This window comes from Nautilia lithotrophica (genome assembly GCF_054656815.1).
In genome coordinates, this window is sequence record NZ_BAAHXN010000001.1 from 807,401 (window position 1) to 865,071 (window position 57,671).

Annotated in this window: 55 protein-coding genes and 1 tRNA gene (2 of these 56 running past the window's edge); 14 read left to right on the forward strand and 42 right to left on the reverse strand. The window is 32.4% G+C overall.

What is annotated here, in order from left to right; all coding sequences use genetic code 11:
- A protein-coding gene (gene radA / locus ACYQ19_RS04135; protein WP_459978156.1) for a DNA repair protein RadA crosses the window boundary here: on the forward strand, nucleotides 1-174 show its 3' portion. 1,131 nt of this gene lie to the left of the window's left edge; only the last 174 of its 1,305 coding nucleotides appear in the window; its start codon lies beyond the left edge, outside the window; its stop codon occupies nucleotides 172-174.
- Here the strand turns inward: radA and ACYQ19_RS04140 are convergent, their stop codons facing one another.
- Together ACYQ19_RS04140 and ACYQ19_RS04145 are read right to left on the reverse strand one after the other, a co-directional pair.
- Nucleotides 175-1,533, reverse strand: a complete 1,359-nt coding sequence (locus tag ACYQ19_RS04140; protein ID WP_459978157.1) for a hypothetical protein — start codon at nucleotides 1,531-1,533, stop codon at nucleotides 175-177.
- Between the two features lie 10 nt (nucleotides 1,534-1,543).
- Nucleotides 1,544-2,338, reverse strand: a complete 795-nt coding sequence (locus tag ACYQ19_RS04145) for a hypothetical protein (RefSeq protein ID WP_459978158.1) — start codon at nucleotides 2,336-2,338, stop codon at nucleotides 1,544-1,546.
- 107 nt (nucleotides 2,339-2,445) lie between these two features.
- Here ACYQ19_RS04145 and ACYQ19_RS04150 point away from each other — a divergent pair, with 107 nt between their 5' ends.
- A complete protein-coding gene (locus tag ACYQ19_RS04150) occupies nucleotides 2,446-3,060 on the forward strand; it encodes a Crp/Fnr family transcriptional regulator (RefSeq protein ID WP_459978159.1) in 615 nt (204 codons plus the stop codon).
- A 1-nt stretch (nucleotide 3,061) separates the two neighbouring features.
- Here the strand turns inward: ACYQ19_RS04150 and ACYQ19_RS04155 are convergent, their stop codons facing one another.
- The 16 genes from ACYQ19_RS04155 to ACYQ19_RS04230 all read right to left on the reverse strand — a co-directional run bounded on the left by ACYQ19_RS04155 (nucleotide 3,062) and on the right by ACYQ19_RS04230 (nucleotide 17,666).
- Nucleotides 3,062-3,877 carry a DnaJ domain-containing protein gene (locus ACYQ19_RS04155; RefSeq protein ID WP_459978160.1) on the reverse strand — a complete coding sequence of 272 codons (816 nt, stop codon included), beginning with the start codon at nucleotides 3,875-3,877 and terminating at the stop codon, nucleotides 3,062-3,064.
- Nucleotides 3,867-4,589, reverse strand: a complete 723-nt coding sequence (locus ACYQ19_RS04160; RefSeq protein ID WP_459978161.1) for a class I SAM-dependent methyltransferase — start codon at nucleotides 4,587-4,589, stop codon at nucleotides 3,867-3,869. Before ACYQ19_RS04160 ends, ACYQ19_RS04155 begins: the two co-directional genes overlap by 11 nt.
- Nucleotide 4,590: 1 nt before the next feature.
- Nucleotides 4,591-5,556 (reverse strand): bifunctional diaminohydroxyphosphoribosylaminopyrimidine deaminase/5-amino-6-(5-phosphoribosylamino)uracil reductase RibD, encoded by a 966-nt coding sequence (gene ribD, locus ACYQ19_RS04165; RefSeq protein ID WP_459978162.1) that lies wholly within the window; start codon nucleotides 5,554-5,556, stop codon nucleotides 4,591-4,593.
- Nucleotides 5,557-5,573: 17 nt separating this feature from the next.
- On the reverse strand, nucleotides 5,574-6,023 hold the full coding sequence (locus ACYQ19_RS04170) for a ribosome maturation factor RimP (protein WP_459978163.1): 450 nt from the start codon (nucleotides 6,021-6,023) through the stop codon (nucleotides 5,574-5,576).
- 50 nt (nucleotides 6,024-6,073) lie between these two features.
- Nucleotides 6,074-6,877: an HAD-IIB family hydrolase gene (locus ACYQ19_RS04175; RefSeq protein ID WP_459978164.1), complete on the reverse strand. Its 804-nt coding sequence runs from the start codon at nucleotides 6,875-6,877 to the stop codon at nucleotides 6,074-6,076.
- The gene (rbfA, locus tag ACYQ19_RS04180; protein WP_459978165.1) at nucleotides 6,874-7,227 is read right to left on the reverse strand and encodes a 30S ribosome-binding factor RbfA; all 354 of its coding nucleotides are present in this window, start codon (nucleotides 7,225-7,227) and stop codon (nucleotides 6,874-6,876) included. The genes ACYQ19_RS04175 and rbfA overlap by 4 nt, the downstream gene beginning before the upstream one ends.
- Nucleotides 7,228-7,229: 2 nt before the next feature.
- Nucleotides 7,230-9,674 carry a translation initiation factor IF-2 gene (gene infB / locus ACYQ19_RS04185; protein ID WP_459978166.1) on the reverse strand — a complete coding sequence of 815 codons (2,445 nt, stop codon included), beginning with the start codon at nucleotides 9,672-9,674 and terminating at the stop codon, nucleotides 7,230-7,232.
- Nucleotides 9,675-9,687: 13 nt separating this feature from the next.
- Nucleotides 9,688-9,933 (reverse strand): DUF448 domain-containing protein, encoded by a 246-nt coding sequence (locus tag ACYQ19_RS04190; RefSeq protein WP_459978167.1) that lies wholly within the window; start codon nucleotides 9,931-9,933, stop codon nucleotides 9,688-9,690.
- Nucleotides 9,934-9,954: 21 nt separating this feature from the next.
- The gene (gene thrB, locus ACYQ19_RS04195; RefSeq protein ID WP_459978168.1) at nucleotides 9,955-10,836 is read right to left on the reverse strand and encodes a homoserine kinase; all 882 of its coding nucleotides are present in this window, start codon (nucleotides 10,834-10,836) and stop codon (nucleotides 9,955-9,957) included.
- 13 nt (nucleotides 10,837-10,849) lie between these two features.
- On the reverse strand, nucleotides 10,850-11,305 hold the full coding sequence (locus ACYQ19_RS04200) for a hypothetical protein (protein ID WP_459978169.1): 456 nt from the start codon (nucleotides 11,303-11,305) through the stop codon (nucleotides 10,850-10,852).
- The gene (gene lpxC / locus ACYQ19_RS04205; RefSeq protein WP_459978170.1) at nucleotides 11,286-12,164 is read right to left on the reverse strand and encodes a UDP-3-O-acyl-N-acetylglucosamine deacetylase; all 879 of its coding nucleotides are present in this window, start codon (nucleotides 12,162-12,164) and stop codon (nucleotides 11,286-11,288) included. Before lpxC ends, ACYQ19_RS04200 begins: the two co-directional genes overlap by 20 nt.
- Complete coding sequence (locus ACYQ19_RS04210; protein WP_459978171.1) at nucleotides 12,161-12,688, reverse strand: septum site-determining protein MinC; 528 nt, start codon at nucleotides 12,686-12,688, stop codon at nucleotides 12,161-12,163. Before ACYQ19_RS04210 ends, lpxC begins: the two co-directional genes overlap by 4 nt.
- Nucleotides 12,685-14,013: a M23 family metallopeptidase gene (locus ACYQ19_RS04215; protein ID WP_459978172.1), complete on the reverse strand. Its 1,329-nt coding sequence runs from the start codon at nucleotides 14,011-14,013 to the stop codon at nucleotides 12,685-12,687. The genes ACYQ19_RS04210 and ACYQ19_RS04215 overlap by 4 nt, the downstream gene beginning before the upstream one ends.
- A 52-nt stretch (nucleotides 14,014-14,065) precedes the next feature.
- Entirely contained in the window at nucleotides 14,066-15,013 is a 948-nt protein-coding gene (locus ACYQ19_RS04220; RefSeq protein ID WP_459978173.1) for a DHH family phosphoesterase, read from the reverse strand.
- 296 nt (nucleotides 15,014-15,309) lie between these two features.
- Nucleotides 15,310-16,365 (reverse strand): flagellar biosynthesis protein FlhB, encoded by a 1,056-nt coding sequence (gene flhB, locus ACYQ19_RS04225; RefSeq protein WP_459978174.1) that lies wholly within the window; start codon nucleotides 16,363-16,365, stop codon nucleotides 15,310-15,312.
- The gene (locus ACYQ19_RS04230; RefSeq protein WP_459978175.1) at nucleotides 16,365-17,666 is read right to left on the reverse strand and encodes an APC family permease; all 1,302 of its coding nucleotides are present in this window, start codon (nucleotides 17,664-17,666) and stop codon (nucleotides 16,365-16,367) included. Before ACYQ19_RS04230 ends, flhB begins: the two co-directional genes overlap by 1 nt.
- Before the next feature lie 61 nt (nucleotides 17,667-17,727).
- Between ACYQ19_RS04230 and bioD the strand changes: the two genes are divergently transcribed.
- Complete coding sequence (gene bioD / locus ACYQ19_RS04235; RefSeq protein ID WP_459978176.1) at nucleotides 17,728-18,348, forward strand: dethiobiotin synthase; 621 nt, start codon at nucleotides 17,728-17,730, stop codon at nucleotides 18,346-18,348.
- Entirely contained in the window at nucleotides 18,349-18,744 is a 396-nt protein-coding gene (locus ACYQ19_RS04240) for a PaaI family thioesterase (protein WP_459978177.1), read from the forward strand.
- A 153-nt stretch (nucleotides 18,745-18,897) separates the two neighbouring features.
- On the opposite strand, the gene ACYQ19_RS04245 is transcribed toward ACYQ19_RS04240, so the two are convergent.
- The 5 genes from ACYQ19_RS04245 to ACYQ19_RS04265 form a co-directional block, all read right to left on the reverse strand.
- Nucleotides 18,898-20,298, reverse strand: a complete 1,401-nt coding sequence (locus tag ACYQ19_RS04245; protein ID WP_459978178.1) for a DEAD/DEAH box helicase — start codon at nucleotides 20,296-20,298, stop codon at nucleotides 18,898-18,900.
- Between the two features lie 98 nt (nucleotides 20,299-20,396).
- Nucleotides 20,397-20,948, reverse strand: a complete 552-nt coding sequence (locus tag ACYQ19_RS04250; protein ID WP_459978179.1) for a DUF2393 family protein — start codon at nucleotides 20,946-20,948, stop codon at nucleotides 20,397-20,399.
- Nucleotides 20,945-21,604 (reverse strand): bifunctional phosphoribosyl-AMP cyclohydrolase/phosphoribosyl-ATP diphosphatase HisIE, encoded by a 660-nt coding sequence (hisIE, locus tag ACYQ19_RS04255; protein WP_459978180.1) that lies wholly within the window; start codon nucleotides 21,602-21,604, stop codon nucleotides 20,945-20,947. Before hisIE ends, ACYQ19_RS04250 begins: the two co-directional genes overlap by 4 nt.
- An 8-nt stretch (nucleotides 21,605-21,612) precedes the next feature.
- Entirely contained in the window at nucleotides 21,613-22,683 is a 1,071-nt protein-coding gene (locus ACYQ19_RS04260) for a prohibitin family protein (protein ID WP_459978181.1), read from the reverse strand.
- A 61-nt stretch (nucleotides 22,684-22,744) separates the two neighbouring features.
- Nucleotides 22,745-23,659: a branched-chain-amino-acid transaminase gene (locus ACYQ19_RS04265; RefSeq protein WP_459978182.1), complete on the reverse strand. Its 915-nt coding sequence runs from the start codon at nucleotides 23,657-23,659 to the stop codon at nucleotides 22,745-22,747.
- A gap of 88 nt (nucleotides 23,660-23,747) precedes the next feature.
- On the opposite strand from ACYQ19_RS04265, the gene ACYQ19_RS04270 reads away from it, so the two are divergent.
- Entirely contained in the window at nucleotides 23,748-25,166 is a 1,419-nt protein-coding gene (locus tag ACYQ19_RS04270) for an aldehyde dehydrogenase family protein (protein WP_459978183.1), read from the forward strand.
- Here ACYQ19_RS04270 and ACYQ19_RS04275 read toward each other — a convergent pair.
- From ACYQ19_RS04275 to ACYQ19_RS04300, 6 genes are all read right to left on the reverse strand, one after another.
- Nucleotides 25,163-25,354: a hypothetical protein gene (locus ACYQ19_RS04275; RefSeq protein WP_459978184.1), complete on the reverse strand. Its 192-nt coding sequence runs from the start codon at nucleotides 25,352-25,354 to the stop codon at nucleotides 25,163-25,165. The two genes, ACYQ19_RS04270 and ACYQ19_RS04275, sit on opposite strands and share 4 nt — an antisense overlap.
- Nucleotides 25,355-25,651 carry a hypothetical protein gene (locus ACYQ19_RS04280; RefSeq protein ID WP_459978185.1) on the reverse strand — a complete coding sequence of 99 codons (297 nt, stop codon included), beginning with the start codon at nucleotides 25,649-25,651 and terminating at the stop codon, nucleotides 25,355-25,357. It lies immediately after the preceding gene.
- Nucleotides 25,652-25,814: 163 nt separating this feature from the next.
- The gene (locus ACYQ19_RS04285) at nucleotides 25,815-26,957 is read right to left on the reverse strand and encodes an NAD(P)/FAD-dependent oxidoreductase (RefSeq protein WP_459978186.1); all 1,143 of its coding nucleotides are present in this window, start codon (nucleotides 26,955-26,957) and stop codon (nucleotides 25,815-25,817) included.
- 122 nt (nucleotides 26,958-27,079) lie between these two features.
- Nucleotides 27,080-27,697, reverse strand: coding sequence for a recombination protein RecO (gene recO, locus ACYQ19_RS04290; RefSeq protein WP_459978187.1), 618 nt, complete (start codon nucleotides 27,695-27,697; stop codon nucleotides 27,080-27,082).
- Between the two features lie 37 nt (nucleotides 27,698-27,734).
- A complete protein-coding gene (locus ACYQ19_RS04295) occupies nucleotides 27,735-28,541 on the reverse strand; it encodes an alpha/beta hydrolase (RefSeq protein WP_459978188.1) in 807 nt (268 codons plus the stop codon).
- Between the two features lie 2 nt (nucleotides 28,542-28,543).
- Nucleotides 28,544-33,502 (reverse strand): autotransporter domain-containing protein, encoded by a 4,959-nt coding sequence (locus tag ACYQ19_RS04300; RefSeq protein WP_459978189.1) that lies wholly within the window; start codon nucleotides 33,500-33,502, stop codon nucleotides 28,544-28,546.
- A 155-nt stretch (nucleotides 33,503-33,657) separates the two neighbouring features.
- On the opposite strand from ACYQ19_RS04300, the gene ACYQ19_RS04305 reads away from it, so the two are divergent.
- From ACYQ19_RS04305 to ACYQ19_RS04345, 9 genes are all read left to right on the forward strand, one after another.
- Entirely contained in the window at nucleotides 33,658-34,713 is a 1,056-nt protein-coding gene (locus tag ACYQ19_RS04305) for a helix-turn-helix domain-containing protein (RefSeq protein ID WP_459978190.1), read from the forward strand.
- 73 nt (nucleotides 34,714-34,786) lie between these two features.
- Entirely contained in the window at nucleotides 34,787-39,163 is a 4,377-nt protein-coding gene (gltB, locus tag ACYQ19_RS04310) for a glutamate synthase large subunit (protein WP_459978191.1), read from the forward strand.
- 9 nt (nucleotides 39,164-39,172) lie between these two features.
- Nucleotides 39,173-39,877, forward strand: a complete 705-nt coding sequence (locus ACYQ19_RS04315; RefSeq protein WP_459978192.1) for a (Fe-S)-binding protein — start codon at nucleotides 39,173-39,175, stop codon at nucleotides 39,875-39,877.
- Nucleotides 39,864-41,165 carry a lactate utilization protein B gene (locus ACYQ19_RS04320; RefSeq protein ID WP_459978193.1) on the forward strand — a complete coding sequence of 434 codons (1,302 nt, stop codon included), beginning with the start codon at nucleotides 39,864-39,866 and terminating at the stop codon, nucleotides 41,163-41,165. Before ACYQ19_RS04315 ends, ACYQ19_RS04320 begins: the two co-directional genes overlap by 14 nt.
- A gap of 13 nt (nucleotides 41,166-41,178) precedes the next feature.
- Nucleotides 41,179-41,520, forward strand: coding sequence for an LUD domain-containing protein (locus ACYQ19_RS04325; protein ID WP_459978194.1), 342 nt, complete (start codon nucleotides 41,179-41,181; stop codon nucleotides 41,518-41,520).
- Between the two features lie 49 nt (nucleotides 41,521-41,569).
- The gene (locus ACYQ19_RS04330) at nucleotides 41,570-41,836 is read left to right on the forward strand and encodes a NifU family protein (RefSeq protein ID WP_459978195.1); all 267 of its coding nucleotides are present in this window, start codon (nucleotides 41,570-41,572) and stop codon (nucleotides 41,834-41,836) included.
- Nucleotides 41,837-41,844: 8 nt separating this feature from the next.
- Nucleotides 41,845-42,294: a hypothetical protein gene (locus ACYQ19_RS04335; protein WP_459978196.1), complete on the forward strand. Its 450-nt coding sequence runs from the start codon at nucleotides 41,845-41,847 to the stop codon at nucleotides 42,292-42,294.
- Complete coding sequence (locus ACYQ19_RS04340; protein WP_459978197.1) at nucleotides 42,291-43,274, forward strand: FAD-dependent monooxygenase; 984 nt, start codon at nucleotides 42,291-42,293, stop codon at nucleotides 43,272-43,274. The genes ACYQ19_RS04335 and ACYQ19_RS04340 overlap by 4 nt, the downstream gene beginning before the upstream one ends.
- Entirely contained in the window at nucleotides 43,267-44,085 is an 819-nt protein-coding gene (locus tag ACYQ19_RS04345) for a PLP-dependent cysteine synthase family protein (protein ID WP_459978198.1), read from the forward strand. Before ACYQ19_RS04340 ends, ACYQ19_RS04345 begins: the two co-directional genes overlap by 8 nt.
- Here the strand turns inward: ACYQ19_RS04345 and ACYQ19_RS04350 are convergent.
- From ACYQ19_RS04350 to ACYQ19_RS04410, 13 genes are all read right to left on the reverse strand, one after another.
- Entirely contained in the window at nucleotides 44,072-45,223 is a 1,152-nt protein-coding gene (locus ACYQ19_RS04350; RefSeq protein ID WP_459978199.1) for a murein transglycosylase domain-containing protein, read from the reverse strand. The genes ACYQ19_RS04345 and ACYQ19_RS04350 overlap by 14 nt on opposite strands.
- A gap of 152 nt (nucleotides 45,224-45,375) precedes the next feature.
- A tRNA-Asn gene (locus ACYQ19_RS04355) sits at nucleotides 45,376-45,451 on the reverse strand.
- Nucleotides 45,452-45,711: 260 nt separating this feature from the next.
- Nucleotides 45,712-46,896 (reverse strand): bifunctional glutamate N-acetyltransferase/amino-acid acetyltransferase ArgJ, encoded by a 1,185-nt coding sequence (gene argJ / locus ACYQ19_RS04360; protein ID WP_459978200.1) that lies wholly within the window; start codon nucleotides 46,894-46,896, stop codon nucleotides 45,712-45,714.
- An 85-nt stretch (nucleotides 46,897-46,981) separates the two neighbouring features.
- Nucleotides 46,982-48,130, reverse strand: a complete 1,149-nt coding sequence (locus ACYQ19_RS04365; RefSeq protein ID WP_459978201.1) for a potassium channel family protein — start codon at nucleotides 48,128-48,130, stop codon at nucleotides 46,982-46,984.
- 21 nt (nucleotides 48,131-48,151) lie between these two features.
- Nucleotides 48,152-48,337 carry a 50S ribosomal protein L28 gene (gene rpmB / locus ACYQ19_RS04370; RefSeq protein WP_015902618.1) on the reverse strand — a complete coding sequence of 62 codons (186 nt, stop codon included), beginning with the start codon at nucleotides 48,335-48,337 and terminating at the stop codon, nucleotides 48,152-48,154.
- A 101-nt stretch (nucleotides 48,338-48,438) separates the two neighbouring features.
- Nucleotides 48,439-49,602, reverse strand: a complete 1,164-nt coding sequence (locus ACYQ19_RS04375) for a tetrahydrodipicolinate N-succinyltransferase N-terminal domain-containing protein (protein ID WP_459978202.1) — start codon at nucleotides 49,600-49,602, stop codon at nucleotides 48,439-48,441.
- Between the two features lie 32 nt (nucleotides 49,603-49,634).
- Nucleotides 49,635-51,683, reverse strand: coding sequence for an EAL domain-containing protein (locus tag ACYQ19_RS04380; RefSeq protein ID WP_459978203.1), 2,049 nt, complete (start codon nucleotides 51,681-51,683; stop codon nucleotides 49,635-49,637).
- A 10-nt stretch (nucleotides 51,684-51,693) separates the two neighbouring features.
- A complete protein-coding gene (glmS, locus tag ACYQ19_RS04385; protein WP_459978204.1) occupies nucleotides 51,694-53,466 on the reverse strand; it encodes a glutamine--fructose-6-phosphate transaminase (isomerizing) in 1,773 nt (590 codons plus the stop codon).
- Nucleotides 53,466-54,278, reverse strand: a complete 813-nt coding sequence (gene galU / locus ACYQ19_RS04390; protein WP_459978205.1) for a UTP--glucose-1-phosphate uridylyltransferase GalU — start codon at nucleotides 54,276-54,278, stop codon at nucleotides 53,466-53,468. The genes glmS and galU overlap by 1 nt, the downstream gene beginning before the upstream one ends.
- Nucleotides 54,275-55,888 (reverse strand): cation:proton antiporter, encoded by a 1,614-nt coding sequence (locus ACYQ19_RS04395; protein ID WP_459978206.1) that lies wholly within the window; start codon nucleotides 55,886-55,888, stop codon nucleotides 54,275-54,277. The genes galU and ACYQ19_RS04395 overlap by 4 nt, the downstream gene beginning before the upstream one ends.
- Nucleotides 55,881-56,267, reverse strand: coding sequence for a secondary thiamine-phosphate synthase enzyme YjbQ (locus ACYQ19_RS04400; RefSeq protein WP_459978207.1), 387 nt, complete (start codon nucleotides 56,265-56,267; stop codon nucleotides 55,881-55,883). Before ACYQ19_RS04400 ends, ACYQ19_RS04395 begins: the two co-directional genes overlap by 8 nt.
- Nucleotides 56,268-56,315: 48 nt before the next feature.
- Entirely contained in the window at nucleotides 56,316-57,083 is a 768-nt protein-coding gene (locus ACYQ19_RS04405; protein ID WP_459978208.1) for a pseudouridine synthase, read from the reverse strand.
- Between the two features lie 54 nt (nucleotides 57,084-57,137).
- Nucleotides 57,138-57,671, reverse strand: the 3' portion of a protein-coding gene (locus ACYQ19_RS04410; protein WP_459978209.1) for a KpsF/GutQ family sugar-phosphate isomerase. 411 nt of this gene lie beyond the right edge of the window; the window shows 534 of its 945 coding nt (coding positions 412-945); its start codon lies beyond the right edge, outside the window — the gene reads right to left on this strand; its stop codon occupies nucleotides 57,138-57,140.

A 57,671-nucleotide genomic window follows, 5' to 3' on the forward strand; every position in this document is an offset into this window, starting at 1 on the left:
ATCGGAGAAGTCAGCCTTGTAGGCGATATAAGAGACGTCCCGGGACTTGATCAGAGAATAAAAGAGGCGGCAAATCTTGGATTTACAAAAGCCATAGTCCCAAGTAAGCCTATGGAAGAGTCTATTAAATGTTACGAGGTAAAAGAAGTTGAAAAACTTCTTGAATGGATGTGATTATTTATAAAAATATTCTATACCACATCCTATTGATTTAGATGTATAATCATTGGTGTTGTCGTTTGAATTATTATTTAAATAGGAGAGAGACAAATAATAAGACATTTTTGCCGAATATTTTTTATTTAAAATCAAATCCATTGAGTTTTGAATATCTTTTCTGTTTGTATTTATATCCTCATCAATATTATCAAACTTAATTCTGTTGTATGAATAAATCGCACTTACAAAATAATTTTTAGGAAGCATTTGATGAACTGACAATACCAAGCCTACAGATTTTGAATCATAATTCTCACCATTTGTAAGATCTCTTGTATATTTTATTTTAGCACTTAAATAAGTTGTGTAATCATCAATAATTAAAGATTTTCTTTTTAATTTCTGTGCCAAACTGAAATAATGGGTATATCCATTTTTATTCTCTGCAGAGTCCACATCATTGTAATATACGTTTCTTGAATAATTATAAGTAACCTCCGTCCATTTATTAAAATCCCAGTAATAATCCACTCCAACGCCAAAACCTACAATGGAAGAAAACTCTTTACCATCTAAAAAATTATGTGTAAGAGTAATTTGATCTTTTAATGTAAATTTATCTTTATAAAAGTTTTGAGAAAATGATAAATGAATTGAGTTACTATCATACATTTTCACATCTGTATATTTATTGCCGAATACACCGAAACTGAAATAATTGTTTGTATTTTCTTTCAATATATTTTTACTAATCTGTATTCCATAATTAAAGCTTAAATCATTCTTTTTGCTAATTTCTTCGCTGTTTTCACCAACCAATGAAGCATTCGTAGTATATTTTGCGCCGAATGTAAGATATATATTATATTTATTATCTGTTTGATATATGCTTAATGCACTTAAGTTGTTTAATATTTTATTTATATTGGTAATATTATGTATTTTTCTTAACATTTCTACATTTGTATATACTAATTTTAAATAATTGTTCTCTTGTGCCTTATAAATATTGTCAGTAGTAAATTTAACGTTTTTAATAATAACTTGCCCCTCTTTTTCTTCAAAAGAAACATGAATATCAAAAGTTATACTCTCATCATATAAGGAAACGGCTTTAATCGTAAAAATCCCATAATTTCCGGTAAGTTTTTTAATAATAATCTGCCTTATTGCGGCAAAGTTCCATAAAAACTTGGTCTCTTTTTTGTAATTCGCAATCTCTTTTTTAACTTTATTTTCAATAACAATTCCAGACAATGTTTTATCAGCTTTTAACATAAAAAATATCCCGTTAACAATTTCTTTTGTTAGTTGATTATTTGTATAGGCAAACACTGATAAAGCAAATAAAAAGATAAAAACAACCTTTCTCATTTCTCATCCTTTATTTGGTTTTTTGTATTATTGGAGAATTTAACATTTTTTCTGTTTCTCTGATTTTAGCAAGTTCATCTTTCGGAATATTTTCTTCACTTCCGTATTTTTTTATAAGTAACTCTTTAGCGTGTTGTAAGCTCTGCATATAAGCATTGTTGACAATATTTTCAAGCTGCCCGCTTTCCAATACGTCTTGAGAATTTATTAATGCTTTAGTAAGCTGAAGTTTTTGATACTCATCAGCTGGAATATTTTCTTCCCCACCATATTTATTAATCAAATATTTCTCTCTTTGTTTTATTGCATCTTTTAATGCATCGTTTATTGCTCTTTGCATATTTTCCGTTTCTTCTATACTATTTAAATTCGCCATGGCTTGTTCTAATCTTAATTTCTGATATTCATCCGGAGGAATTTTGTCATATGAGCCATACTGGGTAATTAAATATTTTTCTCTTTGTTTTAATGAATCATTCAAAGCATTGTCGATTGCTTCATTCATTTCTTCAGGCGTAAAACTTTCACCCAAATTTAAAATTCCTTCTTTAATTAAATACTTTTGATATTCATCCGGAAACATATCTTTTAAAATTTCAGAAGCCCTGTCGTTTTTTAAATATTCTCTTTCGGAAGTTTTGGACTGACACATATAATCCCATTCCGGCCATCTGCAGCATGACTTATACCCATCATATACTGAACAATTATATGCAAGCCCACCTCTGCATTCCACAAACGCATTGGCATTAAGATAATTTACACATAAACACATCGTTAAAATCATTTTTTTTAAATGTTTCATTTATTCCCCTTTTTTATGGAATTTTTTAAAATTATTTACAATTTTTTTACGAATTTCATTAACCTATGTTAACATTTTATTAATATATATTTAATAAAAGGCTGAAAATGTATGATAAATTACAAAGCTTTTTATCCAAATATGTGAAATTAAATAAATTAGAATGGCTGATTATTAAAAATAGATCAAAAGTCGTCAAATTTAAAAAAAAGGAAATTATTCACTTTGCAGGAGATGTATGTAAAAAGGCATATTTTGTAAATTCGGGCTTATTAAGAGGTTATATTATAGATAAAAAAGGAAACGAATATACTTGGCATATTTTTTTTAATGATGAGTATGCAAGATTAAGTAATGTTTTTGCTTTTGATTATGAAAGTTTTTTAAATAACACACCCTCTAAAATATTTATTGAAGTTTTAAAAGATTGTGAGCTTATTGAATTTGACAAAAAAGATGTAGATTTTATATTTAACCATACTAAAGCTGGACAAAAACTTGGACGTCTTTTTGCCGAAGAAGCTTATTCTACATTACATAATTACATAATTTCTTATACAATTGACACAGCAGAAGATAAACTTTTATATTTTCTATCACATTCTGCACACTGGTTTGATTTAGTCCCACAACATATGATTGCCACACACCTTGGCATAAGACCTCAGTCATTAAGCAGGCTAAAAAAGAAATTAAACGGAAAACTGCAAAAAAAACTTTAAATTATTTAACTTTTTGATAATAGTATTCTTCTAATAGTTCATACGATTCTTTTACTCTCGTAAATTTTTTGGCATAAATTTTTTGGATTAGTTCGGGTTTTTGGCGGTGAAGGTCTGGATGGTATTTTTTTGCAAGTCTTCTATATTCTTTTTTTATTTTGTCAAATTCATAAATAGTCGATACACCAAAAAGCTCAAGTGCGTTTCTTACTTTATTTAAATACTCTTTTAAAGAGCCTTCCACACTGAAGTTTTTAGTATATGAAAACTCATCTTCATTAATATTAAATATTGTTTTATATCCCATAATAGAATGCTTGGCAGCAAGAGCGCTTACGATTCTCTGTGATTCTTCATTAAAAGTTATTACCAATCTTTCATTATTCATATCTATAAGATCAAATAAAAAAAGCCCTTTAATGTAATTATAAACAGGTTTTTTAGGATTGGCAAAAAGTATTTCAAACTCTTTGCTTGAAAGTTTTCTTATTGTAATGTATATAGCTTTTTCATCAAAAGTAACAGAATATTTTTTTATTTTTATAATTAAATCTTTTTTATAGTTTAAAAGAAGTTTATGAAGTAGGTTTTCATCTTCGCCTTTTTGCTTTTTATACATATTGGCAATAGCCTGCAGAAGCAGTTTGTGTTTTCTGACATTTTTTTTATCATAAAAAATTTTATACTGATTATCGTTTATCTCAAGTTTGTTAAAAGAAAGTCTTATAAATTCTATAAAACCTTTTATCTTAAATCTCGAATCTATAACAACTTCAATATTCTCACCTATGTTTATTTCAAATACCTTATCCGTCATCTCTCTTCGCTATTATTAAAGTGGCAATTGGAAATATGAGTTTTTGTTTTTTAACAATCCTAAATCCTTCAAGGTTATTTATAATTTCCTCTTCTTTTAATGAATCTATACTTTTTCCCAGCAATTTATATTCCTCTTTCATTCCAAGAAGTATTCCGGCTATTAAAGGAACTATTTTATTCATATACCAAAGTATCGGTTTTGCAATAATGCTGTCACTTTTCACCATTTCAACTATTGCAAAATATCCGCCAGGTTTTATATGTTTTTTAAGATTTTCCATCCCTTTTTTCAAATTATCAAAATTTCTAAGCGCCATAAACGCCGTCACTAGATCAGCTTTTTCTTCTATTTGCATATTTTCTGCGGTATCTTGAATTATAATGATTTCATGATTGTTTTTTTTCATTCTTATATGAGGGCTTGCTTGAAAAACAACTTCAAAATCTTCTTTTTTAAACCCTTTTTTTTGGAATTTTTCTACCATTATTTTGACCATTTCGGCGCTTGGCTCAATAAAATACATTTTTTCAAAATTAAGTTTTGACATCTCACCCGTTGCACTCGCCACATCTATCAAAACGCCGTTTTTAATATGTTTTTTTATCTCTCTTATAAACATCCACCGCCAAAGTTCTTCAATTCCGAAACTAACTATTTTAGTGGCAAAATCATACTTTTTAGCAAGTTTATCGTATATTTTTACATCCATACTATCTCCCAAACACAATCAAATCATCACCGATATTTGTGTGTAACATTTCAAATTCGTCTTCACTTCTGAAATTAAACCTATTTGCAAATTTAGGACTTATTATAAACACTTTCCAGTCAACCATATCTTTTATTTCATTATAAAGCCTCTCGCCGCCTTCTATCATTATAAACTTATAATCATTCATTCTCTCAAGCGTATCTTCCACAAACACTTTCCTATCAGGAATCTTGAAAAGCGGAATATCCCTCTCAATCCCGTCGTTTTTTGTATAAATCAAAACATCAGGCGCCCTGCCGCCCACTCTTCTGGCATCGAGTGTGGGTCTATCAATCCTTACTGTGTTACCTCCGATAACAAGCAGATCGATTTTATCCCTTACTTTATGCACCCATTTAAGAGAACTCTCAGAACTTATGTATCCGCCTGTAATCGCCCCATTCATTGTAAGAGCAAGTTTATAAAACACAAACCTTTTTTGCCATTTTATAAACGGCTCTATTAAATCATAACATCTTTTGTCATTCATAATATTTACTTTAATTCCGGCGTTTTTTAAAATCTCGGCACCCCCACCATGCCCTTCAATAGGATCAGGCCAGCCGATTGTGACACTTTTTGGCTTTAAGTGTTTTAAAAGATTTGCGCAAGCCGGGGTTTTTCCTTTATGGGCGCACGGCTCAAGCGTTACGTAAACGTTTGCTCTGTTAAAAAACCCGTTGTGGTTTTGAAGCAAAAACTCATGTATTTCATGTGATTTTTCAAGTTCCGGCACTTTATTAAAAGCCCTGAAGGCATTCCAAAGCGCATTAACCTCTGCATGGGGACTTCCGGCTTTTTTGTGAACGCCTGTAAAAAGCTGATTGTTTACAATTACGGCCGCCCCCACCGCAGGGTTCGGATATGTCAGAAACTGGTATTTCCATGCTTCCTTTATAATCAGATCAAATATGTAATTTTTCATTTTTCACTTTACACTTTTCACTTATCATCGTATTTATAAGTATTCCACTCGATATATGTCTTGGCTTTTTTAATATTTTCAAAAGGCACCTTTTCTTTTCCTATTTCCGCCACGTTGTCATTAAAACTTTTAAGCACGCCTTTTATTTTCTGCCCTTCTGTGGTTGTCACTTTTACGTTTTCGCCTATACTTTTTGCAAAATGTTCGGGTTTTGTAAGTTTTCTCTCAAGTCCCGGTGAGCTTACTTCAAGAAAATATTTGCCTTCTACAGGGTCTTCTATATCAAATATAGGGGAAATAAGATTGTTTATTTTTGCGCAGTCGTTAAGTGAAACGCCGCCCGGTTTAGTTATATAAACCCTGAAATATTTATGCCCGCCTTCCTCGCTCAATTCTATATCATATAAATCACACCCGTTGTCTTCAACGATGTTTTTTATTACGTCATTTAATTCACTTCTGTTCATTAAATTCCTTTTTTATTTAATTATATCATTTTTGATTGATTATTTTGAAATTACAGGTATCTTGAAAGATATTTCGCAACCGCGTCTTCATCGTTTGTATGCGGAAGAATTAAATCGGCTCTTTTTTTTACCTCTTCAAGTGCGTTTTTTACCGCAATTGATTTTCCGGCATATTCGAACATTCCTATGTCATTTAAACTATCGCCAAATACCGTGACATCTTTTGTTTCTACTTCCATAATATCTTCAAGTTCTTTAAGTGCATGAGCTTTGTCACCAAGAGGATGAAGAAGTGTTAAAAACCAGCACTCCATATAAGGGTCTTTACTAAGCTTCGTTTCAAGTTCAAATGTGTTTTTGATTTTGTTTTCAATTTTTTTAAGAAGATGCTCTTCACCTAAATAAACCATTTTAAGATTGTGTTTTAGTGCCCTTAAATTTTCAATATTCAAAACCCTGCTGTCGTTTTTATAATTTTGCAGAAGTTCTTCTTGGTATCTGTTAATTTTTTTTGGATAAAGAAACTTTTCATTTCCGATTTCTTCAAAACCGACAATAAGAGGTCTTTCATCAAACTCTTTTTCTATTAAATCAATAACTTCATCACCGGTTTTTTTATCTATATCGTTTATTTTAATAACCCGGCCTTTGGAATCTGCAATCATAGCCCCGTCAAGTAAAACCATAGGATATTTTAGATTAAGTCCTTTTAATAAAGATGTAGAACCTTTATAACTCCTTGCAGTGGCAATGGTCAAAGGAAAGGGAAAATTGTTCCAAATGTTTTTACTGAATTCGCTAATGGTAAGATCGCTTCTTAAAAACGTCTTATCAAGATCGGTTACAAAAATCATTTATCTTTTTTAGAAATTTTTTCAAACAATTCTTCCATTTTATTTTCACGCTCAAGCAGTTCGTCAAACGTAAAAGTAAGATTTGGCACTTTAAACCAGCCAGTGGCTTTTAGGCAGTAGTTTTGAATATAACCTCTTGCTTGTTTTAGCTGTTTGAGGCTTGCACGCTGTTCTTTGTCGTTTAAATAGCTTTTTTCAAGATAAACCTTAGCGTCGCTTCCATCTCTTGAGCATACAACGTCCACAACGCTTAAGCCTCTTATTCTGCTATCATTCATCTGAGAAAGAGCCTCAGGAATTATTTCTCTGAGAATTGACTCTTTTCTTTGGACTTTAATACTTTTGCCCATTATTATCCTTCAAAAGAAGCTTTTTCTTCTATTTTTCTGTATGTTTCAAGAATATCACCAACTTTTACGTCATTGTATCCTTCTACCATAATACCGCATTCAAAGCCTTTTCCGACTTCTTTAACATCGTCTTTAAATCTTTTAAGGCTTGCAAGTTTAGAATCATAAATAACTACACCATCCCTGATTACTCTTACAAAATCGCCTCTGTGAACTACGCCGTCTTGAACATAACATCCGGCAACGGCACCGACTTTTGGCACCATAAACACATCTCTTACTTCAACCGTTGCAGTTACTTCTTCTGTAATTTTAGGTGTCATAAGACCTGAAAGAAGTTCTTTAACATCATCAATCAGATCATAAATAATTGAATATGTTCTAATTTCAATACCTTCCTGTTTCGCTTTGTTTTTAGCCCCTGAAGTAGGTCGGACGTTAAATCCTAAAATAATCGCATGCGGTTCACTTGCTTTTGCCAAAATAACGTCATTTTCAGTAATTGCACCTACATCGCTGTGAATTACGTCAACTTTAACTTCTTCGTTTTTAAGTTTTGCAAGACTTCCTTTAATTGCTTCAACACTTCCCTGGGTATCGGCTTTTACGATTACAGGCAGTTTTTTAAGTTCGCCCTCTAAAATCATTTTTTGTAAATCTTCAAGGGTTGCTTTTGTTGATTTTGATTTTTCTCTCTCTTCTAAGAACTCTTTCCATTTTTCCGCTGTTTCTTTAGCTATCTTATCACTATCAACCGCTACTAAAACGTCACCTGCCATCGGCACTTCGTCAAATCCTGTAATTTCCGCCGGCTCACCCGGAAGCACTTCTTTTTTAGGTTTGCCAAGATCGTCAATCATAAGTCTTACACGTCCGTATGTTTTACCGCATACAAAGCTGTCTGCTTTTTTAAGGGTTCCGTTTTTAACGATAATAGTCGCAACAGGACCTTTTCCTTTTTCTACCCTGCTCTCAATTACAACGGCTTTGGCTTTTCTTTTTGGATTTGCTTTTAGTTCCATCATTTCAGCCTGAAGCAGAATCGTTTCAAGCAGGTCGTCTATTCCTTCTCCTGTTTTTGCGGATACGTTTACAAACTCATACTCACCGCCCCATTCAACAGGCGTAATTCCCATTTCAGCCAGCTGTGATTTAACCAAATCAGGGTTTGCCTGAGGTTTGTCAATTTTATTTACAGCTACGATAAAAGGAACATCAGCCGCCTGAGCATGTGCAATGGCTTCTTTTGTCTGAGGCATCACACCATCATCGGCAGCCACCACTATAATAGCAATATCTGTAACCTGAGCACCTCTTGCCCTCATTTCCGTAAACGCTTCATGCCCGGGTGTATCGATAAAGGTAATCTTTTTGCCGTCTTTTTCTACCATATATGCACCGATGTGCTGTGTAATTCCACCCGCTTCTTTGGCTGCCACACGGCTGTTTCTTATTCTGTCTAAGAGTGATGTTTTACCATGGTCAACGTGACCCATAATTGTAACTATCGGCGGTCTTTCTACAAGATCTTTTTCATCATCTACAATTGAATCGTATTTTTTAACATAATCAAATTCTGCAAGTGGGTCGTAAACTTCTACCGGAACGTCAAATTCTTCAGCAAGTGTTTCAATGTATTCTTCACCTAAAAAGTCGTTTTTATCTCTTTCTTCCCCTAATTCTCTTAACGCCTCTATAACTTCTTCAAGAGGTTTATTAATTGCTTCCGCAAATTCATAAACCCTTACTTCTTTTGGTATTACTATTGTTTTAATTTCTGCCTCTTTTTTCTTTTTCTTTTTCTTTTTCTTAATTGTTTCTTTTGTTATGCCGCCTTCACTAGGTTTTTTTCTTTTAACCGGCTGTGTTTTTTTCTTTTGCTGCTGTTGTGTTTTAGTTTTGGCTTTTTCTTCAAGCTCTTCATCATTTTTAAGGTTTATATCGTTAAAATAAAGATCCAAAAGTTCTACCTGATTTTCTTCAATTACATCCATATCCGCCAAATCAACATTTATTTGAAGTTCTTTTTCTTCTCTTTTTTTAGCCGGTTGTGGTTTTGGCTTAGGTTTAGGTTTTGATTTTGGCGTTTCTGTTTTAGTTTCATGTTTTTCTTCTTTTTTCTCAGGTTCAGGTTTTGGCTCCGCTTTTTTAATTACTTCTATACCTTTTTGTGTTTTTTTAACTAAATCGTTAAAGTTACCACGTGATCGTCTTCTTCTTTGAGGCTTTTCTTCTTTTACTTCTTTTTTCTCTTCTTTTTTAACTTCCTGTTTTGGTTCTTCTTTCTTTTTACCGCCATTTAGAAAAAATTCCTGTATTTTAGCGGCATCCATTGGTGATATTTCACCTCTTACTTTTGCCTCAATTCCGATTTCCTTTGCTATATCTACAACTTCTTTTGCTTTAAGACCCAATTCTCTTGCAACCTCTGATACTTTTATCTTCAAGTAAACTCCTTTGTTAAATGTAAAATGGAAAATGTAAAATGTAAGATTTTGCTTTTTCTTTATCAACTTTGCAAATTTTAGATAAATAATTAACAAATTTTTTGTTGTTTATACAATCTTTACATACATAAAAACTTCTACCTATGCCCGTAAATTTTACAAGCATTTTATCTCTGCACTGCAGACGAAAAAGTTCACTTTGCAAAAATCTGTTTCTGCAAACGACACACATTCTTACAGGTTTTTTTACACTTTTCACTTTACACTTTACATTTTCCATTTAATTGTATACTTTTACTCCTACATTGTCAAATTGAAGTATTTTCACGTTAAAATCTTTAAAATTATCCCTTAAAACATTATAAATACTATATGCATCATCTTTATAAGCCAAATTAAAAAACGTGGATCCGCTGCCACTTAATGTTGACATTAAAGCACCTTCTCTTAATGCTATCTCACGGACTTTAAATAGTTCCGGCACTGCTTTCATCCTGTTTTCCTGATGAATCTTGTCTTCAACCACACTTCTTAAAATATCAAATTTTTCGCTGAAAAAAGCAGCAGTAATCATAGATGAACTTGAAATATTTGTCACGATATCCTTTAACGTATAATGAGCCTTTAAGGCATTTCTGCTTTTTTGTGTCGAAATTGTTCTATTTGGTATAACCACAACAGCCCTCAAATAAGTCGGTATAAACTTTTTAAGAAAATAAACCCTGTTTTTTTTAATTTTTGCAACACAAAACCCACCAAGTGCGGCAGGTGTAATATTATCCGGATGAGGTTCATACGCGAGGGCTAAATTTATAATTCTGTCTTTTTTATATGGAACCTGTGCCATTTCATAAGCAGCCGTAATAGCGGCTATAATAACTGCGGAAGAACTACCCAAACCACGCGAAAGCGGTATTTTATTGTTAAATTTAAATTTAAAACTATCTTCTTTCCCTGTAAGGTTTTTATAATGATCCATAAATATTTCAACAAAATAGTTTCTTTTTAAAGATCTGAGGTATTCTGCATTTTCTCCGTAAATCTCAATATTTGTATATTCGCTTTTTGTTATTTCTATTTCATTTCTTAAATTAAGCGCAAGTCCTAAAGTATCAAACCCGGGACCTAAATTGGCACTGGTTGCTGGAACTGTAATTACCATCAAAACCCTTCTTTTAAACTGCTTTTAATATATAAAGCGGCTCGGTATCCTCATCAAAATCATTAAAATTTAACTTTTCCGGAAGATAAAACCTACCTGCCTCTTCATCTTTTTTAAGTGTAATTATACCCTCTTTTTTTACAAAATAACTATTTCCGACGGCTTTAATAGGCTTGTTTTGATTAAAATAAAATCCATCAACCGCAAATAATTTTATATTCTTTGCTATTTCTAAAGTTTTAAAAAAAACATATGCTAACTTTATAGCCATATAACTGCCTGGACCTTTTGAATAAATTATGGAATTGATTTGATATTTTTGAAGAAGATCATCAAAAACTGAAGGTAGGATATCGCTTGTCATACCTTCTTTTTCAATTTTTTCTATAAGTTTGCCGTTTTCATAAATACCGATTAATAAAGGTTTTGAAATAACAATTGCAACTATATCAACTAAACGCTTTTGCAACCGCTTTTTCTCCTTCTTTTTCGAACGTAACTATTTCAAAAGCCGCTTCTTCGATAAGTTTTTTTGTAAGTAAGTGATTTAAATGATGTCCGCTTGCTTTTGCTTCGTAACTACCTACAAAATTAGCACCAATTAAACTCATATCGCCAATCGCATCAAGAATTTTATGTCTTACAAATTCATCTTCAAATCTTAATGAATCGTTAAGAATTTTTTTATCGTCAAGCACTATCGCATTTTCCAGGCTTCCGCCAAGAGCAAGTCCAATACTTCTTAAATACTGAACTTCTTTTAAAAATCCAAACGTTCTTGCCCTTGCTATTTCTTCAATATAATTTTTCGTTGAAAAATTAAACTTATATTTCTGATTACCTATTACCGGATGATCAAAATTAATCTCAAAATCAAAACTTATTTTTTCATTAGGTTTTAATTTTGCAAATTTTTCCCCGTCTTTTATTTCAATCTCTTTTGTAATTTTTATAAATTTTTTAGGTGCTTCTAACTCTTTTATACCGGCTTCTTCCAACATCATTACAAAACTGACGGCACTTCCGTCCATAATAGGAACTTCGTCATTATCTACTATAATTCTTAAATTATCTATACCAAAAGCATATACGGCACTCATTAAATGTTCTATTGTAGACACCATCACACCTTCATTTCCTATTACAGTAGCCATCTTTGTATCTACGACATATTCAGGCTTTAAAGGTATACTCACACCTTTATCACTTCTGTAAAACACTATTCCGCTGTTTTCCGCCATCGGTTCTAATCTAAGTTTTACGGGGACCCCTTTGTGAAGTCCTATTCCTATGGCTTCTACGCTTCTTTTTATTGTTCTTTGTTTCATTCCAAAACCTTCTTCATATTTTCGGTAATCAGAGTTAGCTTTTCTATCTGTCCTATATCGGCACCTTTAAATATTATTGAACCTTTTATATTTTTTTTCACTATAATATAATCACCATCACATTCAACTCTGCCTTCGCATTCGTCAAATATTTCGATGTTGCCGCTGCTTATAATTTTTGCCCCGGCATTTATTCTGTTTAAAAAAATAAGATTATCTTCCGATTTTATCTCTTCTCCGCTTCGTATAATTTTATCATAAATGAGAGTTTTAGATTTTATTTTTTTTACAATTTCCTTTTCTATAACTTTAATTTCTTCCGTTATTTCCTTTTTAGGAGTAAAACCATCTGAATTAATTATAAAATACGGCAATTTTTTGGATTTTAAAAATTCTTCTATTTTTTTATTTGGCTCTCTTAACAAAAAATAATGATTTTTAATAAGCTCATATTTACTCTCAACAACTTTGATTAAATTATCATAATCATCAACCTCAAAAACCCTTATAGTCTTTTGTCTCATTTATTGATAATCCTTTTTGCTCCATTAATTACATTCGTAATATTAAGTTTTATCCATTTAGGATCCATCCACTCAATCGGATTAACCGCATACCCTTGCACATATACACCAAAATGTAAATGATCGCCAAACACCGCACCAGTTGCCCCAGTTCTAGCTATTACCTGCCCTCTTCTTACATTATCACCTACTTTTACTTTAAATACCGATGTATGTCCATACAACGTATATAGCCCAAGTTTATGATAAATAATAAGCGTATTGCCATATATTCCGATATATTTCTCAGCTACGACTTTTCCGAAATTACTCGCATAAATCTTCGCTCTTTTTATCTTAGCAAGATCTATTCCTTTATGGATTGCTGATGAAATTTTTTCACCTTTGTAATAATAAGTCCTCTGCTCTCCAAAATAAGCCCTAACCGCACTTCCAGGCAATGGATTAAATCTTGCAATTGAAAAAGAGTTTATTTTATCCTCATAAATTTTTGATGTAATATCATAAATCTGTTTTTCATTTATAGCTCTTACGTTTTCGTTTATTTTTTTAAATATAGATACGGGGTCATTTGGGATAGGTATATCCATTTTTTCAAGAACTCTTTTTGCAACGCTGTTTATAAATTTATCGCTTATATTAATTTTTGCTTTTGGATATCTGTATTTTCTCCAATAATACGGAATATGCTCTTTTACAACATTACCTGCCATATCTTCAGCTACAAGTTCGGCATCAAATGTTTTTTCCTTAACAGGCCATGCTATAAGTGCTACATAATAATCTTTTTTTACAAAAGGCGTTAAATTAAATCTATATTTTCCGTTTACCAAAATATATTTATCTTTTAAATTTTCATCGCTTACTTTTACAACGGCTGCGGCACTTCCTCCGTTTCCTATTGCATATGAATTGTTTATTATTTCTGTTAAAGGTGCTATGGTATCTACTTTTAAAATTATACTTTTTTTAGATTCATTACCCGCAAAAAAATGCCATTTTGAATTATCAACTGCCGCAATATTGATTCTGATTTCTTTTGCAGTGGTTTTAGGGAGCTTGATATTTAAAATAACCTCTTTACCCATTGAAGGATCTGTAAGTGTTGCAAGTTCTGTCACATTTCCGCCCGCTATCATGGTAACGCGGTAATATTTAATACCGGATTCATCTTTTAAAATAACTTTTAAAGGTTTTTTAAGATTAGTAAATCCGTTACTTTCAACGTCAATTACAGGAGGTTTTTTTTCAAACATAGGTGAAAAGTAAACAAACCCTGCACCACCTATTATCAATAGCAATATTAATACCCATAATTTCTTCATTTATATCCTTTTTTTCAAAATTTTACAAAATAGCGGTTAATTTGAAGTTAACCTAAACAATCTCTTTTAAATCTTTTTTTAACATATTTTTTATTTTTTCAAAGTCAAATTCTTCTTTTATAGTTGCCCCTGCAGCCCTTATATGTCCGCCTCCTCCGTATTTTACGGCAATTTTACTTACATCGGCGTAATTTTTGCTTCTGAGTGAAATTTTTATTCCTTCGTCATCTTCTCTTAACATACATGCAACCTCAACCGGTGCTATCGCCCTTACGCTATTTACAATCGTATCGGTATCTTCTTTTATCGCTCCCGTTATTTCCATCATCTCTTTTGTCACTTCAACAAAAGCAACCTTCCCATCACAACACAATTCAATGGTTTCATACGCTTTTGCAAGAAGTCTGAGTCTTGAAAGTCTGTCTCTTTGGAAAAGCATTTTAGCAACAAAGTCAGGTTTTACACCGCATCTTACCAATTCGGCCGCACACTCAAAAACTTTATCGTTTACGCTTTCATACTGAAAACTTCCCGTATCTGTTACAAGAGCCGTATAAATGCAAACGGCTGTATCGGTCGGAATTTCTATATTGTTGGTTTTTAAAATATCATATATTACCTGAGAAGTTGAAGCATGGTTTGGTTCTATCAGGTTTATATCCCCGTAATTAGTATTAGACACATGATGATCTATATTTATTAAAAATGAAGGTTTTTCACCCAGTCCAAGTCTGTCAAAACTGCCGCAGTCAAATGAAATTGTTAAATCTGTTTTTTTAGGTAATTTGTCCGTTACTTTTTCAAAATTAGGAAGAAAATCAAGATAATCCGGAAGAGGTTTTGTGGCATTAAAAACCGTTACTTTTTTCCCCATTTTTTTAAGTATCGGATAAAGACTAAGAGAACTTCCGAGTGCATCGCCATCAGGATTAATATGAGCTATAAGTAAAATATTGTCGGCTTTTTCAATCTTATCCCAAATCTGTTTATAAATTTCCATTATAAAGCCTTTTTGTTGAAATTATAACATTAATGGCGGTAAAGTGGTTATTGGTATATTGGTTATTGGGGTTAGTTAAGTTGATAAAGTTAGTCAGGTTGTTGAGGTTGTTAAAGTTTTGAAGTTATTGGAGTTGATTGGTATATTGGTGTATTCGTAATTAGTAAACAATTATTACAAATTAGAATCTGTCACAGCTTCGATTCTCAATTGTAACATTTTCAATTTACATTTTGATTTCACTTTACACTTTTTATTTTCCATTGAAACATTTTCAATTTTTCATTTTCCATTGATTAAACCCTACCTTTTGCCCGGTAAACAAATGCCAATACCTCTGCAACCGCTTTATAAAGTTTTTGAGGAATAAGTTCGTCAATGTCCACAAGTTTGTAAAGCTCTCTTGCAAGAGGAGGATTTTCAACTATCATTATGTCGTGTTCCCTTGCTATTTCTTTAATTTTTATAGCCAGGTTATCCACACCTTTAGCAATAACCCTCGGTGCTTCGTCTTTTGTTTTGTCATATCTTATAGCAACGGCATAATGAGTCGGGTTTGTAATAACTACATCCGCTTTTGGAACTTCGCTCATCATCCTTCTTTTGGCCATTTCACGTTGAAGCTGTCTTATTTTGGCTTTTATTTCCGGGTTACCTTCGGTTTGTTTATATTCGTCTTTTATCTCCTGCTTACTCATACGAAGAGATTTTTTATAGCTGTATCTCTGATAAACAAAATCTATCACCGCAAAAACCAAAAAAACCGCAAGCATTGCAAAAATAATTATTAACGCTTTTTCCTCAAACCATTTTAACTGCTCAAAAAAACTCATGAGCTCAAGTTTTGGAATTTCTTCCAAAAAGCCCATAAAAAGCCAGGCGCCCACACCAAAAGCCACTGCGACTTTCAGTGTCATTTTAACGCCTTCAACAAGCGTTTTTACAGAAAACAGTCTTTTTAATCCCTTTATTGGATTTATTTTTTCAAATTTAGGCAATATCGGCTTAACGGTAAATAAAAACCCAAACTGCATTACATTCCCCAAAATTCCTGCAATTACAACCGCCCCAAGCAATGGTGCGAGTAATATAAAAAAATTAAGAGCCGTTTTTATAACTATTTCAAATACCAGATTTTTGGTAATTTCAACACCTATAAAAGAAGTATAATACATATAAAACTTCTCAAGATAATACGTTACGTATTTCAAATAAAAAATAATCACTATTATTGCAATAAATAATACAACAAATCCGCTTGTTTCCATTGATTTGGGAACATTACCCTCTTTTCTGGCGTCTTCAATCTTTTTGGGGGTGGGTTCTTCCGTTTTTTCCAAATCGTCTGCCATTAAATCCCTTTTCTTAAATCTTCATCAAGAATAACCTGCATTTTTTTACCGAGTTTATAATATACAAAACTGAATAAAATAACAATAAAAATAACTAAAAGACTACTTTTTAAACTTTCCGGTGAATTTTTTGCATTATACCCTACTAAAATAGCAGCAGCACCAAAACAAAGAATAAACCCTATTATTGGAATTAAAGGATTTGAACCTGTTTTTTCTCTTAATTTAAAATTTGCCAAATTAACAAGTCCAAATATTAACAAAAAACCTAAACTTCCAGCCACAGAAATATTCTGAATATCAAAACTTGTAGCAAAAATAATAGCCATTAATCCTAAAATTAGCATTCCTTCGTATCCCTCTTTGACCTTTTTGGCAAATTCACTGGGTAGTTCGCCAAGTTTAGCTACAAGGTATCCTACTCTCCCACCACCATACAAAGTAGCATTAATTGCACTTGCAGTTGAAAGTAATGCAGCCACAGATATAATAACAAACCCCGCTTTTCCGAAAAACGGCTCAGTAGCAATTGCTAAAACATAATCCTGAGCTTTTTTAGCTTCTTCAAAATTTACATTTCCAATTGTTACAATTGCAATACTTACATACAGCACAATCACAAATATTACCGCACTATAAAATGCTTTTGGCAAGGTTTTTTCCGGGTTAATTACATCTTTTGCAGTATTTGCAATCAGTTCAAACCCTTCATACGCTAAAAATATTATAAGTCCACCGGTAATAATTTTAACCATACTTTCCCAATACTCAGGTGAAAGTCTATGAAAATCTGCGCTAAATACACCAACTACTACAAAAACAATTAAAATAGCTACTTTTATAAATACCATCACATCTTCTGCTTTTCCGGTTAAAAAAGCACCCATTAAATTAATCATTACAAATAATACAATAACACCGCTTGCACATAATTTATGAAACCACATAACTTCATCACCAAAAAAAAGAGCACTTGCATAACTTCCAAATGCATATGCATAAAGACTTAACATTATTACATAACTTATAAGTAGTAAATTATTTACAACCGAAGAAAAAAGAGTGTTTCCAAAAGCCTGGACTATATACTCTATACTTCCACCTTCACTCGGATATGTAATTGAAAGCTTTACATATGAATAAGAAGTAATTAAAGCTATTAGCCCCGCTATTAAAAATGCAACTGGAGCCGCCCCTTTTGCCAAATCAATAGTCAAGCCCAAAACCGCAAATATTCCACCTCCTACCATTCCACCTACACCAATGCTAAACGCTTCGATAAACCCGATTTTTTTATGCATAAACAACCCTTTTTATTTAAAACTCTTATATAATTATTATATCACTTTTTAAAGGATGATTATGAATATTTTCATATCCGCAAACAATACCGACCAGGGAAAAACACATTCAACACTGCTGTTAATGGAACATATCGCAAAAAAAGGTTATAAAATAGGCGTAATGAAGCCCATTGAAACCGGTGTGGAAAATATTCCTTTAGACGGATACAGACTTTTTGAAAAAGCAAAAGATTTAAATCCAAACTTGAATGAACTAACTTTAAACGATATTGTCCCAATCCAGCATACACTTCCGGCAGCCCCTTATGTTTCGGGTGCAGTTGATTTTGAACTAATTAAAAAATCTTACGATAAAATAAAACCTTTATGCGATATTCTGCTTATTGAAGGCGCCGGTGGGTTATTAGTTCCTGTAAAAGAAAATTTCAAAATGATTGATTTTTTAAAATTTTTTAATGCCAAACTTTTTTTGATAATCGGAAGCAGACTTGGTATGATTAACGATTTTCTACTTAATAAATATTATCTGGAATCAAAAGGCATCAATTACACATGGGCAATTAACCTGTTTGATGAAAAACACTATTTCGAAGTATCACATCCTTTTATGAAAAAATTCACTCCTTTATTTATTCAAAAAGATTTAGATAAAATATCACAAAAACTCTTAGGAGAATAAATGGAAAAACAAGAATTAAACACACATTTAAAATTTAACAAAAAATTCGGACAATTAATCGAAATAGGCGAAGGAACCGCAAAAGTCAGACTTGAAGCAATAGATGAAATGGCCGTTGATGATGAGGGATTAATCCACGGCGGATTTACATTCGGAGCCGCCGATTTTTGCGCAATGGCAACGGTAAATGATCCGTATGTGGTATTGGTTAGAAGTCAGTGTGAATTTATGGCACCTGTAAAAGTAGGTGATATAGTAGAATTTGTCAGCGAAACACTTCTTAAAGAAAAAAGAAAACACGAAATAAAAGTAACGGGTTATTTAAACGAGATAAAAGTTTTTGAGGGAATATTCGGCTGTGTGGTATTGGACAAACACGTTTTAAAAAGAAAATAATTTTTCTTTTTTTGTCATCTTTAACGCTATACATTTTCCTTAATAACATTTCAAATTAAAGGCTATTAAATTTTAAATACAAAGAAAAACAATACCTCAAAAATCTGATCTATAGTGCCAGACACTTATATTAATTAAAAACAAAAGAAGAATTTATCTTCTTCTGCCTCTTGAGGAGTTTCTTGAACCCCTGAAATTACCTCTTCTACCTCTTCTTCTGTCTCTATCATTGCCTTTTGAATTAGCGCTTCTTTCAAGCAATCTTTTTGCTTCTTTAATGCTTTTTCCGATTCTTTCTTTGCCGTCCGCTTCTTTTTCAAAAAGCATACTTGCAAATTTTGTAGCTATTGTAAACAGATCAAAATCGTTTTGTAATACTTCTACAATTTCGATTGATTTCGTATTAGGCTCAATTGAGCTTATTTTTTCCATAATTTTTTGAATTTCAGTGTTTTTCACATCTTGAAGAGTCGGAACTTCTTTTAGTTCAATTTTAGAAATTTTCTGAATTTTGCTAAGAGCTCTGAATTCATGAGGAGTTACAAGCGAAATCGCCATTCCTTCTTTTCCGGCTCTTCCCGTTCTTCCGATTCTGTGAACATAGCTTTCCGGATCAAGCGGTAAATGGTAGTTAAATACATGTGTAACATCGTTTACGTCAAGTCCCCTTGCCGCTACGTCGGTTGCTACAAGTATTTCAATTCTGTTACCTTTAAACCCTTTGATAACCTCTTCTCTTTTTCTCTGATCCATATCCCCGTGAAGACCTTTAGCATCAAACCCCACACCGCTTAAGAAATCAGCCACCGTATCTACGTCTTTTTTAGTTCTACAAAATACTATCGCTTTATTAGGCTGTTTGTAATCAATAAGTCTGATTAAAGCGTCGTTTCTTTCGTGCTCATCAATAACATAGAAATATTCTTTAATATTTTCGTTGGTCACTTCTTTTTTTGTAATCTGAATGAATTCAGGGTCTTTAAGAATTGTTTTTGCTAAAGTTAAAATCGGTTTTGGCATAGTAGCACTGAATAATAGTGTCTGTCTGCTGCTTGGCACGTATTTAAAAATCTCTTTAATGTCGTCCAAAAATCCCATATCAAGCATTTCGTCCGCTTCATCAAGCACAACGTATTCAGGTGCTATATCAATCTTACCGCTGCTTAAAAGATCTATTAGTCTTCCCGGAGTCGCTACGATTACTTCAGAGTTTTTGATGTGGTTAATCTGTCTTGAATAACTGCTCCCACCATATACCGTAGCGGTATGAATTCCGAGATATTTTCCGAATCTGAAAATCTCTTCACTTACCTGTATCGCAAGTTCACGCGTAGGTGTAATGATTAAAGCTTTTTGCCCTTTTTCAAGCATATTCAAAATAGGAAGCCCAAATGCCGCCGTTTTACCTGTTCCAGTTTGAGCCTGGGCTACAATATCTTTGCCTTCAAGAACTACTGGAATAGCTTTTTCCTGAATCGGTGATGGTTTTTCAAACCCTATTTCCTCAAGTCTTCTTAATAGTTCTTTTTTTAAATTAAAATCGTTAAATGTCATTTTTTTCCTTGTGTAATGTAATATATTTGCAACTAAACTTTTTTACTTTGAAACGAACACGTTTCACAACTTCACAACTTATCTACTTCGCAACTTATTTAATGGCAGTAGAGTTTATAATTTAAGTAGGTATTCTTAAAATACGGAGGATAAGGCACTATAGCTGAAAAATCTTTAATTTCACCCGGAAGTAATCCGTCTTTTATAATAATTCTCGTAGCCTTGACGGTATTTGGTTTGGCTTCTTGTTTATCTTTACTTCCGAAAATATTTAAACCGCCCGGTTTAAAAAAACTTCCCTTTGTAAATTTACCACCCCATCCGTTATTTACCAGTTTTATTTCCAGTTTGCAGTAATTTATTTTAAATTTACCTATATTTTTGACTCTACCTTTTAAAACTAACGTTTCGTTGATCAAAACTCTTCTTTGCTTTACATCTATCAGTTTTGCTTTTTTGGTATATTTTTCTAAAATAATCAGACCAAGTCCAGCACCAAACGCGGTAACGATAAATGAAGCAAATATCATACTCAATAACAGCTTTGTGCTGTTACCGGCAGCTTTTATGGATATAATTACCAAAAATATAAATAAAACTAAAAAGAATACTATATCAAGCCAGTGAAGGATGGTGAAATAAGGAATCATTTTTTTCTGTTCCTTTTTTCTTCTATTCCACTTACGCCTTCTCTTCTTTTAAGTTCTTCCAAAACGGCTTCCGGATGAATATTTTTCAATGCCAATGCAATTAAAGTATGAAAGGCAAGATCAGCCGCTTCATAAATAATTTCTTTTTTATTATTGTCTTTAACCGCAAAACAAAACTCCGCCGCTTCTTCCGCTACTTTTTTAAGAAGTGAATTTTCACCTTTGTGGTATAATGAAGAAACATATGAAGTTTTTGGATCAGCATTTTTTCTATCAAGTAAAGTATGATAGAGTTTGTCGATGAAATTATACTCTATTTCTTTTGTTTTGTCCAATATTATCTCATTTGTGTCAAGTTTCGTAAAAAAACATGATTTTCTTCCCGTATGGCAAGCTACCCCGTTTTGTTTTACTTTGAGTAAAATAGTGTCGTTATCGCAGTCAATTAAAATATCTTTTACTTCCTGCGTATGTCCGCTGCTTTCACCCTTTTTCCAGAGTTTATTCCTGCTTCTTGAAAAATAGTGGGCATATCCGGTTTCTTGAGTCAGTTTAAGAGCTTCTTCGTTCATATAAGCAAGCATAAGAACTTCGTTTGTATCTGCATCCTGAACGATAACGGGAACAAGTCCCCCGTTTTTTTCAAAATCTACCATTTCATTCCTTACTTAGTTGTGGATATTACTTTTTTATTATCGTCAATATTCATCCAAATATTAGGCACCGCACCGCCTGGCGTTAAAAATATTTTGGCATCTTTATTTACTTTAAGCGCTTCGTTAAACTGCCCCTGAACTTCAAGTGCTTTTAATTTTAAAAGATTTTGTGTTAACGATTCGCTTATAATTTTGTTGGCTTGAGCTTGAGCTTTTGATTCAATAAGCATAGCTTCTGCTTTACCCTGTGCTTCTATTTTTTTGGCATCCGCTATACCTTTTGCAATCGCCGCTTTTTTCTCGGCTTCCTGTTTTGCTCTTAATACTTCGTATTTCGCTCTTTCAGATTCCTGTTTTGCAATCTGAACTCTTTCAATCTGTCTTTTGATATTTTCAGGCAGCACTATATCTCTTAACTGAAAACTCTCAAATATAACCGGTTTGTGTTCGATTTTCATTAACTGATCTCTGATTTGATTTTCTATTTTAGTAGCAATTTCATTTCTTTTAGTCGGAATTTCTTCAGCCGGATATTTACCAATTACGTTTCTAACCACGTCTCTTACTATCGGATTTATTATCTTATCTTCCCAGTTAAGTCCGTATGTTTTCACCACATACGCAGCTTCTTTAGGATTTAGTCTGTAACTTACAGACAACTCCACAGTAATAGGAAGACCTCTTGCATCAAGAACGTTAATTGCCGGATAAACTTTAATAGTTCCGTATCTGTCAGGCATCGTTCCGACTTCCTGATTTCTTTTATAACTTATCATATGAACTTTCGTATCAACTATTATAACTTTTTGAATCACCGGCACGTAAAAATGAAGTCCCGGATTAAGAGGATTTGGACTGAATTTACCAGTTGTCGCCAAAATGCCCACTTCACCTTCGTTTACTATAACCCAAGGTTTAAACATTATTCCAAAAATTATCAAAGCTGCTACAATTATTACACCAAGTCCGCTGTTACCCTGAATAAATTTAGGCGGTTCGAATTTCGGCGGTTCGAATTTGTTTTCGTTTTTGTCGTTATTGTTTTTATTGTTCATCCATCCGTTTAAATCTGCTGGCATATATTTCCTTTTTGTAAATTAAGAGAAAAAATCTCTTTTTTGAGATTTTATAGTTTTTTTATTATATGTATGTTAAATAGTGTTTGTAGCTTTTATCTCTTCCGTAAACAACGTCAAAATAGGCTTCCTGAAGCTCTTTTGTAATCTCACCTCTTTTTCCGTTTCCGATGATTCTTCCGTCAACTTCCCTGATTGGTGTAACTTCAGCCGCGGTTCCGGTAAAAAACGCTTCATCAGCAATATAAACCTCATCTCTTGTAATTCTTCTTCTCTCAACCGGAATATCTCTTTCTCTTGCCAGTTCAAGCACCGTTGCTTGTGTGATTGACTCAAGGGAATTATCGTTTGGTGGGGTAATTAATACACCATCTCTTACGATAAAGAAGCATTCCCCACTTCCTTCTGCAATAAACCCTTCATCATCAAGCATAAGAGCTTCTTCGTATCCAGCTTCTATAGCTTCGTATTTGGCCATTTGTGAGTTTAAATAATTCGCAACTGCTTTTGCTTTACCAAACGTCGATTTTACAGGATTTCTTGTAATTGAAGATACTTTAACCCTTATTCCGTTTTCAAGTCCTTCTTCACCAAGATACGCTCCCCATTCCCACGCGGCTATAGCTACATGCACAGGCGCACCGATATGATAAAGACCCATTTTTCCGTAACCTAAGAAAATAAGAGGTCTTATATATACATTTTCTTTAAAATCGTTTTTTCTTAATAATTCAAGCTGTGCTTCTTCAAGCTCTTCTTGTGAGAAAGGCACGTCTATTTTAACGATTTTCGCAGAATTAAGAAGTCTTTTAGTATGATCTTGCAGTCTGAAAATAGCTAAACCATCTTCCGTCTGATATGCCCTTGTCCCTTCAAAAACACCATTTCCATAATGAAGTGTATGAGTTAATACGTGAACTTTAGCTTCTTCCCAAGGAATAAACTCACCGTCCATCCAAATCAGTTTTGCCTCATTCATTATTATATATCCTTTTTTGGGCTAATTTTATCAAAAATTTGATATTATTACTATAAATATAATTTTTACATCCATATAAGGAGCAAAAATGGAACTAATAGCAAAAAAACTTTTAGGCTCAAACGAGTATGACGGGGAGCTAGGAGAGATTATCAACCCTTATTCAAAAGAAGTCACTACAAAATACGTAAAATGCACTGCCGAAGATGCAAAAAAAGCGCTTGAAATCGCAAAAGAGGCATTTAAAAACACCAAAAATTCACCGCTTCATCAAAGAATCAACTGGATAAAGGACGTTGCAAACAAACTTAAAAAGAGAAAAGAAGAATTTGCAAAATATATTACGCTTGAAGTGGCAAAGCCTATTTCCCAAGCAAGGGTTGAAGTGCAAAGATGTATCGAAAACCTTGAAATTTGTGCGGCAGAAGGATACAGAATCGTAGGGGAAACAATCCCCACAGATGCGACTGAAAGCGGATTTAAAACAACATCGTTTTACAAAAGAGTTCCTGTGGGAGTAGTGGTTGCAATTACACCTTTTAACTTTCCTCTAAACCTTGTGGCACACAAATTAGCCCCGGCTCTCATTGCGGGAAACAGCGTGGTGCTTAAACCTACACCCGAAGCTCCTTATACGGCTTATGCATTTGCAAAACTTTTCATTGAAAGCGAGTATGCGATTAAAGACGCCTTAAGCGTGGTTTACGGGGATGCCGAGGTAGGAAGCGCTCTTGTTACAAGCCCGATTCCTAGAAAAATATCATTCACCGGAAGCGTGCCTGTGGGTAAAATAATACTTCAAAATGCAGGGATTAAAAAAGTAACACTTGAGCTTGGAGGAAACGCTGCTACGTTTGTAGAAAGCACGGCGGACCTCGACTGGGCGGCACAGCGTTGTGCTATCGGAGCGTTCGCAAACAGCGGACAGGTTTGTATTTCGCTTCAGAGAATTTACGTGGATGAAAAGATCTATGAAGAGTTCGCCATAAAACTCGGAAAAGAAGCAAGTAAACTAAAAGTCGGAAGCCCGTTTGAAGAAGATACGTTTATGGGGCCTTTAATTAATGAAGAAGCGGCAATTAGAGCTGAGAGATGGATTCAAAGTGCGGTAGAAGAAGGGGCGAGAATCATAGCAGGTGGTAAAAGAGAGGGAAATATCCTTGAGCCGACTATTTTAGCGGATGTTACGGATGACATGAACGTGGTGTGTGAAGAGGTTTTCGCACCGATTGTAAGCCTTGTAAAAGTTCCTTCATATGAAGTAGCCGTTATGAAAATGAACGATTCACCTTACGGACTTCAGTTCTCAATGTTCAGTAACCGAGTGGATCTTATGAACAGGGCGATTGATGATTTTGAAGCGGGTGGGGTTATTATAAACGACATTCCGACACTCAGATTCGACATCCAGCCTTACGGAGGGGTTAAACTATCAGGTATCGGAAGGGAAGGTCCAAAATTTGCGATTGAGGATATGACTGAAATTAAAGCGGTGATTATCCGCTAAATCAGTCCCGCTTCATTTAATACGGGTAGAATTTTTTCCCATATTTCTTCCAGTTTTTCTTCTATAAAAGATATAGATTTTTTTTCGTTATACCATTCTTTAAGATGGTTTATAGCATTTTCTTTTTCAAAATCGTTTAGTGTCTCATCGTTTTTTATTTTTTCTATAGCTTTATTAAGTTTTTCCATTTAAAATCCTTTTTTACCGCATTTCCAGCCGCGTTTGTTTCTAAACTCATCCGGAAGTTTCACATCTATATCCAAATCTTCAAGATCTTTAAGTGAGTTTAGTTTTACGAAAATTATACCATTATCTCTGAGTTTTTTTATAAGTATACTCGGCATTGATTTGCCTATTACCATTTGCGCTCCCGTTTTTTCGCATTCGAATTCTAGGTTGTAGCTTTTTCTAACCTCTCCATCAACTAAAATATCCGCAGGGTAATCCGCAAGCTCTCCGTTTTTTACCAAAAGTATCGTTTTCATGTTGTCCTTTCAAAATTTGTTATTAGTATATTTGTTATTGGTGTAATGGTTATTTGTCCGGTTTTTAAATGTTATCGGTATTCTAACATACACTCTCTGTGCCCAAAATTTGCAATATTTCGGGGACTATATTTTCCCATTCTCAATTTTCCATTCTACATTCTCAATTCTCAATTTTTCCAAGCACATATTTAGCAAACGCAAAGCTTGCCGTAAAAGCAGGACTTACGGCGTTTAAGATATGAATCTGGTTTTCTTTTCTCTCAACTAAAAAGTCCATTACAAGCTCGTTTGTGTTTTTGTTTAGCAGCTGTGCCCTAATTCCCGGCGTCATCGGCTTAAATTCACCTCTTAAATTTTTAACTAGTTTTTTTGCTTCTTTTATAAGATTACTCGGTATATAGTATCTCATTTCATAAAGTGCCAGATCCCTGAAGCCGAAGGAATTTTTAATAAAAAGTTTTGCCTCAAGAGATAAAATTTCAACCATTTCGCTAAAACTAAACCTGCTTGTCATCGTATAGTTTTCCCTCCAAAACGCAGGAATTGCGGTTGGGCCTATTTTTATCGTATTATCAGCCATTATCGTAAAATGAACTCCCAAAAACGGGTTTTTGATATTCGGCACAGGGTAAATCTGCGTTTTTATTCTGTCACTTCCGAGATATTTTCTGTAAAGTCCTTTAAAAGGCAGCATCGTATATTCAAGCCCTATCCCATTTTGATGCGCTATTTTATCGGCATATAGTCCAGCAGCATTTATTAAAAAATCATAACTCTCATTATATTTTTCATACGGCATATTAAAAATAAATTTCACACCTTTTTTTTCCAGCTCTTCTCTTAATACTGAGCATACTTCCCTCGGATTTACACTCGCAGTATTCGGTGAATAAAGGGCATATTTATATGTTTTTGCATTTGGGTCTATTTTTTCGGCTTCTTTTTCACTAACAAGATACGCCCCTGCGTTATTGGCAATACTTCTTTTTGCAAGTTCGTGCAGGGTTTTGACCTCATCTTCGTTTTTGGCAACCACAAGTTTACCGGTTTCATTTACCTTTATTCCGTTTTCGTAGCAAAATTTCTTCATAAGGGCATTACCCTCGGCTGTGAGTTTTGCTTTTAATGAATCACTGCTGTAATAAAACCCGGCATGCAAAATTCCGCTGTTTTTACCGCTTGCGTGAAATCCTTCGTGTGATTCTTTATCAATTATAACTATCTCATCATCAGGCTTTTTATTAATCCATTCATAAGCAAGTGTCATACCTATGATACCGGCACCTACTATAAGTATTTTCATTATGCTCCTTTAAGTTAAGTTGTGGAGTTGATAAGTAGGTAAGTTGTTAAGGTTTTTTCCAATTTCTTCCTTTTATACCCTTCACTACTTAACTACTTACTCACTTACCTACTATCATTCCATCATATTCCAAGCTCTAAAATCTTCCAGAGCTTGTCAATTTCTTCATCGCTGAAGAGCAATGTTTTTTTTTCGTTAAACAAAAGTTTTAGCTTTTCTTTTTCAAATCCACTACTCATGATACATTTTTCATGAGCCGGAAGAAAACTTCTAGCAAGAGCTACCTTTTGTTCCACTACTTTTTCGCATAAAAAACATATGAAATCGTTATGAAGCCTACCCTCTTTTTCCAAAAGTGACACATAATGTTCTATTACGGCTCTCTTTACATCTCTTTCATGAAGAGTTTCACATAATTTATAAAGTGAATTATAATAAAACTTATCCACCCTGCTTACATCAATAAAATGTTTGTTAAGTAATCTTATATATTCTTTAAAATAAAGCGTTTTTTGCATATCAAAAAGAAACTTAAAAGGTATTTGTGTTACGTGTCTGAGTCTTTTTATTGTTGTTTTTGCAGTTTCTTCAATATAAAAATCTATTAAATACCCTACATTAATGTATGAATGCCTTGCCCCATAAAATCTATATAAACTTATTACTTCACTTTCTGTAAGTATCCTAACTATTAAATCTTCATCCCTTACTCTAATTGTGTTTAAAATAAAACCCTTCAAATTCTATACCCTGTTTTTTGGAGAATTATATAATAAATTAATTTTCAATATTTTTTAAAACTTTACTCCAATCACTATTATGTTTATAACCTTTTAAAATTTTGTATTTGATATTATTTTTATTTTTAAATTTATTGTAATATGAAAAAAACACTTCTTTATTTACAATTCTATCTTCCGAACCAATAAAATGTATTTGTTTTTGATTTGTTAGTTTATCAGTAAAATCAGCTGGATTCATAGAATGTTTTAAAGGAGAAAGATAATGAATCTGACACCATTTTGCAGTATCTAGATTACCTGCAATTGTTACAAGTAAATCAACATCATTTCTAAAAGCGCTAACAAGAGCCGCAACGGCACCGCCTCCTGAATAACCGATAATAATAAACGAATTAATGTTATATTTTCTTTTTAAACTATTTAAAATTTCCTGATATGATTGTATTACTTCTTTTGAAAACCTATAATCAGTCCAATATCTATAATTGCATTTTTTATCTTCTACATATTGGCAAGGTCTTGCCAAATAGATTTTGCATCTGTGTGTATCTTTCAAAGTAAGTTTAAGAGCTTCAGGATTTAAAGGTGTTGGATTATCCGATATTAATTCGGAAGTAATCCAAGAAAGCCCGTCACCTTCAATAAAAACATACACTTTTTGACATCCATTTAAGTTACTGATATAAGAAAAAATCTTAAACTTTGAAGTTAAAAAAATATATTTTTTTAACTTATTCCCTACTATATTTTCAGCGGAAATTTTTCTTTGCTGAGGTGTAGGAATATTATACCCACACCCCATCAATAAAAACAAAATTACAACAAATATAAATTTTTGCATATTTAAAATTTAATATTGTATTTTGCAAACACACTTTTACTTGTAAAGCCAGTTGTTTTTTTATTTATATTAATTCCAAAACTAAATGAAGTGTGATTATGCATTTTTTTATTCAACATCATTCCTCCATTAAATGTTAAAGGGCTATTTTTAATACCACCTGTTTCAAACACTACATCATTTGCACCTTGAAAACTTGCTGAAACAGTTTCTCTATCATTAATAGTATTATATTCAATATTTCCATATGCAGAAATATCTGTAGATAAGCTTAAAGCATATTTAAATAATCCTCCGGTTCCAATAACAAGTTCTTGTGTGTTAAAACCTTGAACATTTAATCCCATTCCACCTGCACCTGTTTCACTATAACTTGGGCTATGATAATATTTATAAGATAATTTCAATCTTGGAACAAAAACAAATTTTTCTTTTAATTCAACATTTTTATTTATTATTGCTTGAGCATAAAAAAGTTTCGGATTATATGAAGCTGTAGCAGTTTGATTAGTTGTAGAGATAAATCTTTTACTATTTATTTTTTGCATTCCAATTCCAAATTGATAAGAAATTACAGCTTCATTAACATTCATAGGATTTGTTCCATAAGCTATAAATGTATAATTATCTATTTTACTTGATTGAGAAAGTCCATTTGTATTTACTTCACTATGTCCATATGAAAAAGCTATCCCTGCTCTTTTCGCATCACCATAATCACCATCTGCACCTAATACAAATCCACTTGTATGTGAAGTAAATCCTCTGTAACCATCTCTGTCATTTTGTGTAGTATAAGTATAATATGGTTTAATCCATAAATTTCTATCTTTAAAAAGCGCATTACCAGAGTTTAATCCTCGTTGTCTTGCTTCAATGGTTGAACTAATTGCATTATTCGTATACAAGACTGATTTTGAAGTTGATAAAACATTTACAGGAATAGACTCAGCTATAGCATCAGTTTTTTCGTTGTCAGTGCTTTTAGAGTCTAACAATGTTAAATATCTACCAATATCATCATTTACAATAAATTGACCAAATATTTTATCTAATGCTTTGGCTGCACCAATTTCAAATGCTTCCCCATGCTCATTTACTAAAGTTTCTAAACCATCGGTTGTTTTTTTAACCAATAAATTCATTGATGTGCCATTATTTTCAGCTGAAAACACTAAAAGTGCACTATTGTCGATAAAATTCATATGATCTATATCTGCTGTAATTTTTCCATTCTCGGTTACAGCTATTACTCCTTCATCATTGCTAAACATTTTATAAGTATATTTTGAAGAGTTTTTCAATGTGTTTAACCAGTCATTTATAGTTTTATTTGTAGTATTAACAAACATAATATTTATTGTTGAACCTCTCTTGAAAACAATATTATTTTGGACACCTATTTCTGAAACTTGTGCAGATAGATTAGTATCGCTTACAAAAAGTCCAATTTGTAGTTTTCCATTTGAATTTTGTGTAAATGTTTTAGCTTTTATTACCTGATTCGGATTTAAAATCAATGTGCCATTATTTACAACATCCATTCCTTTTGCATTTATACCACCAATTGCTGTTGCGTTATTTGTAAACATTCCAGACTTAGAATATGAATTTAATGTATATTTTGCATTGATATTCCCGTTATTTATTACTGAGTTGGAATCATCTCCCGCAATATAAATTGCAGTGTTATCAGCTGTAATATTACCTTCTTTACCATTTATTATACTTCCATTATTTGTAGTTACATATATACCAATCTCAGAATTTATACGAGCATTGTTTATGATGTCTTTATTGTTATTTATTACATTTATACCTTTAGAGCTTTTGGCTATATCTGCATTATTAATAATAGTCCCGTTATTGTCAGTTACATTTATAGAACTATTAACACCTGATAAATATCCAGAATTTATGATTGTGTTTTTATTATTCACAATTAATATTGCTGAATCATTAGAAGTAATATTACCATCGGTGTCGTTTAAAATTGTTCCATTATTTGTAACAATAGACATACCTTCAGTAGAAGCAATAATTTTATTATTAGTAATATTTGCATTATTATTTTGTGTATAAATTCCTATATTAGAATAAATAAACCCATTATTTAAAAGAGTATTATTGTTTTCCTGTGTATAAATCCCGATATCACCATCTCTTAAAGTATTTGTATTTGTAATAATTCCTGTGTTATAAATTACGCTTATTAAATGATTGTTATTTGAACTTGATAATGTTCCGTTATTAGTTATATTTGCTTCGTTATTAGTAACTTGTATACCAATATCTTGTGAAGCAATATTTCCTTCATTTAAAATTGACCCTCTATTCGTATTTATAAGCATACCTGTTTTAGAATACATATTACTTCTTAATATATTTATAATAGAGCCGTTATTATTATCTACTTTTATACCTACTTTATTTGTGCTTTCTAAAACTGCATAGTAACTATTTTCTATTGTGTTGTAGTTATTTTGAACATAAATTGCATAATTACTATTTGAAATAGATTTGCTATTTTTTATATTACCATGGTTATCCGTAACATTTATAGCACTATTAGTTCCTGATAAATATCCTTTATTAATAATAGTATTATTATTATCCGATACAAAGATTGAAGTATCATTTGAAATTATATAACCATAATTTGAAATTTCACCATTACTAATATTCACTGATATACCTACATCTGAATAGATATAACTGCTACTGCGTTTGTTTGAAATATAACCATTATTATTATCAACTTTAATACCTGTATTATTTGTATTTTTTATAACTCCATCACGCTCATTTTCTATCATAGAATAGTTATTTTTTACATATATTGCATAGTTGCTGTTTGCTATAGTATTAAAGTTTTTAACATAACCGTGATTGTCTGTAACATTTATGGCACTGTTTGCTCCTGATAAATATCCAGAGTTTAAAATTTTGTTTGCATTATTTGATACAAATATTGATATATTTTTTGAAGTAATATTTCCATCACCTTCATTCCTGATATAATTATTATTGGTATTTACCATTATACCGCTTCCGGTTTCGCTATAAATATAACCATTATTATATATATTTGAATTATTGATATTTGCTTCTATACCATTTCCGGCTGAAATAATTTTCCCTTTTTGAAAAATACTACTATTATTGGATCCATTTACAGTTATACCTTTGCTTTCAGATTTTATTGTATTGTTATTTGTAACTGTTCCACTATTGTCCTGATCAATGTAAATACCACTGTTACGAGCAGTAATAGTGCCGTTATTTGTAACCCAGTTGTGATTGCTTCTTATTTCAATACCATTACCTTTACCACTGTAAATTATTCCGTTATTTTGAACATTGTTTTGGTTATCATTAACATATATAGAAGCATAATCCGAAGTAATATTTCCATCCGTATCATTTAAAATCAGGTTATTGTTTGTTCCGTTTACAAATATACCTTTACTAACTAAATTTATAGTATTATGATTAGCAATTGTTCCATTGTTGTTTTTATCAATATAAATTGCATTATTGTTGGCACGAATAGTTCCATAATTTGTAATATCTTTATTATTATTTCCGTGTATTTCTATACTATTACCTCCAATTCCATTGGTAATTAAAATACCATTGTTTGTAATATAACCATTATTATCGCTATCAATATAAATTGCTGATTTTGTTGAATATATCTCCCCATTTGTATCATTCAAAATAGTCCCTTCATTTGATGATACAGATATACCTCTTAAGTTTAAATTTATTTTTCCATAATTTGTGATGGATGTTCGAGAATTAGTAATAGCAACATATATAGCATTTCCATCTGAAGCAGTCAATAAACCATGATTATATATATTATTTTTATTGTTATAAACATATATAGCATTATTTTTGGCACGAATACTTCCTTGATCACCAATTACAACTGTTCCAATATTTTCTCCACTGATATTTATACCTGTATCAGCCATAATACTACCATTATTTTGAATTACAGCTTGGGAATTATTGTTTATTACATTTATACCTGTTTGAACATCATTTATAAAATCGTTGTTTAATATAATAGCTTTAAAACCATTATTCTCCACTTTTATAGCATCAACACCATATTGAATTCCATCATTATTTTCTATTCTATTATTATTGTTTTTAACAAAAATACCACCTAATTCTCCTCCGTTTATAAGACCATTATTAATAACTACACCTTGTTCATATACATTTGTAGAAGTTATTTCTATACCATATCTGTCAGAACTTGTAAGAGTTCCATTATTTGTAATATTACTATCATTCTCTATTGTATATATAGAACTCAATTTTGACTTTATAATACCATTACGTTCATTTACAATAGTTCCTTTATTATAATTAACAGAATATATACCTCTACCATATACACTTTCTATTGAACCGTTATTTTCTATATATCCATTTCTATTATTATAATCCACATAAATAGAGTTACTATTTGTTTTAATAGATCCTTGTGAATTGTTCAGTATAACATTATTATTATTGGTCATTACTATTGCATTAGCGGTAGTTGTATTCACATCATTGTTATAAATATCACCCCCGTTTATGATATAACCATTATTAACAGGAGTATATATATCATACATTCCATTGGCATAAATAGTTCCATAATTCAATATTTTTCCGTCATTACCATCATGTATTGCAATAGGCATTCCTCGATAACCAACTCCACTTGAACTTTTGTTTTTAATATATCCTTTATTGGTAATATTATAGTCTGATCCTAAAGTTTCAGTTATATTTATATTATTATCACTATCAGTTACAATACTCCCATCTTTTGTTACTAAAATATTTTCATTACCATTACTGCTTACTTGGGATGTTGTATCAGTATCAATTATTTGATCTGATAATGCCATACATGCAACTATACTTAATAAAAAGATTTTTTTTCCAACGTTCATAATAAGCCTTTTTTCTATAAAGTTTTAATTCTATTTTAATAAAAATAAAGATTTTAGCACTATGACATTTCAGACCAAATTAAAAAAATTTTTACTTTTTAAAAAAATCAAGTATAATAGTAAAAATGTTTAATATATTTAATAAAAGATTGAAGATGAATTTTGGTTATTTTGAAAAAAAAGATGCAAACTTTTTATTTAAAAACTTTACAATTTCTGCATTATTTTATAACTTCCTCATAGAACTTTTACCTACAATTAATATTAATATTAAAGAATTAGAAAAATACACAAAATTTAAAATACAATATATTGCAGATAATGAACGAGTTTCAATTATAAAAGCATATAAATTATGGTGCGGAATAGAAAAACTTTCTCAACGTAGCGATATTGGTATTGTAATAGCAGATTATTTTACATTAGAAAAAGCTGGTTTAATTGGTAAGCTTTTTATACATACTTCAAATTTAAGAGAATCAGTAGCAATTATGGATAGATATCTATCATTAATAATAAATAATATAAACAAAAAATATGTAGAAGTTGATGATAATGTGATTTTTTATTTTGACATAATTCCAAGATTTATTATTCCTCTTAGTGTGTTTGAATGTTATGCAAAAATATGTTACAACTGGTTAAAAGAATATACTTCATTAAATGAACTTCCTATAAAAGAAATAAATTTCTACAAACACACCCCAAAACATATAGATTATTATCATAAAAATTTTCCAAACACCCAAGTTTCTTTTGATCAGTTTACTAACTACATTATAATAAGTAAAAATATTTTTTATATTCCAAATTTTAGACCAAAATATCCTCCTTATAAATTTATATTAAAACATGTTCAACAAATGAAAAAAGATCTTTACACAAAATCTACATATACTCAAAAAATAATCAATGAAATACTTATAACTATGCCTGACGGCAATAATCATTTACAAACAATAGCAGAAAAATTAAATATTAGTGCTAGCACATTAAAAAGACACTTAAAAAATGAAAACACATCTTTTAAAAAACTCACTGAACTTATTAGAAAAAAACTTTCCTATTATATGCTAAAAGACAACAATCTTTCATATGAAGAAGTTTCTTATCTTTTAGGTTATTCAGAATACAGCCCATTTTTTAGGGCATTTAAAAAATGGTATGGAATGACCCCATCTGAATTTAGAAATTTTAAAAAGCCTTTGTAAGTTTTAACCCCCTAAATTATGTTATAATTAGCAAATTATAAAATCGGATTAATAACCTCTTAAAGGAAAATATATGTCAAAAATGTTAGAATTTAAAGATAACTGCGGTTTTGGTGTTATTGCTCATATAAAAGGTAAAGAAACTCACGAAATGGTCAATCAAGCGCTCGAAGCACTTGAAAGGATGATGCACAGAGGTGCAATTGCGGCTGATGGTAAATCTGGTGATGGAAGCGGTCTATTATTTTCACTTCCTAAAGACTTTTTCAGAAAAATAGCTCATAATCACGGCGTTGATCTTCCTGATACATTCGGTGTGGGTGTAATATTTTTAAAAAACGAAAACCAAAAAACGATTGTTGAAGAATACTGCGAAAAAAATGATTTGAAAGTAGCATTATGGAGAGAAGTTCCGGTAAATACGGATGCTTTAGGTGAACTTGCGCTTAAAACCCTGCCTAAAATTTATCATGCTTTTATCGTTCCTCATTCAATTATCGCCATTAAAAGATTTGAAGAGCTTTTATATTTAACAAGAAAAGAGATAGAAAACTTCATTGAAGACAGAGATTTTTACATTCCTACATTTTCAAGCAAAAAGATAGCCTACAAAGGGCTATTAATGCCAAATCACATTAAAGAATTTTATCCTGATCTGGCTGATAAAGACTTCAAAATTTCATTCGCACTTTTCCACCAGAGGTTTTCTACAAACACGCTTCCTGAGTGGAGACTTGCACAGCCATTTAGATTTATAGCTCACAACGGAGAAATTAATTCAATACAGGCAAATAGAATAAACGCACTTATAAAAAGCGAATCAATCAAATCTGAAGTTTATTCAAAAGAAGAGCTTGAAAGACTGCTTCCTATTGTAAGATTTGATGAAAGTGATTCAAGCTCGCTTGACAGGATGATTGAATTTTTAATTATGAACGGAATGGACTTTTTCAAAACAATAAGATCGTTAATCCCTATGCCATGGCAAAACGCTCCTTATTTAGATAGTGAGCTTAAAGCGTTTTATGAGTATTTCTCTACAAGATTCGAAGCATGGGACGGACCTGCCGCCGTTAGCGTAACTGATGGAAGATATATTGCGGTTGTTCTTGATAGAAACGGACTAAGACCTGCAAAATATGTTATTACAAAAGACGATACCATACTTATCGCCAGTGAATACGGCGTAATCGATTTTCCTGAAGAAGATATTGTTGAGAGAGGAAAACTTCAATCCGGTCAGATGATAGGTGTCGATACGAAATTCGGCGTGGTTCTTAAAAATAAAGACATAGACGAATACTTAAAATCAAGCAACCCTTATACAAAATGGCTTAATGAAAATATGATTTACCTTCAAGAGTATATTGAAAACCCTTATGCAATCGACGAACAGATCGAACTTACAGAACTTATCTACAAACAAAGATATGCCGGAATTACTAAAGAAATTATTAATATGGTAATCACGCCAATGATGGAAGACGGAAAAGAACCGACAGGAAGTATGGGTGATGATACCCCGCTTGCATGTTTTAGTGACTATCCGTTTAGAAGTTTTAACGATTTCTTCAGACAAAAATTCGCTCAGGTTACAAACCCTCCTATCGATTCACTCAGAGAAAAAATCGTAATGAGTTTAAATACCGGATTTGGTGAAATCCACAATATCTTAGACGAAGCGCCAGAACACGCAAAAAGAATTAAAACAACCTCACCAATACTTACACAGACAAAACTGAGCGTTCTTAAAAGTTTTGGTGATGAAAATTCACCAAGATATGAAAGCGATTACAAAAACGCAACATACTCAACAGCATTTAAAAGCAACCTTAAAAAATCTCTTGAAGAATTGACTGATAAAATCGTAGAAGATGTAAAAAACGGGGTTAGAATTATATTCCTTGATGACAGCGGTATTGATAAAGAACATAAAACAATACCTATGGCAATGGTAATCGGAAGACTTCACAAAAAACTTCTTGATGCGAAACTCAGACACCTTACAAGCATCGTAGCTCTTACAAGTGAAGTAACAAACCCTCACGATGCGGCTGTAATGATTGCATACGGCGCAACTGCAATTTATCCTTATCTGTTATTCAAAACAGTATGCAAAATATGTGACGAAAAAGGCTTAAACAGAGACGATGCGCTCTTTAACGTTCATAGCGCACTTAACAAAGGTATTTTGAAAATTATGTCAAAAATGGGAATTTCTACAATTGCAAGTTACAGAAACTCGGCTCTTTTTGACATTATAGGTCTTTCAAATGAAGTTCAGGAAGAGTGTTTTATAGGAAGTAAAACCCTGCTTCCGGGTCTTACGTATGAAGACATTGAAGAGAGATTAAACATTAGACATCAAAAAGCCTTTGAAGAAGAAAAACTGCTTCCTGGAGGGGTTATCAAACAAAGAAAAGGTGAAGAATATCATGAGATCACGCCTCAGGTTACAAGAGCATTCCTTAAAGCTATCAAAACAGGTGAAAAAGCCGATTATGACGAATTTAAAAACCTTGTAGAAAACAGACGACCTACTTACATCAGGGATTTCCTTGATATCAAAAGTGATAGAGAGCCTATCTCAATTGATAAAGTAGAACCTCGCGAAAACATTATCAAAAGATTCATCGGTGCGGCTATGAGTATCGGTGCGCTAAGCCCTGAAGCGCATGAAATCTTAGCCGAAGCCATGAACAGCCTGGGTGCGAGAACAAACTCGGGTGAAGGTGGGGAAGACAAAAGAAGAAACGGCACAATCAAGCAGAGCAAAATCAGACAGGTTGCATCTGGTAGATTTGGTGTAACTCCTGAATATCTTGTAAACGCGGAAGAGATCCAGATTAAAGTGGCTCAGGGTGCAAAACCTGGTGAAGGTGGACAGCTTCCTGGATTTAAAGTAACTACTTATATCGCAAAACTCAGACATACAACACCTGGAAAAACGCTTATTTCACCACCACCTCATCATGATATTTATTCAATTGAAGATTTGGCACAGCTTATATTCGACCTTAAACAAATCAACCCTGAGGCAACTATTAGCGTTAAGCTCGTTTCAACCGCTGGAGTTGGAACAATTGCAGCGGGTGTTGCAAAAGCGTATGCGGATCAGATCGTAATCAGCGGTAGCGAAGGGGGAACGGGTGCTGCACCTATTACTTCAATAAGACATGCGGGTAATCCATGGGAGATAGGACTTATCGAAGCACACAACGCACTAAAAGAAAATCACTTAAGAAAATACGTAGCGCTTGAAACAGACGGTGCGCTTAAAATCGGAAGAGACGTTATATTTGCGGCACTTTTAGGTGCCGAATACTATGCATTCGGAACAAGTTTACTAATGGCTGTTGATTGTATTTTCTGTAGAAGCTGCCAGACAAACAAATGTCCTGTGGGTATTACTACTCAGGATGAAGATTATAGAGCCAAATTCAAAGGTAATGTTGAAAAAGTTAAAAATTACATTATAGCACTCGCGGAAGACGTTAGAGAGTGGCTCGCAAGAATGGGTTACACTTCTCTTGATGAGGTAATCGGAAGAAATGATTTAATTACCATTAAAGATATCGATTTAGCTAAAAAATTTGACTTTTCTATGATATTCAGACAAACAGAAGGCGTAAACACCAAACAGGTTGAAAACGAACCTTTCGACAAAAACGAATTCGAAAAAGAGATGCTTGAACTTGTAATGGATACAATCAAAAATCCAAACCACAAATCAGTCGTAAAAGCCGAAATCTGCAACTTAAACAGAAGTTTCGGTGCAAGAATCAGCGGTGTTGTGGCAAAATACTACGGAGATGAAGGCTTGGCTGACGACAGCATCGTATTTAACCTTACAGGAACTGCCGGACAAAGTTTCGGAGTATTTTTAAGCAAAGGTATAACTCTTAGATTAAACGGCGTAGCAAACGACTATGTCGGAAAAGGAATGGCCGGAGGTAAAATCATAATTACCCCTGCAAAAGGTGCAGGTGCAGGAAATACGTGTCTATACGGTGCAACTGCGGGTAAACTTTTTATTGCCGGACCTGTTGGTGAAAGATTTGCCGTTAGAAACTCTGGCGCTGTTGCGATAGTGGAAGGAACTGGGGATCATCCTTGTGAATATATGACAGGCGGTGAAGTGATTATCCTTGGTAAAACAGGTATCAACTTCGGTGCTGGTATGACAGGAGGAGTTGCATTTGTTTATGACAAAGAACATGAATTCGTAGATAAAATCAACGCGGAACTTATCGAAATAAGAAGAATCGATATCGACGAAAACGAAAAACCAAAACTATACCTTAAAAAAAGACTTATTGAATACTATAACGCAACTGGAAGCGAAAAAGCAAAATTTATCCTTGATAATTTCAGAAGCGAAGTAAGACACTTTTGGCTTGTAACTCCAAAAGACAACCGCCCACCTCTTGATCCAAACGATATGGATTAAAGGAAGGCTATGAAAATAGCCCTCCACGTTCCATGTTACATAAACGAACTTTTTCCGAATGTGGCTAAAGCGACTACGCTTTTGTTAAGAAATCTTGGTTATAATGTAACCATTCCCAAAAATCAAACGTGCTGCGGACAGCCTTTTATAAACAGCGGGTATGATACGACCCTTCCGAATATGTATGATGAAATTTTCGGAGAGTTTGATTACATTGTATCACCTTCAAGCAGCTGTGTAAGCACGATAAAATCGCAAAACTTAAATATTTCATATAAATCATATGAACTTATTGACTTTTTACATTCACAAAACCATCTAAACCTCGCAAAAAACCATAAGCCATTAATCCTTCACAACTCATGCCATTCTATGAGACACATAGATATAGCAACCCCTAGCGAATTGAATATCCCATACATAAACAAAGTAAAAGAAGTGTTAGGATGTGAGATTATAGAAGCTAAAAGGGATGAATGCTGCGGATTCGGAGGCGTTTTCAGCGTAAAAGAGGGAGAGATGAGCTATATTATCGGAAAAGAAAAACTCAATGACCTCCTAAGCGGCTGGCAGTATGATTTTACGCCTGTAATTACGGGCGTTGATATGAGCTGTCTTATGCATCTAAAAGGAATAGCTGAAAAAGAGGGAATTAACGCCGAATTTAAACATGTAAGCGAAATTCTGCTGGAGAGTTTGGATGAAACATTATGAACTTGCCGTAAAGTTTTACAAACAAAAAGGCCCGCGCCATGACAAAAGCCTCTGGACTATAAGACAAAAAAGAGATAAGGCAATTAAAGAAGTAAAAGAGTGGGAAGAATTAAGAAACAGGGCTTCAGATATTAAAGATTATGTAATTGAACACCTGCACTCTCTTGTGGACGAATTTATAAAAAACGCTAAAAACAACGGAATTGAAGTCATTTTTGTCAAAAATGCGAAAGAGCACAATGAAATAGTGTTAAAACACCTAAAAGAAATTAACGCAAAAAAAGTAGTCAAATCAAAATCAATGCTCACAGAAGAGTGCGGACTTAACGAATACCTCAATGAAAACGGAATTGAGGTAATTGATACGGATTTAGGTGAGAGAATAGTTCAGTTAAGAGGTGAAAAGCCTTCTCATATTGTCCTTCCGGCAATTCATACCACAAAAGAAGACGTTGCGGAAATTTTAAACGAAACAAACACCGACCCTACATACCTTACACATAAAATGAGAAAACTATTAAGAGAAGAGTTTCTCTCAGCCGATGCGGGTCTTAGCGGTGCGAATTTTCTTGTTGCAGACAAAGGTTGGGCGGTTGTATGCACCAACGAAGGAAATGCCGACCTTGGTGCTGTTTTACCATCTCTTCACATAATAAGCGTCGGAATTGAAAAAATCGTTCCGAATTTAAATGATTTAAGCGTATTTTTAAGAATGCTCGCACGTAACGCCACGGGACAGAAAATTACAACTTATACATCAATATTCGGCAAAAAAGAAAACGGCAAAAGAGTTATTATTTTAGTAGATAACGGAAGATTTGAAAGACTTAAAAGTAAATTTAAAGAAACACTCAAATGCATAAGATGTTCAGCCTGTCTTACAACATGCCCGGTATTCAGACGTTCAGGCGGACATTCTTATAGATATGTAATCCCTGGACCTATTGGAAGCCTGCTTGCACCTTTAAGTGATAAAGAAGAGTATTCAGACCTGCCTTTTGCATGCACACTTTGCGGAAGCTGTGAGGCGGTGTGTCCCGTTAAAATTCCGTTTACAAAACAGCTTGTAAATATGAGACACTATGTCAAATCAATGGACAATGGAAAATGGACAATGGAAAATGCAGGTATGAAATTGACTGAAAAAGCCATGCATTCACCTAAAATGTTTAAACTCTTCAGCACTATATTACGCCTTACACCAAAACCGCTGCTTGAGAGCGTGGCTAAGGAATGGAGCAGATACAAAGCCCTTCCGGCTATTCCGAAAGAAAGATTCATAAAATAATGGAGAATTGAGAATGGAAAATGAAGAATTAATTAATGAATTTATAAAAAACCTGAAACTCGCTGGAGGGGAAATTCTGAACGACATTCCTGAAGGATGGTATGTAACTAAGGCAAAGTTCGGCGTTGCGGAAAACGGAGCCGTATGGGTGGAAGAATATAACAAAGAATTGTTTTTAAGTGAATTTGTAGCTGTAAAAATGCCGAAAAAAGTAGTGCCTACAATGCACGAAGCTGTTGAAATGATTGAAAGTCCGGGAGTTTTCATATCAGGTCCTTCCAAAACTGCGGATGTTGAGAGCTTTTTGGTGTTTGGGGCTCACGGACCTATGAAGTTTGGAATATTTTTTGAATAATACTTGCAAATCATTATTTTTATGATATTATAAATCAAAAAGGATTTACATGAGTTTTGAAGAAATGAGTTTAAAAGAAAAAATAGAAGCAATTGAAAAAGTTATACAAAAAGATATTTTACCTATGCTGGCATTTGACGGAGGAATGGCGGAAGTGCTGGATGTCAGGGAAAGCAATGGTGAAACTCACGTGTTTATCAGATATGGGGGCGCGTGTGCGGCATGCAGCAGTGCCGGAGGTGCAACGCTATTTGCAATAGAAGAAACACTCAGAAGAAATTTAAATACGGACAAAATCAGGGTATTCCCTATTTAAGGACTGAAATGCAACAGATGATATTTTATATCGTATCAATTATTGGTTTTTTCTTTCCTTATGTTTTAAAGTTTTTAATTTCATCCCCTAATGAAAGTATAAAAATATTTGCTATTTACTGCCTTGGTAAATTTAATTTGGTTTATTTTGCTGTCATTATTGTTTTCTTTTTTGCTGGACTTATGAAAAAATATAAATTTTTAAGAGTCGCTCAAATTATTTTCGTAACTGTTTATATCGGATATGTGCTGGTAAGTTATTTTATTTTGACAAAAATACACGTTAAAAACTATATCAGCGAGCACAAATTAAATGCAAAACTTATAAAAATTTCGGAACTGAAAAATTATCCGAATTTCAAAATTTATTACAAAGAAGGACCTTGGGCGGCGGTAAAAATTATGCCAAAAGCTAAAAAGAAACTCCCTTTTAATTATAAAAAGGACAGGGCTCAGTGAAAATCCTGATAATAGGAGGCGGCCCTGCAGGATCAACGGCTGCCAGAATTTTAGCTCCTTATTATAAAGTAACGTTAATTCAAAATGATTCTGAATTTGACAAACCATGCGGGGGAGGCGTTAAAAGTAAAATATTCGATGAATTTGACATTCCAAAAACTCTCATTAAACATTCTTTAAATCACGTAATTATGAAATACAAAAACACAAACATTTCAATCGACCTTAAAGGTGAAAATCTATCGATTGTAAAAAGATGGGAATTTGACGAAACATTAAGAAAACTCGCTGAAAACGCGGGTGCCAAAATATATTACGGAAGATTTAAACACATTAAAAACAATAAAGCTTACGTAAAATTCGGACCGGTTGAAATTCCTTTCGAATACGATATTTTAATCGCCGCGGACGGGGTTAATTCAACTGTCAGAAAATCTCTGAACCTTCCAAAAATCCCTTCAACAATAACGCATTACGCAAGGACGGACAAATATAAAGTTGATACATGTGAGTTTTTTTTCGATTTTGATATAGGCGGGGAATATTATGGATGGGCGTTCCCTCACGAAAATTTAACTCATATAGGAACCGTCAGCAGGGAGAATTTTAAAAATTTATGTGAATTTTTAAATATATCTATTAAACCAAAAGGTTATAAAATACCAACCTGGCAAAAAGACATTATTATTCAAAAAGAAAATGTTTATTTTGTGGGGGATGCCGCAGGACAGGTAATGCCTTTAAGTTTTGAAGGCATATATTATGCAATGCATTCGGCTAAAATATTGGCGGAATGTATTATAAACCAAAAAGATTATAAGAGCGAATGGAATAAAAGATTTTTAAAAGAATTTAAATTTATGAAAATATTGGAAAATATAAACAAAACCAAAATAAGACCTTTAATAATACAAGCTCATAAACTGAAATTCGTTCAAAATTTTAGTGTTAAAATGTGGTTGGGAGAAAAAAATGTTTAATACACCGATATATCAGCTAAAAAACATATCAGTAAAACTCGAATATAAAAACCCTGCAGGAAGTATAAAAGACAGACCTGCTCTTTTTATGATTCAGGATGCAATAAATAGAGGTTATAATGAAGTAGTGGAAGCAACAAGCGGAAATACCGGAATCGCTCTTGCATTTTACGCTAAAAAATTCGGAATTAAAGCCACCATTTTTATGCCTGAGAGTTATTCAATCGAAAGACAAAAGCTCTTAAAACTTTACGGTGCAAATCTGATACTTACAAAAGGCTCGATATCCGATTCCATAAAAGAAGCAAAAGAGTATGCACAAACACATAACGCTCTTTATACTAATCAATTTTCAAACCCGATTAACGCAAAATCTCAGGAAATTACTGCATTTGAAATCCTTAATCAAATTCAAAAGATCGACTATTTTGTAGCCGGTGTCGGAAGTGGCGGAACAATTACCGGAATAGGAATGGTGTTAAAGCCTCTCGGTATTAAAATAATTGCGGTAGAGAGTATAAATTCACCGGTAATTTACAATAAATTTTATAATAAAAATCTTCCCGTAAAACCCCATAAAATCCAAGGTATAGGTGCAGGATTTATTACCGATATTACAAATCTTGAACTGATTGACGACGTGATACTGATAGATGATGATGAAGCAATTGAATTTACAAAACAATTACCAAGTCTTGGAATTACAGGCGGAATTTCAACCGCCGCAAACATTCTTGCATCTCAAAAGCTTAACGGAAATATTGTAACAATAGCGCCGGACGGGATAGAAAAATATATCAGTATCCTATAAACATCTTTTTATGTTTTATAACCTTAGGAAGATATCTCCTTCCTTCATCGGTAGGGAGTCTCATAGTTAAACGCTCATAAATCTCTTTGGGTGAGAGTGAATTGATAATATAATAAGCCCTGTCCCTTCTTGTGCTAAACACCCTTAATACATTTCCTATTCCGCTGTTATATGCCGCAATTGCACAATACTCTTTTGATACGGGATTTTTAATATTTTTCAAATAATTATAAAAAAGAATATTTAAATAAGCCGTTCCGATTTTAATGTTGTTTTTTGGAACGAACAAAAACTCTTTACTTGGAATTTTCTTATATCCGTAAGCCCTTTCATATCCTTCCACACCCGCAGTCGTAGGGACAATTTGCATAAGTCCGAATGCCGGGACATAACTCACAGCATAAGGGTTAAAATCGCTTTCCGTCTTGATAATTGCCAAAATAAGTGTGTTTGATATATTAAATTTTTTGGAATTTTCTTTTACATAAGGCAGATATTTTTTAGCCCTTATATGTTCAGAATTTTTTGCCAGGTTAAATGTTACGTAATAAATTTTTTGATTTTTTATTACATAACTTTTAAGTCTATTTTTAATAAGCCAGTTTGAGTATCTGTTTGCCCGCCATCTGTATAAAACGAGCTTGTTTTCAAAATCATAAATCTGTCCGGCTAAAAAAGGTTTGCCGTTTAGTTTTATTTTATCGCTGAAAAGATCCACGCTTCTCGGATCGTCAGGCATAAGCATAGTATTTACAAGAGCCGTTTGCAAAACCTTTTTATAATCCTTGGCTATGGTTTCAACTTTTACATACCCTCTGTCAAAATCTATTATTGCTCTGGCTTTGTAAGAATTGGAATATTTTACAAATGTTTTTGTCTGAGGTTTTTTAGGATTTTGCCATATACTTATAGCTTTTGTAAATTTTTTAACTTCCAGATCAAAATGTTTTATAAAACTCTTTATATCTCTTGCAAGTGCATATGGATGAGTTAAATAGTAGTTTTTTTTACGATTTGCGTAAGATTTTAATACCGAAGAAGGGTTTTTGGATACAACGGCTTGAGCAATTGTCTGATAATCACTTACAGAACAACCAAAAAACATCAAAATAATAATTACATTTATAAAAAATTTCATTTTAAAAGTATAACAAAACATCTAATATATACATTTAAACAAAAAAGCCTTAAAAACATCTTATTAGAATATATTATTATGAAAATTATATGAAGTAATATAATACTTTATTATATTTTATAGTGCCAGACACTATATAAGAACATTTTAAATGGCTCCGGCGAGAGGACTCGAACCTCTGACCCGACGGTTAACAGCCGTCTGCTCTACCGACTGAGCTACGCCGGAACGTGAATAAAATTATAGCAAAAAATTATATAAATGCAAGTTCTGAAATAAAATTTGATTAGCAGTTAAAGTTATTTAAATTGTTAAAACATTATGTTTTTTAAAATTAAATGTATCTTTGTTTTAGTATATTTGTATACTAGTTACCAAGTTTTAAAATTAAAAAAATTTTTAAAATTCTATAACTTCAGAAAAAATGGCGAAAATGAATTTAATATTTATTGTTTTTTCTTTTTTCCAATTTTTTTAAATTTCTATTTTTACGTTCTATATTCCGCGTTTATTTTTACATATTCATAGCTTAAGTCACATCCGTATGCAGTAAACTCACCATTACCAATACCTAAATCAACACTAATTGTAAAAGAATCTTTTTTCATAACTTTATGAGCTTTTTCTTCTATTTCGGATGTAAATAAAATATTTCCTCTGTCATATACTAAAACGTTTCCTATTTTAATAGTTAATGTATTTTCATCACATTCCACACCGCTTGCACCGATTGTAGACGCGATTCTTCCCCAGTTAGGATCTTCACCGAAAATTGCCGTTTTCATAAGAAGTGAATTTGTAAGAGCTTTAGCAGCCTTTTTGGCTTCATTTGTATCTTTCGCACCTCTTACATTAAACGCCACAAGCTTTGTAGCACCTTCGCCATCTCTTACTATATCTGTGGCGAGTTTTAGCATTACCTGTTTAAGAGCTTCTTTAAACGCTTCTTTATCGTAAGATGCTTTACCTGTTGTCATTAAAAATACGCTGTCGTTTGTAGAAGTATCGCCATCTACACTTATTGCATTAAAACTTTTTTCATTTATTTCGTTAAGTATTGTTTTCATCTCATCTTCCGGAATGTCCGCATCCGTTGTAATAAAACAGAGCATAGTGGCCATTTGCGGGTTTATCATCCCGGCACCTTTGGCAACCCCTCCTATTCTGAATTTACCAAACTCACCTTCCACTTCAAATGCAATCTCTTTTTCAAAGCTGTCTGTTGTCATAATGGCTTTTGCAAATTTATTGGAATCTTTTTCATTAAAATCAAATCTATCAATTGCATTTTTTATTTTTTCTTTATCAATTCTTACACCTATAACACCAGTCGAGCTCATAATAGGATTTTTAACTTCAATTTTTTGTGAAACATAAGACAAAATTTCTTCAATATCCTTAATACCTTCCTCTCCTGTCATTGCATTTGCATTTTTTGAATTCGCAAGCAAAAAGTTTGTGGTTTTAATACCTTTTCTTAATACATATTTTAAAGGTGCCGCCTGAAATCTGTTCGTTGTAAAAAGATACGCTACCCTCATCTCTTCATCGCTTCTTATAAACCCGACATCAAAGCCTTCTTTTTTAAATCCAGCGTTTACTCCGCTTGCATAAATGCCATCAACAGCACAAACTCCACCGCCAATTGGTGTAATTCTGAATTTCTTATCCATTTCTTCTCCCTTCACAGCTACCTACTTCATAACTTCTTTCTCAACTTATCTACTTCACAACTTTACAATTTACCCACTTCATAACTTAAATAAAATCTATCTCTTTAGGTTTAACCGAACTTCTTATTACTTTTCTGGCTTTTCTCATATCTTTACCAGTGCCTATAACCAGCAAAACATCATTTGGTTTTAATACTACATCGCCTTTAGGTATTGGAATAAATTTTCCGTTTTCTTCTTTAATTCCTACAACCGTTACATTAAAAAGCTCTCTTAAATGAACTTCTTTCAGTTTTTTATATGCCACCCATGATTTCTTACTTACGGTAATCTCTTCTAAGTCTAACGGCGTATCAACTGAATATACAAACTCTTCAAGTATATTTTTAACATCCGGATCTACCGTTACAGCCGTCATCCTTTTAGCAATCAGTTTCGTAGGTGAAAGAACTTCGTTTGCACCGAGTCTTATAAGTTTTTCAATCTCTTCATCAGAATTTGCAACCGATAAAATATAATAAGGTGTTCTTTTTAAATCTTTTTCATAAAGTCTTACAGAACTAACAACTGCAATATTATCCGTAACATTTTTCGAAAGAGTTATAACGCCTCTTGCACTGCTTAAAAAGGCTTTTTTAATTGCAAGGGTTGTATGAGGATCCGCATTAATAAAATAAGGATATTTATATTTTTTCGCAATTTCTTCCAAATTCTCTTTATTATCAATAACAACAAAAGGTATATGTGCGCGTCTAAGTTCTCTTGTTAATTCTATAGTATAATCATTGTGATAACATATAACCATATGATTTTTTAACCTTGCAATTTTGTAAAGCATTCTATTCTCCTTAAGCAGTGCTATAAAGCGTCCTTTATTAATTACATCTACAAGTATCCCCACAGCATATGAAAATACCGCAAATCCCGCAACAATCAAAAATATCGTAAATAATCTGCCAAGAGGTGATATCGGAGCGATTTCTCCAAATCCAACAGTGGTAAAAGTAATACCCGTTTGATAAATCGCATCAAGCAAAGAAAAATTATCAATCCAAATATACCCGAGTGTTCCAAAAAGCATTATTAAAATTGTAAGAATTACAGGAGTTCTAAAAGGCTTTAATTCACCCCATATTTCAGAAGATAAATCTACTTCAGGTTTTGGACTTCTTTGCCAGTGTAGAAAGTTTGCTAGTTTTTTTAAGAATTCTTCTATATAAGAGTCTTTATTCATAATGACCCCAAGAGGGGAACTTTATACAGATTTTTTCAAGCTTCTAAGACAGCTTGTACAAATTTTAACTTTTCTGCTAACTCCATTGATTTCGATTCTAACGCTTTGAATGTTAGGATTGAATTTATGTCTTGTTTTTCTGTTTGAGTGGCTTACTCTATTCCCAAATTGAGGACCTTTACCACAAATTTCACATTTTCTTGCCATTGTGTTTCCTTTATTAATTTTTAAGCGCTTTGATTTTTAAGTTTGAAATTATACCAAAAAAAATAATTTTTTGCTTTTAAATTTTTCCTTAAAAAAAGGAATTAGTGAAGCTCTTCGTTTAATTTTACTTCACGTCTGCTTCTAAATGCTACCATTTTTCCTTTTGTAGTGTCAAATCTGTAATGCACCCCATTTAATCCTGCAAGTTCCAAACCTTTAAAATACTCTTTATATTCAGCATTCCATTCAGGATTTACTTCTTTTATTTTATTAAACTCATCCTCGCTAATCCAAATTTTAGTTCCTTCAAGCACTGCTATACCAGCATCAACTATACATCCATCACCTAAAGGAATACCTGTTACGCTGTTTGCTCCAAGTAAAGTATTTCTTCCAATTGTAATAGGATTTCCGTTTGTTCCGCTTAATACTCCAAGAATTGAAGCACCACCACCAACATCTGCACCTTCTTTAACAACTGCAGATGAAGAAATTCTTCCTTCTACCATTACAGGACCTTCGGTTCCTGCATTAAAGTTAATATAACTAGCACCCGGCATTACAGTCGTTCCGGCTGCAAGCTGAGCCCCCATTCTAACTTTTGCGGTATCAAGAATTCTTGTATTGTCATCTGGAATGACATGAGATAGAAATCTTGGAAATTTATCTACATATTCCACTTCCGGATATGCGTCTTTTAATTTAAGCTCAATTTCGTTCTCTCTTAAGTAATCAAGCTCAATAGGAACGTTTCCAACCCATGCGCAGTTAGTAAGAACTCCGAATGCTCCGTTTAAATTAATACTTCTTAGAGGAACTTTTCTCTGTGAAAGTGCGTATAATTTTAAATATACTGCTTCTACACTTTTAGGTGCTTCATCTTCAAATAAAAAACAGATTCTGTAATTATCCATTACTTCATCGTCAAAAATTTCTTTTAAAACTTTTAAAACTTGAATATTTTTATGTTTATCACCTGCTGCTTCAGCTACCAATTCTTCACCAAAATAGTTTAATGCTGTTTCAACAAACTCCTTTGTAACATCAGAAACAAATTCGCTTGAACTAAAATCAACTTCCACACCGTTTTCAAAAAGACTTCTTATAAATACAGCCGCACTTCCAAAATTTTCATTCCAGTTTATTACAGGATAAGTCGCCTGAAGCACTTTGTCACGATTTACTTGACCAAAATCTACCCTCGCAATCCCAAATGCCAAAGGCTTTTTATATCCTTGTATGTTTTCTACAAGATTTTCAAACATAAATTATCCTTTTTTATTTGAATTATATCAAATTATATATCTTCTTTTGGTGGGGAAAAATAATATCCTTGAAAACAATCAACTTCTAATGTTTTTAAATAATCATAAGTTTCTTTATTTTCAACAAATTCTGCAATTACCTGCATATTTACTTCTTTTGCAAAGTTTACAATTGTTTTTACAATAATTTGAGAATTTTTATCTATCAATATATTTTTAATTAAGCTGCCATCAATTTTTAGTCCATCTGCACCCAATGAAAGCAAATAATCGAAATTCGCATAACCGCTTCCAAAATCATCTATTAATATTTTACAACCAAATTTTTTAAGTTCTTTTACAAACTTGTATGCATTTTTAGAATTTTTAATATCTTCACTTTCCACAATTTCAAAACTAACTCTTTTTGGATCTTTAAAAGATGACAATTTATCAATAATAAACTCTTTGATATAGTCATTTTCCATATCTAGAGTGCTTAAATTAATCGAAAATTCATACTCTAAGTTATTAAATTTATCAAAAGTTTTTTCAATTACCTGTTTTGTAATTTCAAAATAAAGCCTTGATTTTTTAGCTACTTCCAAAAAGAAATAAGGTGATATAACTTCATTGTTTTCATCTATTAACCTCACCAATGCCTCAAATTTACAAATTTTCCCTTCTTTATCCATTATAGGCTGATAATAAGGAACTATTTTTTGATGTTCAATTGCCACTTTTAATTTTTTTAGCCAAATTAAATGTTCTTGATATGACTCTCTTATTTTTTCTGCTTCGCTGCAAAATGCAATATCTTTATTCAAAAATCTTGTAGCATCAAGTGCTGAAAGAGCTCTTGTAAATGTTCTTTTGGTAAATGCTATTCCAGCTCTAAATTTTATTACTATTGAATAATCATCAACTATATAGGGTTCTTCGAGTTTTTTTATAAGATGTTTAGTAAAATTATAAATTTCTTCTTGAGTTATATTTTTTTCTTTCAATATTGCAAATTCGTCAATTTTTATGTGAAAGACTCTATAATTTTTTAATCTTTCTGCAACTTTTTTGATTATTTCATCAGCTACTTTTTCACCATAATAATAGTTAATTTCTTTAAAAGAATCTATGTCTAACAAAATAATAGGATATTCAGTTTTTCTAATTAACGATAAAAGTTTTTTTCTATTAGGAAGTCCGGTTAATTCATTATAATATAAACTTTTATAAATTTTTTTCTGATAAGTTTTCAGTGATATTACTGCATTATTTATTTCTTTTTTAATTATTTCAAATTCATAAAAATGCAATTTTTTCTTAAAAGGTCTATATATATTTTTTGAAAGATTATTTTGTAAATATGTATTTATATTTTTTATATCCTTAAAAATTAATTTATTTATTTTCATAAACAACACTATTCCCAGTAAATATAAAAATAACAAAAGAAAAGAGAGTCTCATAAAGAGTAAATCAACTTTATGTTTAATTTCATTAAACGGGATTTTTATTGAAATAATTCCTCTAATCTCACCTAATTTATATCCAAAAGCTCTATTGCCATAAATTTTTTCAAGTTTTTCCAAAAGAGGTTTTGAAATTTCATTTTTAGGGCCGTGACATTTTAAACAACTTTTTTCAATTTTCAAAGGGTATGCATAAAAAAGATGTTCGTAACTTATAAATTTATGTCCATTATGTATTTGAAAAAATTCTTTTGCATCTGGATGGTTTTTAAAAAAATTAATTGCATAAATTTCATACTCATTAGGTTTATTATTAGGGTTTCTATATCTGTCTGAAGTTTGTTTAACATAAATTTTTTCATTTTTTTGAATCATAAGAGCGATCCTACTCACCGCATATGCAGGCGTCAAAGAAAAAGGATGAAATTTTTGGTCTTTAATCTCAACATAAGGTGCAACATTCGCCAAATATTCTCTTGTATAAACTAATGTATGTGCTAGAAGTCTTGCTTTTTGTATTTCTTGATCTACGATAAAAGAAGTAATTGATTTATATAATATAAATAACAATAAAATTAAACCAAGTCCTGAAAAGATAAAAGACTTGATCATTTCATTTTTTATTTTTTTCAAATAAATCCCTTTATTCCACTGTTACAGACTTAGCCAAATTCCTTGGCATATCCACATCATTTCCCATCCTTATAGCTACTTCAAGTGCTAAAATCTGTGTAATTACCATCATTTCAAAAAACTCTATCATTGGATGATTACTCTCTTTAATTTTAACAAAATCATCTGTCATTTCAATATATTCGCTTGATATTGTTAGAACAGTTGCATCTCTTGCCACAAGCTCTTCAATATTTGATTTTGTTTTTTCATAAAGGACATTTTTACTTAAAAGTGCAACAACAAAAAGTTCCGGGTCAGCCAATGCAATAGGTCCGTGTTTCATTTCCCCTGCAGGATATCCTTCTGCATGAATATAGCTTATTTCTTTAAGTTTAAGGGCACCTTCGAGTGCCAATGGAAAAAAAATATCTCTTCCTATAAAGAAAAACCCATGTCCATGTAGATATCTTTTTGAAAGACGCTTAATTTTTTCATGTAAAGAGGTATCTACTTTTGTAGCCTCAATAGCGGAATTTATAGCTTCGTATTCATTTATATCACCCAAATAATTACTAAGCATCCATAACGTCATAACCTGTGTAGCAAATGCCTTGGTTGAAGCAACTCCTTTTTCTATTCCGGCTCTAAGTAATATTGTTTTATCAGCTACTCTTACAATAGAAGAATTATCTACATTACAAAGAGCCAACGTCTTAAGCCCGGATTTTTTTGCCATTTTAAGAGTTTCAAGAGTGTCAGCCGTTTCACCTGATTGAGATATTACAATAAAAAGTGTATCTTTTGTTAATAGTGGATTCCTGTATCTCAGTTCACTCGCAACCTCTACATCAACTCTTATTTTTGCATTTCTTTCTATAAGATACTTTCCGACAAGTCCTGCATGATAACTTGTCCCACATGCACTGATTATAATATTGTTAATTCCATCAAAAAAACTTTTATCAACTTCGTCAAATTTTATTCCATTTTCAGTATTTCTTCCAAGCGTAGTCTCTTTTAAAACATTAAACTGCTCATATATTTCTTTTTCCATGTAAAATCTAAATCCACCTTTTTTTGCGGACTCTTTATCGGTAGGTAAGTCTTTAAATTCTGGTGATATAATTAAATTTTTTTTATAAATATGTATTTCATTTTCAGTAACATATCCATATTCTCCATCTTCTAAATAATGAGCCTGCTTGGCATAACCTATTAAAGGAGCGTCAGAAGAGGCGAAATATATACCTTTAGAATTTTTGGCAACTATTAGAGGAGAGCCTTTTTTTGCAAAAAATATTTTTTTAGGTTCTTTTTTAGTAATAAGCAGTATTGCATAGGCCCCTTCTATTTTTTCAATTGTCTTTTTAAATGCTTCAAAAGGATCCCCATTACAATAATATTCGAAAAGTTTTACAATTACTTCAGTATCTGTTTGAGATACGAAATTTATGTTTTTTTCTTCTAAAAATTTTTTAATTTCCTGATAATTTTCAATAATTCCATTATGAACCACTGCACTAAACTGCCCTATATGTGGGTGTGCATTAATTTCAGTAGGTTTTCCATGCGTTGCCCATCTAGTATGGCCTATTCCGAGTTTAGGATTTTCAAATTTAACTTGGTCTAGTTTTCTTTCAAGGTTTTTCAATTTTCCGACTGCTTTTATAATTTTTAGCTCTTTATTATCAATAATTGCAATACCGGCACTATCATATCCTCTGTATTCGAGCTCTTTAAGCCCTTCAATCAAATATTTTTGAGGTTTTTCTACACCTATACATCCAACAATACCACACATTATTTAAATTCCTTCTCATAAAAATAATTAGTAGCTTCAATAAATCCTTTTACGCTTCCGCAGTCAAACCTTTTACCTTTAAATTTATACGCTATGACCATCCCTTCTTTTGCCTGTTTTAAAAGAGCGTCTGTAAGCTGTATCTCCCCACCTCTTCCGGGCTTTGTTATTCTTAATAAATCAAATATATCAGGTGTAAGTATATATCTTCCGATTATCGCTAAATTACTGGGTGCTTTATCCACATCAGGTTTTTCAACCATATCATCAACCATATATACCCCATCTTCTATCTCTTTACCGGATATTACCCCATATTTATTAACCTCATCTTTGGGAACCTCTTCTATAGCTACGATTGTGCATTTAAATTTATTATATAGCTTTACCATCTGACTCAATACATCGCCTTCACACAAATCGTCAGCCAAAACTACCGCAAAAGGATTATTTCCTATTAATGGTTCTCCTGTTAATACCGCATGTCCAAGTCCTAACATCTCTTTTTGTCTAACATATGTAAACGTGCATTTATTTATCATTTCATTCGTTTCGTGTAAAAGTTTCGCTTTGCTTGAATCTTTTATTTTCTCTTCAAGCTCTGGACTAAAATCCAAATAATCTTCAATAGCTCTTTTGTTTCTCCCTGTTACAAATCCTATTTCATTAATTCCTGCATTCATACATTCCATTATCCCATAATGAATTAATGGTTTATTTACAACTGGTAACATCTCTTTTGGCACCGACTTAGTCGCAGGTAAAAATCTCGTCCCGTATCCCGCAGCCGGAAATAAAGCTTTTTTTATCATCTATTCTCCTTTAAATCACATTTTAATGCTAATTCTATAAGTTTTTGTGCTAATTCTTTGCTTTTATCTATTACATATACATTATGATTTGAATAAAACTCTTTTTCCACATCTGAATCAGTTAAAACAATTATATTTAAATTTGGATTAATATCTAAAATATTTTCAACAATCATATGCGTATGGTCCTCATTTTGCGTAGTAATAATAACCGCGCTTGCATCTTCTATATTTAAACTCTCTAGAACTTTTTTGTTTGCTGCATTTCCGAATATTACATTATCTCCGTTTTTAAGACCCTTTTTTACTTCTTCTATCTGTTTTTCAATTGCAACGTATGGAATTCCTGCTGTCGTTAACTTTTTAGCAACTCTTTGACCTATTTTATCATATCCTATCAGAATAATATGTCCAGCTGTTTTTGCTGGTTTTAGCATGAACTCTTCAAAATCTTGAATATCTTTATCAAAAATATCGGCAATCTTATAAATATATCTTACTATAAAAGGTGTTAAAACCATCGAAATCACGGTAGCAACTACAAGTTTTTGCAACAAATCCGATTCAACAAGATTATGTTTACTCATTAAAGCAAATATTACAAAAGCAAATTCACCAATTTGTGAAAGAGTAAATGCAGTTTTAATCGCAATACGGTTATGTTTTACAAAATATTTAAGCATCATATATATAACACCTGCTTTAGCAAACATAAAAGCAATTGTCATTAAAAGAATTGTAAAAATATTATTAATTACAAAATTTAAATTTACCATCAATCCCACAGAAATAAAAAACACCCCAAGAAGTATATCTCTAAAAGGAACCAAATCCGCCTCAATCTGATATTTATATTTTGTTTCACTAAGAATCATACCGGCAAGAAACGCACCTAGTGAATAACTAAGCCCAAAAAAATGAGCTATTTCAGCCGCAGTCAGAACTACAAGCAAAACTGTAGCTATAAATATTTCATCAGATCTTGTTTTTGTTGCATGTGATATTACAAAAGGTGCAATATATTTACCATAAATCCATATAAATATTCCAAGAGCAGCAAATCCGCCAAGCGTTTTTAATATAAGTTGGGTTAAATTTGCATCTTTATTTACAATTATAGAAATTGCAATCAAAATAGGGATTACAGCAATATCCTGAAAAAGCAAAATACCAAGAGATATTCGACCATAAGGTTTTGAAATTTCTCTATTTTCATTTAAAAGTTTTAAAACTATTGCAGTTGAACTGAGAGCTATAGCCGCACCTATAATAAACGCTATTCTTACATCAAGTCCCAAAGCCAACCAGAAAAACAACCCAAAAAAGCCGCTAACAAGCGTCATTTCGGCTATACCAAAACCAAAAACCTCTTTTTTCATAGATTTAAGTTTTTCAGGTGAAAACTCAAGTCCTATCATAAACATCAAAAATACTATTCCCATTTCTGCAATAAGTTCAATAGTGTGCTTATCTATATCAAATATATTACTGACAATAACGCCTGTGAATATATACCCAATTATTGGCGGTATTTTATATCTTGCAAAAGGAATGTTAAAACTAAGAGCTATAAAAAGTAAAGCAATTACAATTAAAACGGGACTAACCATTAATTGCCTTAATAATTACATTTCTCTCTCTTGGTCCGTCAAATTCAACTAAAAATATCCCCTGCCAATCTCCAAGAACTACATTTGCATTTTCAACTATCAGTGTGAGATTACTTCTTAAAAAAGCGGCTTTTAAATGCGCTCTTGCATTTGAATGAGAATAATCCCTGTATGGAACTATATCTTTTAACATTCCTAATAAATCTCTTCTAAGAGTAGCATCACTTTTTTCAAAAATAATTACACTTGCCGTGGAGTGAGGACAAAAAACCGTTATAATCCCATCTTTAACCCCACTTTTTATTACCGCTTCTTTTATTTCATCGGTAATATCTATTACTTCCGATTTATAATTAGTTTTGAATTTAAGCTTTTGCATTCTTTCTCCTTTTTGATTTATTGTTATTTTATAAATGTTGTTAATTTTTTAAATTTTTTCTTTTCTTTCGGCTTCTTTATGTAAAAATTCTTTAAGAAGTTTATATTCTTTTTTATCAAAATATCTTGTTTTACCGGTAGGAAGGGCATTAAGGCTAACCCATCCGTAAGAAAGTCTTTTTAAGTCCATTACTTCACTTCCAAAGTTTGCAAAAAACCTTCTGAGTTCCCTGTTTTTACCTTCCCCTATTGCTACTTTAAGGGTTGAGTACTTTGGTGAATTTTTAATAATTTGAGCACTTAAAAACGGTTTTAAAACCATTTTTTTAATTTCACTCTCTTCATGTGCCCCAGCATCTCCTACTTCAACGCCATTTTGCATAGCTTCTATCATTTTATCTGTTATTTCACCTTTTATTTTGAGTTTATATACTCTTGGAAGATCAGAATTCATCAAAGCATGGGCAACTTTTGGCGAATCAGTTAATATCAAAAGCCCTTCACTATTAAAATCAAGCCTTCCTACCGGTATGAAATGTCTGTATTTTTTCGGAAGAGAGTCGTATATTGTTTTTCTTCCCCTGTCATCTTTTTTAGTTACTAGTTCGCCTCTTGGTTTATTGTATACTATACATGTATATTTTGTGCTTTTTTTAACGGGCCTTCCGTTAACGGCAACTTTATCACCTTCTTCAACCTCAAAACCTGGCTCTTTTATAATTCTGCCGTTAACTTTAACCCTTCCGTCAAATATAAGTTTGTCGGCTTCTCTTCTTGAATAAGTCGTATGATGACTTATAAATTTATTTAATCTCACTTTTTTCCTTTTAATTTTTTACTTATCAGCTTCACAACTTACCCACTTCACAACTTACTTAATTCCTGCTTCTACAAGATTGTGAATGTGTATTACACCTACAATATTTCCGTTTTTATCCGTTACAGGTAAAAATTGAATTTTATTATCTTCCATAAACTTTAGGGCATCCGCAGCTAAAACTTCTTTAGAAATTGTTTTAGGACTTAACGTGGCAAAATCAATTGCTTTTGCTTTTAAATCAAACTTTTCACTCATCATTGCTCTTCTTAAATCCCCGTCACTGAGAATTGCTTTTACTTTTTGGTTATCTAAAAACAAAACATGTCCCAACTTTCCTTCCGTCATTTTGATAATTGCCTCTTGCAAAGTATCCTTTTCATCCGCAGTAGGAAATTCTTTTTTCATTAAATCTTTTACTTTCACAAAAAGTTTTTTACCTAGACTTCCCCCAGGATGAAACGAAGCAAAATCTTCTTTTGTAAAATTTCTTTTTTTCATAAGGCATACTGCCAAAGCATCCCCCATTGCAAGAGTAAGCGTCGTAGAACTTGTTGGAGCAATATTTAACGGGCATGCTTCTTTATT

Excerpts from the sequence above, each read along its gene's own strand:
- ACYQ19_RS04140 (WP_459978157.1), bottom strand. The coding sequence starts at position 1,533 with ATGAGAAAGGTTGTTTTTATCTTTTTATTTGCTTTATCAGTGTTTGCC.
- ACYQ19_RS04145 (WP_459978158.1), bottom strand. The coding sequence starts at position 2,338 with ATGAAACATTTAAAAAAAATGATTTTAACGATGTGTTTATGTGTAAAT.
- ACYQ19_RS04150 (WP_459978159.1), top strand. The coding sequence starts at position 2,446 with ATGTATGATAAATTACAAAGCTTTTTATCCAAATATGTGAAATTAAAT.
- ACYQ19_RS04155 (WP_459978160.1), bottom strand. The coding sequence starts at position 3,877 with ATGACGGATAAGGTATTTGAAATAAACATAGGTGAGAATATTGAAGTT.
- ACYQ19_RS04160 (WP_459978161.1), bottom strand. The coding sequence starts at position 4,589 with ATGGATGTAAAAATATACGATAAACTTGCTAAAAAGTATGATTTTGCC.
- ribD (WP_459978162.1), bottom strand. The coding sequence starts at position 5,556 with ATGAAAAATTACATATTTGATCTGATTATAAAGGAAGCATGGAAATAC.
- ACYQ19_RS04170 (WP_459978163.1), bottom strand. The coding sequence starts at position 6,023 with ATGAACAGAAGTGAATTAAATGACGTAATAAAAAACATCGTTGAAGAC.
- ACYQ19_RS04175 (WP_459978164.1), bottom strand. The coding sequence starts at position 6,877 with ATGATTTTTGTAACCGATCTTGATAAGACGTTTTTAAGAAGCGATCTT.
- rbfA (WP_459978165.1), bottom strand. The coding sequence starts at position 7,227 with ATGGGCAAAAGTATTAAAGTCCAAAGAAAAGAGTCAATTCTCAGAGAA.
- thrB (WP_459978168.1), bottom strand. The coding sequence starts at position 10,836 with ATGGTAATTACAGTTCCAGCAACCAGTGCCAATTTAGGTCCCGGGTTT.
- lpxC (WP_459978170.1), bottom strand. The coding sequence starts at position 12,164 with ATGAAACAAAGAACAATAAAAAGAAGCGTAGAAGCCATAGGAATAGGA.
- ACYQ19_RS04210 (WP_459978171.1), bottom strand. The coding sequence starts at position 12,688 with ATGAGACAAAAGACTATAAGGGTTTTTGAGGTTGATGATTATGATAAT.
- ACYQ19_RS04215 (WP_459978172.1), bottom strand. The coding sequence starts at position 14,013 with ATGAAGAAATTATGGGTATTAATATTGCTATTGATAATAGGTGGTGCA.
- ACYQ19_RS04220 (WP_459978173.1), bottom strand. The coding sequence starts at position 15,013 with ATGGAAATTTATAAACAGATTTGGGATAAGATTGAAAAAGCCGACAAT.
- flhB (WP_459978174.1), bottom strand. The coding sequence starts at position 16,365 with ATGGCAGACGATTTGGAAAAAACGGAAGAACCCACCCCCAAAAAGATT.
- ACYQ19_RS04230 (WP_459978175.1), bottom strand. The coding sequence starts at position 17,666 with ATGCATAAAAAAATCGGGTTTATCGAAGCGTTTAGCATTGGTGTAGGT.
- bioD (WP_459978176.1), top strand. The coding sequence starts at position 17,728 with ATGAATATTTTCATATCCGCAAACAATACCGACCAGGGAAAAACACAT.
- ACYQ19_RS04240 (WP_459978177.1), top strand. The coding sequence starts at position 18,349 with ATGGAAAAACAAGAATTAAACACACATTTAAAATTTAACAAAAAATTC.
- ACYQ19_RS04245 (WP_459978178.1), bottom strand. The coding sequence starts at position 20,298 with ATGACATTTAACGATTTTAATTTAAAAAAAGAACTATTAAGAAGACTT.
- ACYQ19_RS04250 (WP_459978179.1), bottom strand. The coding sequence starts at position 20,948 with ATGATTCCTTATTTCACCATCCTTCACTGGCTTGATATAGTATTCTTT.
- hisIE (WP_459978180.1), bottom strand. The coding sequence starts at position 21,604 with ATGGTAGATTTTGAAAAAAACGGGGGACTTGTTCCCGTTATCGTTCAG.
- ACYQ19_RS04260 (WP_459978181.1), bottom strand. The coding sequence starts at position 22,683 with ATGCCAGCAGATTTAAACGGATGGATGAACAATAAAAACAATAACGAC.
- ACYQ19_RS04265 (WP_459978182.1), bottom strand. The coding sequence starts at position 23,659 with ATGAATGAGGCAAAACTGATTTGGATGGACGGTGAGTTTATTCCTTGG.
- ACYQ19_RS04270 (WP_459978183.1), top strand. The coding sequence starts at position 23,748 with ATGGAACTAATAGCAAAAAAACTTTTAGGCTCAAACGAGTATGACGGG.
- ACYQ19_RS04275 (WP_459978184.1), bottom strand. The coding sequence starts at position 25,354 with ATGGAAAAACTTAATAAAGCTATAGAAAAAATAAAAAACGATGAGACA.
- ACYQ19_RS04280 (WP_459978185.1), bottom strand. The coding sequence starts at position 25,651 with ATGAAAACGATACTTTTGGTAAAAAACGGAGAGCTTGCGGATTACCCT.
- ACYQ19_RS04285 (WP_459978186.1), bottom strand. The coding sequence starts at position 26,957 with ATGAAAATACTTATAGTAGGTGCCGGTATCATAGGTATGACACTTGCT.
- ACYQ19_RS04295 (WP_459978188.1), bottom strand. The coding sequence starts at position 28,541 with ATGCAAAAATTTATATTTGTTGTAATTTTGTTTTTATTGATGGGGTGT.
- ACYQ19_RS04300 (WP_459978189.1), bottom strand. The coding sequence starts at position 33,502 with ATGAACGTTGGAAAAAAAATCTTTTTATTAAGTATAGTTGCATGTATG.
- ACYQ19_RS04305 (WP_459978190.1), top strand. The coding sequence starts at position 33,658 with ATGAATTTTGGTTATTTTGAAAAAAAAGATGCAAACTTTTTATTTAAA.
- gltB (WP_459978191.1), top strand. The coding sequence starts at position 34,787 with ATGTCAAAAATGTTAGAATTTAAAGATAACTGCGGTTTTGGTGTTATT.
- ACYQ19_RS04315 (WP_459978192.1), top strand. The coding sequence starts at position 39,173 with ATGAAAATAGCCCTCCACGTTCCATGTTACATAAACGAACTTTTTCCG.
- ACYQ19_RS04320 (WP_459978193.1), top strand. The coding sequence starts at position 39,864 with ATGAAACATTATGAACTTGCCGTAAAGTTTTACAAACAAAAAGGCCCG.
- ACYQ19_RS04325 (WP_459978194.1), top strand. The coding sequence starts at position 41,179 with ATGGAAAATGAAGAATTAATTAATGAATTTATAAAAAACCTGAAACTC.
- ACYQ19_RS04330 (WP_459978195.1), top strand. The coding sequence starts at position 41,570 with ATGAGTTTTGAAGAAATGAGTTTAAAAGAAAAAATAGAAGCAATTGAA.
- ACYQ19_RS04335 (WP_459978196.1), top strand. The coding sequence starts at position 41,845 with ATGCAACAGATGATATTTTATATCGTATCAATTATTGGTTTTTTCTTT.
- ACYQ19_RS04345 (WP_459978198.1), top strand. The coding sequence starts at position 43,267 with ATGTTTAATACACCGATATATCAGCTAAAAAACATATCAGTAAAACTC.
- ACYQ19_RS04350 (WP_459978199.1), bottom strand. The coding sequence starts at position 45,223 with ATGAAATTTTTTATAAATGTAATTATTATTTTGATGTTTTTTGGTTGT.
- argJ (WP_459978200.1), bottom strand. The coding sequence starts at position 46,896 with ATGGATAAGAAATTCAGAATTACACCAATTGGCGGTGGAGTTTGTGCT.
- ACYQ19_RS04365 (WP_459978201.1), bottom strand. The coding sequence starts at position 48,130 with ATGAATAAAGACTCTTATATAGAAGAATTCTTAAAAAAACTAGCAAAC.
- rpmB (WP_015902618.1), bottom strand. The coding sequence starts at position 48,337 with ATGGCAAGAAAATGTGAAATTTGTGGTAAAGGTCCTCAATTTGGGAAT.
- ACYQ19_RS04375 (WP_459978202.1), bottom strand. The coding sequence starts at position 49,602 with ATGTTTGAAAATCTTGTAGAAAACATACAAGGATATAAAAAGCCTTTG.
- glmS (WP_459978204.1), bottom strand. The coding sequence starts at position 53,466 with ATGTGTGGTATTGTTGGATGTATAGGTGTAGAAAAACCTCAAAAATAT.
- galU (WP_459978205.1), bottom strand. The coding sequence starts at position 54,278 with ATGATAAAAAAAGCTTTATTTCCGGCTGCGGGATACGGGACGAGATTT.
- ACYQ19_RS04395 (WP_459978206.1), bottom strand. The coding sequence starts at position 55,888 with ATGGTTAGTCCCGTTTTAATTGTAATTGCTTTACTTTTTATAGCTCTT.
- ACYQ19_RS04400 (WP_459978207.1), bottom strand. The coding sequence starts at position 56,267 with ATGCAAAAGCTTAAATTCAAAACTAATTATAAATCGGAAGTAATAGAT.